Genomic DNA, 57,671 nt, shown 5'->3' on the forward strand with positions numbered 1-57,671 from the left:
TCTTCCTCAAAGCACTCAACCGAAGCGAGGGCGTCGTCTCGGCGGATCTCACCTCCGGTGGGCTCGTTATCCGGGTCCGCAGCGTCGTGCGCGGCACCATTCGCAGCCTGCGCCGATTTCCCGGAGAGGGGTTCAAAGCCGGACGAATTGGCACTGACGTCCACCCGTACCTGGAGACGCGGCCGACGGCGCTGCGGTTGACCTATACCGACCCTGATCACGCTGGGATCCCACCGGCAGAACTGCGGATTGGGCTGGATCTCTTCGAGCTGATTGAACGGTTCAGCCGAGGCTACCAGGCCAGCAATGACGACGATCAGGGGTACGCGCTCGCCCTAACAGTATTTAAGAACCAACTGGCAGTGGTGCCCTACCGGGCGGTGATGCTAACCGTTGACGGGTCCGCGATGCACGTCGTGCGACGCAATGACGACGGTGTGCTCCACCTGATCACTCAGGAAACGATCGTGCCCGAGGCACAGGAGGCGGAATGGCGCTAGACAGTAAGGACCGCGCCTTCAGGTGCGACGCGATCAGCCGTATCGACTACAAGACGCTCACCATGGATCGTGTCCTCACGGCGTTCCTGGCCAGGCTCTGGCATGGCGGCGTCAACAGCCGGGTTCGACGCGTCACGGACCTGGATATCGATGCCTACACCGAGCTGCTAGTCAACGACAAGTCCGGCCGATTCGACGGCTTCGCGGAGAACGAAGACATAAGCCGCAGGTGGGTCGCGACCCACCTGCTCGACCTGGTCAACCGTGGCCGGGCGACCGAGGCGGTGGCCGGGCCACGTCCGCTGCATGGGTTCGCATATCGGCTTCGTAACACCTCCAGGTCTCGTCCCTACGGCGCGGACGAGCAGCTCTACGAACTGCTCTCGGTCAACCACCTCGCCCTGAGCGGCTTGCGGGATTTCTTTTTCTCGGACATCAACCTTGCCACCGGCGAGGCATTGCCGGGCCCTGATATTGACGTCGAGTCGCAGGCACTGCTCAGTATGGTCGAGGTCACCCAGGGCAGGGCACAGGATCGCCCCGATAGTTCATCGCGTCGTGAGCAGAAGCAGCTGTGCCGCCAGCCGGGCGAACTGCTCGGTGAGGACGTGCTGCGACTGTTGCTGCACCGGGAGTTCATGCCGCGGACCGTGCTCGTGGAACACCTGAAGATCCTGTTCTCGTTCCATCTGGCGCTCTACCACCTGCGAATGTTGAAGCTCGTACCCACGGCCGTGCGTGACGGCGCGGTCGACCATGCATGCGCTGGCGGTCACAAGAGGGACGAGAAGTGTCGCTTCCATCCCCATCTCTTCGTCGACGTCGCAGGCTCAGAGACTGGGCTGCCCGCGGAACACGCGGTCAGGAGCGCCTCGACCTGGTATGGCCGGCTACCGCAGTTTGTCCGCGGCACTTTCGCCGTGCTCAAGCTCACCGACTTCGCCAAAGATCTGCACCGGCAGGGCAAGTTCTCGATGCCAGTCCGGGATGACCTGCCGGCCGCCGAAGCAATTGCGCTGCTGGACAGAAAGCACGAGGCCGACCGCGAAGTCTTTTTCGACATGCGGGTGCGTCGGATCCTTGACGATGAGGAGGAACCGCTCGCCCCCGAGCTTCAGACCATCATGGACCTCGGTCTGAGTCGCCTCGACACCTACCTCGAGCTGATCATGCACTACCGCGGCGCCTTCCAACGGAAGTATTTAGTCGAGTGCCTGGACTCGATGTTCCTTAAAAGCCGCCCCGGGGAGCTGTTGACCCAGCCTCGGGGCAAGTCCGGCGAACGTCGCTTCGTGCTCGACTCGCGGCTGCTGGAGGTGCTGTTGCAGGTGTGCTTGGTGCAGCCCGACGCACTGGGACGTATGCGGACACGGCCGATGAGGGTCGACGAGATCCTCGACACGCTGCAGAACCGTTATGGGCTTTACATCCACACCCTCCCGACCGACGACGGTTTCCACGGCCCCGACCTGCCTGATCAGGCTGCGCTGCGAGCCAACACCGCCGCCTTCATTGACCGGCTCCGCGAGATCGGCTACTACCGCGATATCTCCGACGCATATCTGACCCAGACCGTCACCCCGCGCTTCACTATCGGCGCTCACCAGGAGAGGAGTACACGTTGACGGCCAGCGCGGCCGGGCTGATCGAGCCCACCATCATTGAGATTCGCAGCGCTCTTGAGGACGTGCTCGTCCCTCACCTGCTCGGGCTAATCACTAACCGGCAGGCCGGACACTGTATGCGCGTCACCGAACTCGACGGCGAACTCGCAGCGCGCCTCGTGCATCGGCTGCGTACTGCGACTCCGCCGGGTACCGTGGTGTGCCTGCTGGCGTCCGATCAGAAGGCCGCGAATGACGACTCCTTGGTAACAAGCACCCAACTCGTGGAACTACGCAACCGGCCGGTCGAGGCGACGGCCGGACCGCTGCTGGTCTTCGTGCCCCCGGGGCTGCGCGCCAGCGCCGAGGATTCCTTCGGGGTGGCCACCTTCGAAGAGATCGAGGTCGGCAACGCCTACGCGATGCTGCGCAAGGAGCTGATAGGCCGGGTGCCGGCCTCACTGCGCAACGTGATCACCCGCCTGGAACAGGTCCTCGCCATGAAGAAGGACAACCGCTCCAGCGATCAAGCATGGGTGCGCTACCTGCTCACCCTCGCCGCCAATGACTTCGAGCCCGACGCGGCCGGGGCGGCGATCTACTGCTTTGGCCTGGTGCCTGACCTGTCGCTGTTCACCGAAGTCGAGGACGTGACGGAGCGGGTCGGCCGCAACCGGGTCCACGTTGACGATCTCAGCCGCAGCGAGCTCGACGAGCGGCAGCGGGTACTCTCCCTCGGCCTCCCCGATCCCCACTTCACCTCTTGTCTCGCCCGCTTCGCCGGCAAGGTCGGTCTCGAGGACCGCGCCGTCTGGACCAGGCGGATCATCACCGACCGTGACAACCGCATCCTGACCTTCGACAAATGGCCTGCCCCCAGCGAGCGCGAGGTTCAACTCAAAATCGAGGTCCACGCCGTCGGTCTGCCGATCGTTGGCGACGATCCCGAGCACCTCAAGATCTACCCGGTCTTGGAGACGCTGGCTGGACAGCCGTACATAATAGCCGGTCCGACCGGCGCGAAAGACATCGGTGCGGACTTTTCCATCGATCCGGCCTTGACCAGCGCTGACGGACTGCTCAAGCTCCGGGTCGAGTTGGTCTCCGAGGATGGTGAACCAACGGGTAAGGGCGTTAACGTAAAGGCTGGGGCGCGCCCCAGGAGCAGCTATAAGGGCACGATCCGCAACCTGCGCAAGGCCCAGCTTGACGAGGGCTGGCACCGCCTGATCGTCACTCCAATCGCGGAGACGGACCGCCGGATCATCACCGCTCCCGACTCGGGCAAGAGCGAGCTCTTCTACGTCGTCAACGCCGACGAGAGCGAAGAGCCACCCGAGACCCGGACCCAACGGTACGAGAGCCTTACCCACGCGATGCAGCGCGTCGGCTTCGGCCGCGTGGCCGACGGACGCCCCGACAAGGACCTCACCCCTGGGGAGGTCTCGTGGGTCAACGGATCACGCACCTCGGCGTACGCCAGCGCCAATGTCCATATAGCCGGTGGCGGTGCGGTCGAGGTCCGGCTATCTCGGCTGCTGACCCAGATCGAACGCGACACCTTGATCAGCCCACGTGAGTTCGGCATGTGGCAGCTCGCCATCAGCGGGGAGGGGGCGCCCTCGGCCCCGGTTCGCGACGAGACCCCATGGGTCGACTCGCTCGGTCCCGTGGCGGAACAGGCCTTCGGCGAGTTCATCGACGTCCGCGACACCCTGTTCGAGGCGATCGCATATGCCGGACCGCGACATGAGCACGAACCCATCGGTGTCGTCGAAGCTACCAACCTCCCTTCACTCTCAGCTGAGATCTTCGCCTATGCATTCAGCTACCAGCGGACGATTGCCGCACAGTCCGCCCACGCAGTAGAGGTCACGAAGCGCGAGCGGGGAGCGGCGCTGCGGGCGCTTGCCGGTCTGCAACAGATCGATGCCGTCGCGGCTCGCTATCTCGATGCGCTCGGTGACTTCCACCAGGTCCTGCTGGTCGGGCCGACGCACCCGCTGCGATTGCTTTGGTTCTCCCGGTGGGGCAGCGTTGGTGCAGCATGGCGCAAGGAACTTGCCGCCCACACCAAGGAGGCTGCCGCAGATGCGGCAGCGAGCTACTTCGACAGGCTTGACTCCCTTGGCTTTCCCTTCGCCGTACCGCGACAGGACAACCACCACTTGCTTGCCGCGGTCGGAAACCTGACGCCCTTCTGGACGGCCATGGTTCACCCTCGTACCGATGATGCGATCGGACTCCTCACTAAACTGTCCGGCGCGCTCGGCGTACCGGACGCGCCCCGCACCGCCGGCCGTAACCAGGCTGCAGCCGTGCTGGCGGACAGAGTGGAACGGTATGTGCGCCAACATGCTTATATTCGTGCCCTAGTCGTTAACGTAATCAACCCAGGCGACGCGGGACTCATCGTCGAGATGCTCCTGGAACTTCAGCGCCGGTCGACGACCAAGGAATTAACCTACGATTTGCGGCTATGCACCCCCAACACCGCCATGCCCGGAATCGGTGAGGCCGTGGCGGACCTAGCCCGCTCCGACAGTCGGTTCAATAGCGAAGAGGCTAACGCATTTGGCTCCCGCCAGAACAGCAGCGTGCCCAAGCTTGCCTACTCGATCCGGTCCATAAACGAGTTTGAAGACCGCCCGGCCGAGTTCGAAGCCCACTTGACGATCTTTGTCGACGCCTTCTCCGGCGAAGAGCACGAGACCGGGCCGATACAGGACATAGCCCACCCGCCGGCGTACGGGCTGATTCAACAGGCGGCCACAGCTTTCGAATCCGAAGATGACGGCGCTAGCGTCACCTGGCGCAAGACCCCGGTCTTCGCCCGACACGGGGCAATGGGCGGCGCTCTGAACGACCTGATTGCCGAACTGCCGAGAACGCTCGCACAAGCCGCGGCATGTGTCGCCACGGACGGCACGGGGACCGGGCATGTGCCCACCGCCACCCTCAACCTGGACGGCCAGCAGCGATCCCTGCTGCACCAGGCCCACGACGTCAGCGACTGGGTGATCATCATTGACCGCACTCTTGGACTAGAGTATTTCGACCGCGCAGCCGAGGGCGGCGGCCGCAGCGACTTTGTCATCGATTACGTCGCCGGGCGCGTCGGGCTTGGCCGTCAGGTGTTGGTCAGCTCGCGCAAAGTCGAGGAACTTCGCAGCCTCTTGACGCCGGTCGTCAGCGACCACGGCATCGCGGTCGACAACCGGCACCTGCAGACCTTCTTCGAGCAACTGCGGCTACTGTCGGGCAGCCTCGCCTTCAAGCTCTCCTCCGCTGCTCGCAATCAACGCGCCGAGGTACTCGGGCTGGCCCTCGCGCGGCTCTACCTCGAGGGCCAGCGGGTACTCGGCGACCAGATCGTTATACCCCTCGATGCCCATCAAGACCTCTATAAGGAGACGCGGCGCCGATCGGGGGCAGACAAGTCGCTGCGGCGTACCGACCTTGCGCTCTTCTCTTTCGATGCGAAGGCACGAACCATCACCTGCCGTCTAGTCGAGGTCAAGGCGTACTCCAAGATCCGAAACGTTACGGACCATGAGGGGCTTCAGCGATCGATTACCGAGCAGATCGAGACTTCACAGTCAGTCCTGGCGAGCCAATTCGACCCGAATCTCGCCGATCCTGACCGGGTCGACCGGGCGGTGAAGAACGTCGAGCTGGCTGCCCTGCTGCGGTTCTACCTCGAGCGTTCCGAGCGCTACAAGATGGTTGGACGCTCCGTCAGCACACATGCTCGTCGACTACTAGAGACCCTCGATGATGGGTTCACCCTCTCCTTTCAGCGGGTCGGGCTCATCTTCGAACTGACGGGGGAAGGCAGCGACCCCGAGACAGTCGATGGCGTGGAGTTCCACCACATCGGACGGAACGAGATCGACGAGCTCCTCGCCGACTTGCCGACCGAACCAGACCTACCCCGGGACGCGACCGAGGCCTACTCTATTACCGTGCCAGCGCTCACCCGTTCTTGGCGCGAAGACGCTGCTTTCCGGGCACCCACGCTGGATGCACTCGAGGACGAGCCGCAGCAAGCCAAAACCGACTGGCAGCCGACGCCTGTTCCGCCTCCTGTCGAGATCAGCCCAGACGAAGCCCCGCCCGCAGTGCCCGATGATTCCCAATCGGCGTCACCTAGAGTCCGGCCGCGTGAGGATGACGAGAGTCCAGTCGAACTCGGCGTCGATTTGGAGACTATCCTGGGCGGCGTGGGCGGACCGGCTACATACCAGCCGGAGGCTACTCCACCAGTGCTCCTTGGAGTCTCGAATACGACGCCGCAATGGGCGATCCTCGGTGAGGCCGCCGGTGGCCGGAAGACAGGCCTCGACCTCAACGAGACCCACACCATCAGCCTGTTCGGTGTCCAAGGGGGCGGCAAAAGCTATACTCTCGGTTCCATTATCGAGGGTGCGACCCTGCCCGTTTCCGGTGTGAACGCTTTGCCGAATCCCCTGGCCACTGTCGTCTTCCATTACAGCCGCACTCAAGACTATGCCCCCGAGTTCACCTCGATGAAGAACGCCAACGACGTCGAGGGCCAGATCGCCCTGCTCCGCGACCGCTACGGTGCCGAGCCTGCCGGCTTGGAGGACGTCCTGCTCCTGGCTCCCCGGGACCAGGTCGCGGATCGCCGAGCGGAGTTCCCAGACCTCGACGTGCAACCCCTCCTGTTCGCATCGTCCGAACTGCAGGCCGCGCACTGGCGTTTCCTGCTCGGTGCGGTGGGCAACCAGGCGATGTATATCCGTCAGCTGATGCAGGTTCTCAAAGCCAACCGCAACTTCCTGAGCCTGGACACTGTGCGCAAGGGGGTGGAGGCCTCTAGCATGGCCGATAACCTGAAGGACCTAGCTCGGCAGCGGCTCGCCCTCGCCGCTGACTACATTGATGACTCAGTGCGGATTTCCGACTACTTACGACCAGGCCGGCTTATCGTCGTCGACCTGCGTGACGAATTCATCGAGAAGGACGAGAGCCTCGGCCTCTTCGTAGTCCTCATGCAGCTCTTCGCCGAGGCCAGGGTCGACGGCCGGCATTTCAACAAGCTAGTCGTCTTCGACGAGGCTCATAAGTACATCGACAGTCCCGATCTCGTAGACGTGCTCGTCGAGTCCGTCCGCGAGATGCGGCATAAGGGCATGAGTATCCTGATTGCGAGTCAGGATCCACCCTCAGTGCCGGTCTCGCTCATTGAACTCTCAGACCTCGTCGTGCTGCACAAGATGACGTCTCCAGCCTGGCTCAAACACATCCAGAAGGCCAACGCCGCGCTAAACAGCCTCCGGCCCGAGAACGTTGCTCACCTACAGCCAGGGGAGGCGTACATCTGGGCAGGTAAGGCCATAGACCTTGCCTTTACGCGCCACGCGGTCAGGGTGTCCTTGCGGCCTCGGGTGACCCGACACGGAGGCGGAACAAAAACAGCATCCGAATGAGCGATGCCACTCTCGGATGACTCTACAGGGGTTGAACATCCGAGGGGCCAGAGCATTCAAAGACATGGTCTGGCTCGAACCGCTTACGGCGTGGCCACCAGATCTCCGGCAGAACTGCCTGCCCTTTGTGGTCACCGAATCCTGCGCTAAGTCGTCTAAGAATGCAGCACGTACGATTAGTGCCTTCCCTCGCTTGCCTTGTTGACCTCAGGCGTTTTTAGATCGGTTGGAGATGGGTCTCTCCGGGCTGCGCCGGTGCTCACATCGCCATGCTGGAAGCATTGCTGCTTTGTAAGGCATTTTGCGCTGTCGAGCAGGAACCCGGAAACAAGAGTGGCACACGCGACGATCCGGACCTTGAACTGGATCGCAGAAGAAGTCGGGGATGAGGGGACACTCGAGGCCGTCAGTTCACCAAGTCGCCGCTCCCACGATTCCAACGACTGAATTTTTAGACGGTATCGGGCGTGCTAGGTCTGATTCGTTCAGAAGCTGCGCGGGGAAGTAAGTTAGACACTAGAATATGAATCCCAGTACAGATAGGCTCACGCTTTCGTGCGAATTACAGAATCAAAGTACGCTAACCTGCTTGCGACTTCTGAGCTGCTTACAGACACAGCTGTGTTGGCTCAAGCATGGAAGAAGACCGACGCCTATATACGGACTCGAAATTGGTATGCAGATTTTCTCGAGCTAGAACAAACCGCTCTCACCCTTCCACGGCGATTAAGGGAGTGGAGCCAGGCGATCAAAGAGCACAAGTTTGCGACAGGCGGAGCAAGAATCGTGTGGGCCCCGAAGTCGGCAGTATGGAAGTTTGAGGAGGCAAAAATTTGGGGCCCCGATGCCGACGATGATACGGAGAAGCTTCGACCCTTGGCACACATGCAGGTGCGTGATCAGGTCGCCGCGACGGCAATAATGCTATGCACAGCAGATGCAGTCGAATCTCTTCAGGGAAGCACAAACCCGTCCGACTACGAGAACTATTATGCTCTCCGCCGTAACGTGGTTAGCTATGGGAATCGCTTATTTTGTCACTGGCAAGAATCTGAAGAAGGATTGTCGGCACGTCACCCTTGGGGCAGTGGTGCGCATTATTCCAAATACTTCCAGGATTACGTCCGATTCCTAGAGCGACCAAGTCGAGTTTGCAAAGACGAAGAACTAAGACTGAGTGGAGAGCGATTGCTCGTTATCAAGCTCGACCTCAAACAGTTCTTTGACAATATACACCAGGAACGAATCGTACCAGAACTAAGAAATGCCTATGAATCCGGCCGTCGTAAGGTAGGCGAGTCGGAACACTGCGATGAGGAATTCTGGCGTTCCGCAGCGGAAATTTTACGCTGGGACTGGGCAGAAGGGGATCGAGCAGAGACGGATGGAGGGGCCTTGGGGCTTCCTCAAGGACTTGTCGCCGGCGGCTTTCTGGCTAACGCTTACCTGCAATCATTTGACACCAAAATTGTCCAAGATATCTCGAGCGCACATGCTATCCAGGGTTTGGACAGCGTCCGCCTTATTGACTACTCACGATACGTAGACGATCTTCGGATGGTCGTGGCGGTGAAGAACCATGCCGAGGAAAGTGCCGAATGGCTAGATGGTGTTGCTTCATACGTCAATGGTCGATTGATCAGTATCTACGGCGATGATCAACTTCAGGTTAATGAAAAAAAGAGCGAAATTGTCGCCTGGGAAGATCTTGCACTGCAGGGTATGACTTCTCAGGTAATGAGCTCGATCAAGAACCAGGTGAGCTCCGCTCCAGATCCGATTACGCTGAAACAAGCGACGGGGACACTCGACCAATTGCTGAACGTCGCAGACTCCTTGGATGAATACAATCGCCCAAGTCGAAACGAACTGGCATTATCCCGTATAGCTGCGCCACATGCAGACGTCAAGAGTGATACGATCAAGCGCTTCGTCGCGAATTCCTTGAAGTCGGTCCTACGCCTCCGAAAGAGTATGGCAGATCCGAGGAGGACCACTTTAACGGACGAACTCGTAGTAAAAAGTGAAGCGGAAATGGTCGAACATGAGATTGAAGCGACCGCTCGGAAGTTGGTCGCCGTATGGTCACACAACCCCTCGCTTGTTTCAGTGTTGAGATCTGCGCTGGATTTATTTCCGAGTACCGATCTTCTGGACCCCATCCTTGATGCGCTGGTTCCGAAACTCAAGTGCGATGACCTGAATATCAGACGAGTGGCAGTTTATGTTGTCGCCGAGATATATAGGGCCGCCGCTGTCGAGACTGGGCTACGTGCAGTCCCAGATGCGGAACATGACAAAAGGGTAATAGCGTATCGAGCGGCACTGAGACCCAAAGCTGTCGAATGGATGCAGGATCCTGAGCATCCGTGGTATTTAAAGCAGCAGTTGGCGCTCTTTCTGGCTGTTATGGGTCACGCGGTATCGGTGCCAAATGATCCAGAACTTGCTGATTACCGATTGCTGCACCAATTGCTTCAGTCGGATATCCCGGCCCGGTTGCGGGTTAGTGAGTGTGTTCCTGCCGCACTTACGCTTCTTAACATGGGTGTGGATGCCGGTGAAGGGATCGAGTTGCTGGTGCGAATATTTGAAAGGATTCCAAGCAAAGATCTTGCTGAGGCTGTCGCGATAGTAGCTGCATTGCGATTTGATTATCTAAGGTCCCTTGTCCGGGTGATGAAGTCTAGGAATAGTGGCCTGTCAAAGGAGCTTGAGGGGCTCATTCCTAATGTTCAACACCTAAGTGAGCGCCACTCGCTTGGTTCTTGGCCGAAGGAGGAGGAGCTCCCCTTATTGGCTATCATTGAGCATCCGGAGAACCCGTTCCGGCACGAACATGCTTTACTCAAGCTAGGTATAAAGCTGTTAGACTCCGGCGAGTTTTCCGGGGGCGGCCGGCCGCCGAGGTTGAACGAGATTTTTGTTTCTTGCGCTAAATGGAGTGATCTCCATACACCGTCTGGTCAATTAATAACAAGCATCCGTCGTCTTCCTGATGAGGGCGGAGTACATTTTCCATCGGTCCCGGAATGGTGCATTGACGGAATGCAGTGGGCATACGAGGTTGGCCGAATTCTTCGCGCATCAGCCATTGGCAATATTGATTTCGCCTCGAGACATCATCACTTACCTGATGCCTATGAAGGGTCACTCCCTAAGCTGCGGAGCCTTCCTGCCGCTGTACATAAGAGGACCATCGGCTTGTCGCCTCTCTCGGGGGTCCGGCAGACAGACCCCATCCCAACGTCCGATTGGTTTTCGCACTTAACGATGCGCCTACTTCAGTGGCCTGGCTTAGAGCTATCGGAAAGAGGGCTCTTTTTTGACGTCCGAGCTCTTGAATCGCCCAAGAGGCTGAAGGCCGCGTTGGAAGAGCATCTGTTGAAGTTGGAGGAGATGTTTGCAGTCCGATCAAGAATTCCGATATACCCAGTTACCGCAGAGCTTGCAGAAGGTGCGAATCTTGCCAAGCTAAGAGTCGGCGTTGTTCAGACGTTGCTTCCGAGGGTCGAAGATATCACAAATACCGATCCCACCTACTGGACTGCGGAATTCCGTGCCCGTCACCGTGCCCATTTAACTACGATGAGTCGTTTGCTTTTGACAAAGCTTCGGGCACAATCAACAGAAGGCACGTTGGGCCGTCGTTCTGTTGGCCTTGATCTAATTGTATTTCCGGAATTGTCCGTTCACCCGGATGATCTGTGGATTCTTGAACGCATTTCAGACATCACAGGCGCGGCGATTTTTGCTGGACAAACGTTCGTTTCTCATGAGCACTTTGGTGTGCCGATTAATAGGGCGGTGTGGCTGCTGAGGAGGAGTTCAGGATCGCACGGCCGGGAGATTCACCGTGTGTATCAAGGTAAGAGGTATCCTACGGCCGGCGAAAAAGCTCTTGGTGTTCAGGGGCATCGTCCGTATCAGACGGTTGTAGAATTGGTTGAGCAAAACGGAGGAACTGGATATGTGACGGGTACTATCTGTTTTGATGCCACTGACCTCGATCTGGCCGCTGATCTGCGTCCAATCAGCGATATCTTGGTGGTTGCAGCTCTAAACAAAGATGTCCCGACATTCGACACCATGGTGCAGTCTTTGCAATATCATATGTATCAACCGGTTATTCTCGCAAACAGTGGCCAATTCGGAGGCTCTACTGCACAAGCTCCCTTTATGGAACACCATGCCCGCCTAATTTCTCATGTTCATGGAGGTGGTCAGGCTGCTATCAACCTCTTTGAAATTGACGCTCTCGCATTCCGGTCTGTGAAAATGCAGAACCCATCGCGTGCTAGGAAGACTGCTCCTGCCGGTTTTACTGGCCGCAACGGGGGGTAAAGGCCGTGAGTCATGTTCACCCATATTGTTGTAAGGCCTATAGGCCCTGTGAGTAATGGGAAGTACTACCAGACTCGCCTTGCGTAGTCTTCCTTTTCGACTTCGAGGTGGAGCCAGGAATCGGTGCGGCTGACGCCGGGGAGGCTGCGGATTTCTTCGAGTTGGGCGAGGAGGTCGCGGGGGGATTGGGCGGCGAGGGTGGTGATGGCGTCGAAGCGGCCGACGGTCTGGGCGACGAACTCCACGTGGGAGGAGTTTCGCAGGAGTTCGAGGACGGCGTCATTGTCGCCGGAGAGGTTCAGGCCGACGCCCATGGAGAGCTGCCGACCGCCGGCGCCGCGGGCTTCCACCGCGCTGATCCGGATGATCCGTGCTTCCAGCAGCCGCTGCACCCGGGAGCGCACGGTGGTGGGCGTGAGCCCCACTGCGGCAGCAAGGTCGCGGTAGCTGGTCCGGCCGTCCTGCTGCAGGATTTCGATCAGCTGGGTGTCCACGTGGTCGATAGTGACCTCGCCGGCATACTGCGAGATGAAGAAGCCCTTGACCAGGCGCGTGTAGACCAGCGTGTCGATGTAGGCGACGTCCGGGTGTTCGCGCAGCCGGGTGAGCACGGCGTGCAGTTCGTCATGTGTGGCCACGCGGATCTCGGCAATCAGGTCGTGGGTTCCGCCGATGGCAGAGACCAGCACCGCCTCCGGCCAGTCGGCCAGCAGCTTGGCAATATTGCGCACCGGCCCGGACGCCACGACCGAGACGTGCGCGATCACGTGCTGGCCGAGGAACGCCGGATCCACCGCGGCGACCACCCGGACCGTTTGGGAGTCCAGCAGCTCCCGCAGCCTGGCGGAAACCGTGGCCCGCGGCAGGCCGAGCTCGCGCGCCAGCTCCTGGTAGCTGGCCCGGCCTTCCTGCTGGAGGGCGCGGACGAGTTTTGTGTCGATCATTTCGATGGGGTCCGCCAAAGTTTCCTTAACCTCCCAAGTGAGCACCGCCGTCGTCAATTATCCAGTGATCCAGCCCACATGCAAGCGCTTCCGAATAATTCTGCGCGAGAACGTGTGCAGAACTGAATTCAACGGTGCGTAACGCAAAATTTCTGCTCTTGTCGGATTGTGATTTCGGCCCTACAGTCGCATAGATCACATCGGCAGTCATGCCCACACCTATAGGTGGAAGACCATGTCACACACGTCAGCAGCCCGGCCGCAGTTCAGCCATGCCCGGGCCCGCCGCGCCGGATTCGCGGCCTTCGTCGGCACCGCCATTGAGTGGTACGACTTCTACATCTACGCCACGGCCGCGGCCCTGGTCTTCGGCCCGCTCTTCTTCCCGGAGGCGGACCGGCTGGCCGGCATCGCCGCGGCCTTCGCCACCTACGCCGTCGGCTTCCTGGTCCGGCCGCTGGGCGGGATCATCTTCGGGCACATCGGCGATAAGTTTGGCCGGCGCCCGTCGCTGGTGATCACGCTGCTGGTGATGGGTTTGTCCACCGTGCTGGTGGGCGTGCTGCCCACCTACGAGAACATCGGCTCCTTCGCGGCGGTGCTGTTGGTGCTGCTGCGCGTGCTCCAGGGCCTGGCCGTGGGCGGCGAGTGGGGCGGCGCCGTGCTGATGGCGGTGGAGCATTCGCCGGAGAAGTACAAGACCTTCTACGGCGGGTTCGCGCAGCTGGGCAACCCGGCAGGCGCGCTGGGAGCCACGCTGATCTTCGGCATCCTGTCCGCACAGGGCGAGACGTTCCTGGTGGACGGCGGCTGGCGCATCCCGTTCCTGCTGTCCGTGGTGCTGATCGGCGTGGGTTTCTGGGTGCGCTACCGGGTGGAGGAATCCCCGGTCTTCGAGGACAAGGTTGCCGGCCAGGAGCAGTCCGTGCCGATCAAGTACGCGCTGGGCAAGAACTGGAAGCCTATCCTGATCGGCATCGGCCTGCTGCCCATCTCCACCGGCGGCTACTACCTGGCCACCACGTTCGCCACCGCCTACGGCACCGATCCGTCGGTGGGCCTGGACGAGACGCTGATCCTGAATGCCATGTCCGTGGCGGCGTTCTGCGAGCTGGTCACCTGCCTGGGCATCGCCTGGCTGGGCGACAAGTGGGGCCGCAAGCGCGTGATGGCCATCGGCCTGGTCGGCTCCGTGGTGTTTGTCATCCCGATGTTCCTGGTCATGTCCACAGGCCCGGCCTGGCTGATCTTCGTGGCCTTCGCCGTGGTCCGCGTGGCGATGAACTTCACCTACGCCCCGGTGGCCACCATCCTGTCCCAGCTGTTCCGGCCGCAGGCGCGCTACACCTCCATCTCGCTCTCCTACGGCCTGGCCGCCGCACTCTGGGCCGGCCTGTCCCCGCTGGCAGCCACGCTGCTGTGGGATGCGACAGGCACGGTGTGGTCGGTGATCGGGCTGTTCGCCGCGATGGGCGCGCTGGGCATCGTCTGCCTGGCGATTGCGCCGCAGCACGTTGACGACGACGTTGCTTACGGCGAGCAGGACGCCGCCGGTTCTGCGGGTGCCGCCGGTGCCGCCGGCGTCGAAGGTATGTGGATGAAGGAGAGCTTTAAGTAATGCGCAAGCTGAAGACGTTCGACGACGGCGCTGATTTCCAGCCGCTGCTGGTTACCGCCGGAACCATCCACACGCTGGATCCGTCCGGAAAGGGCGCGACGGCGATGCTGGTCGCCGCCGGGCGGGTGGCCGCCGTCGGCACCGAGGCCGAATGCCGCCAGGCCGCCGCCGGGCTGGGACTGCGCGAGCCGGAGGTCCGGAACCTGGGCGACGCCACCGTGGTGCCCGGGTTCATCGACCCGCACGCGCACCCGCTGATGTACGGGCAGATGAAGACCTGGGTGGACTGCGGGCCGGACCAGGCAGGCAGCATCCCGGAGATCGTGGCGCTGCTGCGCGCGGCCGCGGAGACCGCGCCGGCCGGGCAGCCGGTGCGCGGCTACGGCTACGAGCACCGCAACCTGGCCGAGGGCCGGCACCCCACCCGGCAGGAGCTGGACCAGGTGGCCGCGGACCGCGAGGTCTATCTGATGAACGCCTCCGGCCACGGCGGCGTGGTCAACAGCTATACGCTGGAGCTCAACGGCATCACCCGGGACACCCTGAATCCGGCCGGCGGCGAGTTCTTCCGCGACGCCGACGGCGAGCTGACCGGCGAGTTGTCCGACGCGGCGTGCAACATCCTCACCGGCCTCGGCGGCGTGAAGGTGGGCCACCACGGCCCCAACTTCCACCTGGCCGATGCTCCGGACGAGCACCTGCGCCAGCTGGCCGCGGCGCAGCAGGACTTCCTGGCCGGCGGCGTGACCACGGTGGGCGACGCCCAGGTCTCCCGCCGCGAGTTCGACATGTACCTGCGGCTGGCCGATTCCTACCAGCTGAAGATCCGCTACAGCATGTACTTCCTCTCACACCTGCTGGAGGAGGGACTGGAGATCGGCATGACCGGGGCGTTCGGCAACGCACACCTGAGCTTTGCCGGCTTCAAGTTCTACGCCGACGGCACGCTGGGCGGCTGGACCGCCTACTTCCCGGACGGCTACGTGGGTGACCCGTGCCGCACCGGCCAGCTGTACCACGACCCGGCCGACTACGCGGCGCTGATCCTGAAGGCGCACGCCGCCGGGCTGCAGACCGCCACGCACGCGCAGTCGCCCACCGCGTTGGAGATGGTGATCTCCGCGATCGAAGCCGCGCAGCGGGAGTTCCCGGACTCGGACGCCCGGCACCGGATCGAGCACTGCGGCCTGCCCACGCCGGAGCAGATCCGCCGGATGGCCGACGCCGGCATTTTCCCGGTGAACCAGCCGCAGCACTACTACAACTGGGGCGAAGGCGTGACCGCTGCCGTCGGAACCCCGGGCGAGCGGTTCAATCCGCTGGGCGAGTTCATCAACGCCGGGGTCCCGGTGACCCTGAGCTCGGATGCACCGGTGGCCGAACCGCGCCCGCTGGAAGCGATCCAGGCCGCGGTGACCCGGGTGACCCGTCGCGGGCATCAGCTGGGATCGGACGCGCTGCGGATCACTGCCGCCCAGGCCCTGGAGGCGCATACGCTGAACGGCGCCCGTGCGCTGGGCCGCGAGGACGACCTCGGCTCGTTGGCGGTGGGCAAGCGCGCCGACTTCGCCGTGCTCTCTGCCGACCCGCTGGTGGTGGCGCCGGAGACCATCGCGCAGATCCAGGTGCTGCAGACCTGGGTGGGCGGCAAGCCGGCGTTCGAAGCCGAGCCCAACCGAACCAGCGAGCCGGCGCTCGCCGGAGGCGGCCATGTCTGAGCAGACCGCGCAGCGGGTGCAACAGGAAGTCCAACTGCCGGAGGGCGTGGTGGCCGACAACGTGGGCCTGAGCGTGTTGACGCTGCTGCGCAACTACGGGATCGATGCCGTGTTCGGCATCCCTGGCACCCACAACCTGGAGTTCTACCGGCACTTGGCGCCGCTGGGCATCCGCGCGGTCACCAGCCGGCATGAACAAGGTGCCGGGTACGGCGCCGACGGCTGGTCACAGCAGACCGGGCTGCCCGGCGTCGTGATCACCACCTCCGGGCCTGGCCTGCTCAACGCGCTCTCCGCCGCCGGCACCGCCTACTGCGAGTCGCGGCCGCTGATCATCCTGTCCCCGGGCGTGCCCGAGGGCGAGGAGTTCGCGGACGTCGGCGCATTGCATGAAACCAAGGACGCGGTCGGGGCCGCCGGCGCGATCGTGGAGTGGTCGCGCCGCGTGCACTCCGGGACCGAGGCCGCGCAGGCCATCCACGAGGCATTCGAGCTGTTCCGCTACGGGCGGCCGCGGCCGGTGCACATCGAGGTGCCGCTCAACGTGCTCGAGGGTCCAAGCGACTGCCCGGCCGAGCTGCTGGAGGCGACGCCGCGGCGCGAACCGGTGGGCGCCTCCGCGCAGGCCATCCGGCACGCGGCCCAGCTGCTGGCCGAGTCGCGCCGGCCGGTGCTTTTGGCGGGCGGCGGTTCGCTGCGCGCCGGCCAGCACCTGCTGCAGCTGGCCGAAGCCCTGGACACACCCGTGCTGACCACACTTAACGGCAAGGGCGCCGTCCCCGAATCGCACCCGCTCTCGCTGGGCTCGGACATCCGGTTGCCCGCCGCGCAGCAGCTCTGCGAGGAGGCCGACGTGCTGCTGCTCATCGGCTCCAAGGTGGGCGAGGCCGAACTCTGGTTTAACCAGCTGCACCCAAGCGGCACGGTGATCCGGGTGGACATCCTGCCCGGCCAGATGGCGAAGAACGTTGTTGCCGACGTTCCGCTCGTCGGTGACAGCGCCGCCGTCGTGCCCCAACTGCTCACAGCACTGCAGGATGAGCATTCGGTAGTCCACCAAGCGAGCGCCAGCGAGCGCGTGGAGACCCGAGCGCGTCGAGACCGCGGCGCCGATCGCGTCGCGCGGCTGCGCCCGGTGCTGCGCGACGCCGCGCGAGAACTGGCCCCGCCGCTGGCCGCGCTGGCCGAACAGGTGGCCTCCGTGCTGCCGGCAAACGCGGTGCTCGGCGGCGACTCCTCGCAGGTGACGTACTTCGGTACCGCCAGCTTTGTGCCGCAGGACCGGCCGCACTCGTTCCTGTACACCCCCGCCTACGCCACGCTGGGCTACGGCCTGCCCGCGTCCATCGGCGCCAAGGTGGCCGCGCCGGACCGGCCGGTGGTCTGCGTGCTCGGCGACGGCGCGCTGATGTTCGCCGTCCAAGAGCTGGCCACCGCGGTGGAGCAGCGGCTGGATCTGGTGGTGGTCTGCGCGGACAACGGCGGCTACGGCGAGATCCGGCAGAACGAGCTGGACCGCGGGATCGCGCCAGTGGGCGTGGACCTGGTCCAGCCCGACTGGGCCGCTCTGGCCACCGCCTTCGGCGGCCACGGCGAACGGATTACCTCTTCCGAGGACTTTGCGCCCGCACTCGCGGCCGCCATCGACTCCGGGGGAGTGCGACTGCTGCACGTCCCCACCGAATTATTCGTAGCTGCCTGACACCTCCCCGTGCCACGACGGCGGTGCCGGACATTCCCCAGCCGAGCACCGCCGTCGTACTTTCCTCTGCACCTTATTAACAGCACCACTCGAAAGGACCAACCCGTGAGCACCACCCAGGAAGCCCCCGCCACCGTCCCCGCAGGCCTCGCCGCCGAAGCCAAGGCCACCGCGCGGGAGTGGATCGACGCCAACATGGACAGGCTGTCCGAATGGCACCGGCACATCTGGGAGCTGGCCGAGCCAGCCTGGCGCGAATACCGTTCGGCTGCCTGGTACGTGGAGCGGCTGCGCGCTGAGGGCTTCGAGGTGGAAGAGGGCAGCGGCGGCATGCCCACCGCATTCAAGGCCGAGTGCACTCAGGGCAGCGGCGGGCCTGTGCTGCTGACCTACGCCGAGTACGACGCGGTGCCAGGCAACTGCCAGGCCGCCTCCACCGAGGAAACCCCGCGCGACGGGCTGAGCGCCTTCGCCCCCGGGCACACCGACCCGCACTCGGCGCTGGGCATCTCCACGCTGGCCGGCCTGCTCGGCACCAAGCACGCCATGGAGGTCCACGGCATCGCCGGCACCCTGCGCTACACCGGCGAACCGGCTGAGAAGGTGCAGGGCTCCAAGGTGGTGCACGGGCTGCGCGGCTACTACGACGGCGTGGACGCGATTGTCAGCTTCCACCCCTTTTACATGCTGCCGTTGTGCAACACCGCCCGTTGGGACACCCAGTGCGGCTCCTACTACTCCAAGGTCTACTCGTTCATTTGCGACGAGCCGGAGACCTGGCAGCTCTCGGCCAACCCCAACTCGCCGATCCCGGCGTCGCACTCCGCCGCCCGCGCGCCGGGCGCGAACGTGGCGCTGATGCAGATGTACACCAGCTCGCGGGTGATGCAGGACGCCATGCTGCCCAGCTTCGGCGGCTGGAGCCTCTCGGACGCGATCCTCGGCTCCGGGCAGGCGACCGCGGACAACCTGCCGGCGCGGATTGCGCAGATCCAGTACTCCTGGCGCTGCCCCACGCTGGAGATGGCCGAGCACGTGCTGGCCGTGCTGGACCGCAACGCCGAGCACGCCGCCGCGATGGCGCACTGCCGGGTGGAGACCACCTGGGTGGCCCGCAACCGCCCCGGCATCACCAACCACGTGCTGGCGCAGGCGCTGTACAACAATCTTGAGGAAGTCGGCGCTCCCTCTTACAACGACGACGCCGTAGCCGCCGCGCAGCAAATCCAGTCCGGACTCGGGATCGAGCCGATGGACAAGCCGTTCCTGGACGAGTGCGAATCGCTGATCTCCCCGCAGGACGCCGAAACCGCTTTGCGCGAGCACCTGGCCCCGTGGCAGAAGAACTGGACGAGCGACGACTACGTGGAGATGACGCACTACGCCCCCACCGTCCGGTTCTACATCTCCCGGCCCGCGCTCAAGCCCGCTCCCGGCAAGGGCGCCTACCCCGGCTGGGTGATGAACGCCCTCGGCGGCATCCCCGCCGCCATCGACCCGACCATCGAAGTGGCCGGCAAAACCATCGCCGGCACCTTCGTGGACATGCTGACCTCACCGGAGCTGTTGGCGTCGGCAGCCGAGGAGTTCAAGCAGCGAAAGGCGGACGACCCCACCGAAGCCCTGCTCCCCGCTGACTTCATGCCGCCCACCGGCCTCGCCTGGCCCGACTACTCCCCGGCCGAAGGCACCGGCTTCGGTGCCGGAGCGGGCGAGAGGACCTGGCACCCGCAAGCGCTGTAGCAGTTTGACTTGCCGCACAACATGGGGGCGCGATCATCCGCATAACTCGGCTGCTTTATGCATAAGTTATGCGCTTTCCCAAGCAGTTCCCCTGCCATGACATAAATATGCATAACTTATGAGTCGTCGGGGCTACTAGCAAGGTCCTGAGCAGGTCGTGAGAGAGCCTGGAAGCAGCCTCATGTGAAAAGTGCGTCTCGGATGCTTCTGCATCTTTGCCGACGCTGCGCGGTTAAGCGACAGCCCCGCCGTCGTACTCCAACCACATAAGGCGCGACCCATTCGAAATCCCCCTGCCCTGGACAGCAGGTACATCACAGATAAAGTCAGGTTCGGCGCCCGAAGGATGAGAAAGGGCATGACGCGTCGACGGGACGGGCCTGCGCTTGAAGGCGTAACCCCGGCGATATGGCGAACCAGTGATCGTTCCGGGGTCTTCGATAGCAACTATAGGAAAGCGTGTGCACGAGGGCAAGTTCGGGTCCGAGCCGCAACATGAACAGACGAAGAGGCGCACTTCGAGGCTGCCACTTGAGACTTACTTGGCCAAAGCAGAGGGCCTACTGGCCTTTTTTGCAGAGCCCGGACTTGCCTGTTAGCAGAATCCTGCCAGCTAGGGGAGGTTGGACGGGGCCCGTAGGTGACAGCGCCGCCGTCGTACTGCGCATTGCCGAGGGCAGGGATGACACTGTGAGGCCGCCGCGATGCGGTCGGAATGCAACTGTGCGCACCGCGGTGGACCTACCACCGGCCGTCCGTCTCGGGATCATCCTTCAGTGTGCGCTCAGGCTTGAAGCATGTTCCAGAGAATCAGGTCATGCGCGTGCCTGGCTTTCTCATCGCCCCGGAAGTCGGCCTGCTGGACGCCGCCTCCGGTATTGATGGCGATTGAAGAAGTCGAGGCGAACTTTCCGAGCATGGACTTGTTGGAGACCATGGAGACGGAGCGGATGTTCTTGTAGGGCACGGAAGTGATGGCCATCTTGCCCCCGACGAAGCTCTTGTCCTGGATGACCACACGCTTGTCGGTAATGCCGACGAAACCGGTGCCAACGCCAATGCAGTCGTAGACGGCATAGACAATTTCGCCCTGTAGGAGTCCTGCCTGAATCAGGGCGAGCTGCTCCGGGCGATCGTGGACGATCTGGTTCACGGTGGTCCTTTCGCGAGACATGGCGGAGGGCGCGGGATATAGCATCGCCGTCCGCTGGTGACTATCGGCCGGGGCAAGACGGCGGAAAGGGCGCGCGCATACCTTTCTTGCCCCCTTAGGCGTCGGCAGGGCACCTGTATTCCCGATCGCGCTCAAGGCCGGGGGTTTGGCTTGAACCTGACGCAGCGGCCTACTGCTTCATGCTCGGGGAAACCGGCCACCGAGACCGGCGAGGACTTCGAGAACTGGCGCGACAACCGCGCCCCGCGCGACCACAGCGCACAGGCCCCGGTGGCCAGCGGCATGGACCTGCTGGAGTTCGAAGTCGTCGAACTCGCTGGCTGATTTGCGGCTCCCGCGGCCGCTGTGCCCAGGGCCGTCGCCGAACCCGGCGCGGTGCCGGATGGCGACCGGACCGCCGTCGTAGTTCCGAAGCTGAACGGCACTTGGGCGAGGCAGTTGCGATGGCAAAGGCCGGGGGTGAGGAAGCAGCTGGCGAACTGGCCGTCCCGTGGCAGTTGTTTACCGTTTTATCGAGCGGTGGCCTTCGGGCAACGGGACCTTCTCGACTCCGTCGAGCGCACCTTCCATGGTTTCCTTCCAGACCGGCGGCGCGCATGTATCCCACGTCCCAATATCTGGAACGCGGGATTCACACGTGGGCTTCGGACGGCTACTGGTCCACCGGCAGCAGCAAGCCCTTGACATCCGGATCGGTGCGGAGGAAGTCCTGCACGGCCGGGTCCTTTAAGGCCCTGATCAGGTTTTGCATCCGCAACGTGTAGGCAAGGCCTTGGAGCGGGATCTTGCAGGTTTCCACTCGGCTAGGCGCGGGCCCTACCGCATTCTGTACTCCATTGATGAGGAACACAGCAGCGTCAGCATCCCGCGGATCGACCACCGTGCCGATGTGTACCGGCCCAGATAGTCCCGAACGCGTCGATGAATGGCAGAGAAAGGCGCGAGGAGGATCATGGGCTTGGTGCTCGCCTTCTGCCGCTTGGTCATGGCTGTGTTCTTCGCCTTGATCGGTTGCGGCGGCATGGCAGCTCGGCGCTCCTCAATACAACGACGACGCCGTGGCCCGGCACCCGAAAACGGCCTGGAAGGGACATGCAGGGCACAGCGGGTCCGATGGCGAAGTCCTTCCTGCCGAATGCCAAAGCCCCCGAAGAGAGACTCCGGGGGCAACTCGAAGGGCAGTTTAGAAGCCCAGGCCGATTTTTGACATCAGGGCCGCCGTCGCGGCCTTCACCCCGGTGGCCAGTGCCATTTCGGCGGCGTCGCCGGGCGCGAAGAACGCCGAGTGGTGGGCCGGAAGCGGTTGGGCCGATTCGACGCGCTCCTGCGTGAATCCACCGAGAAACCAGTAAACGTTCGGCACGCCGATGGCCTCTGCGAACAGGCCGACATCCTCGCTGGCCATCTGGGGTGAGCCAACCTCAACGTTCTCAGGGCCCAACGCCTCGCGAAATACATCGAGGGCTTTACCGGACTCTTCGAGGTCGTTGTAGCACGCGGGGAAGCTCGAAAGTTCGACGATCTGCGGTTCCGGCGCGCCGGATGCGGCGGCCTCAGCCGTGATGATGCGGCGCAAGGCAGCCAGAACTTTGTCACGGACGGCCGGGTCGAAGGTCCGCACGTTCAAGGTGAATTCGGCCCGATCAGGAATAACGTTCTCCTTGAGCCCCGAGTGGAATGTCCCCACGGTCACCACGGCCGTGTCCCTCCCGCCGATCTCGCGGGACACCACGGTCTGGAGCCGAACCACCATGGACGCTGCGCAGACGATGGGATCGATGCCCTGTTCCGGCGCTGATCCGTGCGATCCCTTGCCGTGAACCGTAACCTTCCATGAGTCGGCCATGGCCATGGCGGGCCCCGGAACCAGCGTCACGGTGCCCGCCCGGCTGCCCATCAGGTGCTGGCCAAAGACAATCTCGGGGCGCGGCGCCTTGTCCCAAATGCCGTCCGCGACCATGGCCTTGGCGCCCGCGGCGATCTCCTCGCCGGGCTGCAGGATGAAGACCACGGTGCCGGCCCACGCCTCGGTTCGCGCGGCGAGCAGGCCGGCCGTCGCCAGCGCGACTGCCATATGCGTGTCATGGCCGCAGGCATGCATCACCGGCACCTCGGTGCCGTCCTCCAGATGCCCGACGGCGGTGCTTGCGTACTCGACGCCTGAGTCCTCCTTGACGGGGAGGGCATCCGTATCGGCGCGGTAGCCTACGATCGGCCCGTCACCATTGCGCAGGATTCCGACGACGCCCGTGCCGCCGCAGCGGAACACTTCCAGTCCCAGCGAGGTGAGCTCCTCTTCGAGAAACTTTGCCGTCCGGTACTCCTGCATAGACAGTTCCGGATTCGCGTGGAGGTACTTGTACGTCTCAAGGAGCTTGGCGGCTCCCGCGTGGTCAAGCTCGAGCTGGTCCAAAATGGTCCTGGCGGTCATGTGGTTCCTCTTTGGGTGGGGGATAGAGTGGCTGGTGCGGGGAGCCACGGCTGTGGCCAGAGCTAGGAGCGCGCGCTTTCCAGCGTTTCTGCCGGCTGCCTGTCCTTGCGCAGGAACCAGGCGGCTACCGCAGTGGTGACGACGGCCAGCACCGTAGCGTACATCTTCAGCGCCGGTAGGAGCGGGACGAGGACAAACACAACCACTGCGGAAACGACAAGCGCGATGAGCGCAGAGCGAGGGGCCCGCTGGCTCACCATTGCCTGCACGATGACTGCGCCCATGACGGTCGGGAGGATAAAGGTCTGCACCACGGCGACAACGTCGGCTGGAACGATGCTGACCAGCCAGGTTCCGAGGAAGCCGACGAAGACAAGCAGCGATAGCAGGTGCACGGCGGCGGCGCCGCAGATGGCTGCAACGGACGCCAGCTCACCTTTCCGGGTGCCGGCCTTGGCTCCGATGGTCGACTGGGCGACGATCACGGCCGGCAGGAGCTTGTTAGAGATGTTGCCGATCATGAAGGCCTGGTACATGGAGGACGCCCCGAGAATGGGGTAGTAGGTCAGCGGTTCGATGACCCAGATGACGCCGAACACTGCTGCGATGGCGACGAAGGCAGTAAGGATCGACGCGAAATTAATGTCCAGCCCGGAAAAGAAGATCAGATATGCCGGCAGCGTCAACGAGAAGACCAGCCCTGCGAGCATGGTGGCGCGGCCCCATCGACTGGTCGTGCGGTCAAAATCCGCCAATGCGCTGGTGCCTGTGATGGAAGTACTCATGGTGTGCTCCTTGGGGAATCCGGAATCAGGCTGCGGAAACGAAGTAGGTGATGGTCAGTCCTAAGAGGATTGCGATCCCCAGCGCCCATTCCTTGATCCAGGTGGCCCCCGTTCGTTTGGCCAGCAACAGGAGGAGGGCCATGATGGCGGCGGAGGAAGCGAAGGCGACGATGTGGACTGGGGATTTCGGGAACTCGGCGAAACTGAGGACGGAGAACGCGCCGAGCAGCGCCGCACCCGGCACGATCATCATCACTGCCGGATTGACCTGGCGGAGCTTCGAGTCTCCGCGCTTGAGCAGGGGCGTGAAAATCAGCGTCGCGAGCATCCACATGGCCCCGCCCAGGCTCATGGCGGCCAAGGCCAGTCCGAAGACGGACTGGGTGTATGTCGGCCCACCCAGCTCCGCGCCGGCAGTGTTGGCCGCGATGGCTGCCGCACCGGTTTCGTAGGAAACGGATCCGATGAGCCCGATGCGTACAAGTACCGAAGGAGTGCCGAAAACAGTCAGGAGCGCCACGGCAACCAGCACGACTGCAAGAGATGGGCCGATCGCAGAGATAGCCCCGGCACGGAAGCTGGTTTTCAGCTCCCCGGGAGTCATCCCCACGGACGGGGCGGCAAGCCGCGCGGCTTTCATATAGATCAGGCTTTGGACAATGATGACAAGAAAGACGCCCCCGGCGCAGATCCACATGACGGGTGAATTGGCAATTGCCATGACGTCGGCCGAATTATTACCCACCGCTGCGACGGCTGGCTGAGTGACAGTAAAAGGCATGATGGTCTCCTGCATTAGGGGTGGGCTCTATCGCATAACCCCGGGCATCCCACGATGATCGGGTTGTTGGTGGCGCTGTTCGGATTAGTGGGTGGAGTGTTCGGGGGCGGCGTCGTCCTCTGCCAGGTCCTTGCCCTTGGTCTCCGGAGACGCGATGGCCGCCACCAGTACCAAGGCGCAGAGAACGATCAGGTAGACATCGAACGCGCGCGGCATACCTTCGGAGTAGAGCCAGGTCTGCAGGTAGGGCGCGGTGCCACCGGCTAAAGCTCCGGCGACCGAGTAGGGAAGGCCCATGCCTATGGCCCGGACCTTGGTCGGGAACTGTTCCGGGAAAAATGCCGGCATGATGGCCGTCGGTGCTGCTATCAACACCATACCAACGGCCATGTAGACGACCAGACGCCACGATTCCTGCCCGCCGGTAAAGACCAGTGTCAGCGGGATGATCAGCACCATGGCGCCGATGGTGAAGAAGTACCAGTTAAACTTCCGGCCGATTTTGTCTGACAGCCAGCCCCAGAACACCAGGCACAGGATGAAGAAGAGGTTGGCAGCGGTGCTGATCCACAGCACATGGCTAGGGTTCATTTGCAGCGGACCCATGGCAAAGGCCGGTGCCATGATCGACCATACGTAGAACATCACCGTACCGCCGGCTGCCAGTCCCACGATGCGCAGGCAGGCGCGGCGGTGCTTCCAGATCTCGGGCCACAGCGAGGTGCGCTCTGCGGTTTGTCCGGCAGCACGGGCGGATTCGAGCGCCTTGGCCCGCTCGCGGAACATCGGAGTCTCGTCCAGTTTCCGCCGCAAGACCAGCGCGTAGACGCCCAATACGCCGCCGGCGATGAACGGGACCCGCCATGCCCATTCGCGGACAGCATCGACGCCGAGGGTGCTGGTCAGGATGGCCCCGAGCAGGGTAGCGGCGATGACGCCGACGGTAACGAAGACAAAGACGCTGGATGACCAGAGCCCGCGCGATTTACGCGGAGCCATCTCGGTCACATAGGTGAAGGAGGACACGACCTCACCGCCGTGCCCCAGTCCCTGCAGCATGCGTCCGAGCAGCAGGAAGACCGCTGCAGCCGCGCCGATCATGTCGTAGTTCGGCGAGATGCCGATCAGCAGGCTGCCGCCGGCGGTGATGATCATGGATACGGACATGGCCTGGCGCCGGCCGATACGGTCGGCGAACCAGCCGAAGAAGAGGCCGCCCAAGGGGCGCATGAGGAATCCGGCGGCGAAAATAGCCAAGGTTCCCAGCAGTGCGGTGACAGGATCCTCGGCACGGAAGAACTGTCCTGCGAAGTAGGCGGCAAAGATCGAATAGGCGGTCCAGTCGTACCATTCCAGCGCGTTGCCGACGCCGACGCCGACGATGATCTTTCGTTTCTCGCGCGCCGACAGTGGTGTGCCGGCGGTTGAGGTTTTAGGTGCGGTTGCAGTCATGGAAACATGCCTTCGCTTGTGAAGTGACGGATGAGGGCAGGGCGCGTCTTTGCGCCACATGGTCGGCGGAGCCTTCAGTGTCGCAAAGGCTCCGGTCTATACCCCGGCTTGAGCGGCCACATTTCGGCCGTCAAGCTGGTCAGCAGCAGATTCGCTGTGAGTACTGTGTCACATCTTCGTGACGGAAGTCACCGAAATGGTAGATAACAGTTTGGTCACGCTGCCAGCTGGCGGAAGCGGGAGCCGTGAAAGACCAGCGGATTCCGTTCCTTGTCCGCTTGCAGGGCGTGGATTTCGAAGAACACCGCCTCGTGGTCGCCCGCCTCATGCTCCGCATAGATGCTGCATTCGAACCACAGCGACGCGGCAGGCAGGAGGATGGCGCCGCTCGGCATGGTTGCTGCCTCGATGCCTTGAAACCGGGAACTCTTGTCGCGGCCAGCCAACTGTCGGCACAGCGCGCCCTGGTCTTCGCCGAGAATCGAGACGCCGATCCGGCCGGCCTGTCGCAACACGGGCCACGTGGTTGAGGACTTTTGCACCGCGAACATTACCAGCGGGGGCTCTAGGGAGACGCCGACGGTGAAGGAAGAAGCCACCAAGGCGTGGCGCTCGCCGGAAACCTCGGCAGCCATGGCGGCAACGCCCGAGGGGAAGTGCGCAAACGTCTCCCGCAGCAGCTGCGGATCGGGTGTATGGGTGCTCAGGCTCATGATCATGTCCTCCTTGGGTCTTCTGCGGCGGGTGCCGCCGCTTGTGTGCAGTCAGCATGCCAGAGGTTGCCCCGGCTTGTATAGCACTTTGATGACGACCGTTTAGATTTCTGGAATATGACGTACTTCACCTTCTTCTATTGCAGCAATGTGTCGACCGTAGTAGTTTCTGTCACATCGCCGTACAGCGGCGGCTCATTGGAAGGAGCACCATGACCCAGCAGATCGATACCCAGACCAGAAGCCGCGTAAGCGTGGTCCGTCAGGCGGAGCGCGAAAACCTGTGGTTTCTCGGGGACCTGATTCAGCCGATCATCACCAGCGAAATGACCGAAGGCCGATTCATGATGGCCCTGACGCACTCCAAGGCTGGTTCAGAGCCGCCCCTGCACGAGCACGATGCCGAAGATGAGATTTTCTACATTCTTGAAGGAAAAATTTCGTTCTGGGCGGCGGATACCGAGGTGACGCTTGGCCCTGGCGATTGCATCCTGATGCCCAAGGATGTTCCGCACATCTTCCAAGTGGCACCGGATCTGGAAGCCAAGTGGCTGGTCATGACGGCTCCGGGCGGACTGGAACACTTCTTCCGGGATGTCTCCATTCCGGCCGAATATGCCGGTCCGCAGCGGGGATGGGAAATGGACGAGGCCACAGAGAAGCGGCTTGAGGAAGCATGCGCTAAGCACAACATCACGCTCCTTGCCCCTCCCGGTACCCGCCCGGGGCGAGACTCCTGACGTGCCGACAGCAGTCACTTCCTCGACCGAAATCGTTCGGGCCTTCTGGACTGCACAAGCAGCAGGAGACGCGGAGGCGGCCCGCACGCTGATGGCGGACGATGTCGTATGGGCAGTCGTGGGCCGCCACGCCGCCGTCGCACGTACCTACCGTGGCGTGGAGGCTTTTTTCGGGGAACTGATCGCCACCTTGAGCCGGACCTTCGAACCTGGCAGTGCGGTGATGGACATCCGCGATATGTACGAAGATGCTGCCCAGTCCACCGTCGTCACGCATTTGTACGAAACTGCCCGGACCCGGACCGGGCTGAATTTTGAAAACGACATCGTCACCATCATGACCGTCAAGGACGGCCGGATCACCCATTGCCGGGAGTTCATGGACCTCCACGAGGTCCGCCGCACCTTCGGCGATGAGCCGGCAACCAGACCAGTAAACGCCCAAGAGTAAAGGGACCACCATGACCGACACCACCGTCGCGCCGGCATCCGCCCGGATCACAGCCACCGAAGCCCCGCCTGCGTCATTGACCGCCGAGATCGTCCAGAAGATCCATGCCTACGGCCCGCTGCTGCGGGAGAACGCACTGCTGGCCGACCGCAACAGGGTTTTGCCGCAGCAGTCCGTGGATGCCTTGGAGGAGAGCGGCGCCCTGCGGATCGCCGCTCTGCGACGGTACGGCGGCTACGAGGGCGGCGCGTCAATGCTGCTGGAAGTCGCGCGCACGGTGGGTTTCTACGACCCGGCGGCCGCCTGGTGCACCGTGATCTCCAACGGCTCGGTGATGCTCGCCAATCGTTACGGCGACGACCTGCTCGATGAGGTCTTTGCGGACGGCCCGGTGCGGATGGCATCGATTTTTGCCAGCCCGCAGGGGACCGCCGTGCCGGAGAACGGCGGGTGGCGCGTCTCCGGTGAATGGCCGTTCGCTTCGAATTCGTCGCACTCCGCATGGGCCATCGGGATCCTCTTCATCAAGGATGCCGACGAACAGCCGGGCGCGGCCCCGCGCATCGGCTTCGCCATGATGCGCCGTGGCGAGTACGAGGTGAAGGACACCTGGTACACCATCGGAATGCGCGGTTCCGGCTCCAACACCATGGTCACCGAAAACCTGTGGCTTCCGCAGAACCGTATCATCACGTTCGAACAGCTCATGGGCCCGGGCTACGAACGGGATCCGGAAGCCACCTTCGGGCGCCGGCTCACCCCGCACCTGACCATGTCCACCACCATCCAGGCCGCGTCCCTTGGGGCAGCGGCGGCAGCCCTGGACTTCGTCACCGAGAAGGCACAGACCCGTCCGATCACCTACACCAATTACAAACGGCAGATCGACTCCGGGGCCTTCGTACAGAACCTGGGGCAAGTCAGCATGAAGATCGATTCGGCGCGCCTGCTTTTGGAACGTTCAGCCGCCATGATCGACGCCGCCGCAGCCGGCACCGAGCCGATGCCGCTCGAGGAGCGTGCCCGCAACCGCGGCGGTATCGGCCACGCGGGCCACGAACTGGTCGACGCCGTCAACGACCTGTGCTGGCTGCACGGCACCGCCGCCTTTGCCGAGCACAGCCTGCTGGGCCGGATGTGGCGGGACATCAACACCGGCACGCGGCACGCCTCCATCACGGCGCCGATGGGTTATGAGCTTCACGGCAACGGCATCACCGACACCGAGTACATCTCGGCCAAGCTCTAAGGAGTCGTGGGGACCTTGAGCAAAAGCCCCCTTTGTCTGAGAGCGGTGAACGACGGCGGTGTGCTTGCCTACCGCGGAATCCGCTATGCAGCGCTCGACGGCGGTGCACGCTTTGCCGCCGCCGTACCGGCGTCCGGCCAGCTTGACACCGCGCGGCTCGCGGATGTCCCTGTTTTCCCGCAACTGCCCAGCCGACTGGCTTCTGCGATGGGTACCGGCGCAGAGAATCCCCAGACGGAGGACGCTTTCTACCTCAACGTTTGGGCGCCAGACGGGGCGGAGCAGTTGCCGGTGCTGATCTTCATTCACGGTGGTGCCTGGATGACCGGCGGCGGCAGTAACGAGTGGTATGACGGCGCACGATTGTCTGCGCAGGGACTGGTCGTGGTCACCGTGAACTATCGGATCGGTGCGGTCGCGCACCTTGCCCCGGTCGGCGCCGAGCACAGACCGCTTCAAGATCTGCTCCTTGCCTTGCAATGGGTTCGGGAAAATATCCGTGGGCTGGGCGGGGACCCGGACCGGGTGACCGTAGCGGGCCAGTCGGCAGGAGGCTGGTATGGGCACCTGCTTAGCCTCCTGCCGGAAGCCAAGGGGCTGCTGCGCCGCGTGGCCCACTTAAGTATGGGCACGCGCTCGCCATGGGAGCCCGGCCATGCCGCACGGGTCCGTGCGGCTGCCGCCAGCCACCTGGCCCCGTCCACACTGGCTGCAGCCCCGACGCCCGAGCTGCTGCGCGCCGGTTCCCGCGGGCTGGCCGAGAATGCCGGCACCCGCCCTTTGGGCTATGCGGCTTCCGGCTATCTTCCTACCGCCGCCCCGAATATCCCCGAGCATTTCCTGGATCCGGACTGGGCGGCCGCACGCTGCCACGCCGAGGCGGTGTACCTGCGTTACACGGCAGACGAAACCGGCATGTTCTTCTTCAATTCCGAACCGGAGCTCGGGGCCGGGGAGGCTGAAGCGGATGCGTTCCTTGCGAGCCTGCCGGAGGCCGACCGCCCACCCTTGCAGCTGGCCGGACTCAGCCCTTACGAACAGTTGGTTTCCGCGTCGTCCTGGGTCCAGTTCCAACGTTTTCCCACCGAACTCGCCGAGGCCTACTCGGCAAAAGGCATTGCCGCTTCCTTGCACGTTTTCAGCCACCGCAGCGCACTGCCCGGGCTGCTCAGTGGGCACTGTTTGGACCTTCCGTTCCAATTCGGCAACCGCGAGGCGTGGGCGGATGCGCCGATGCTCCACGGCCTTGACGACGATGAATTTGAAGAGTTGGCCGGCGAACTGATCAGCGAACTCTCGGAGTTCGCTGCCGGATCATCAAACCAGGCGATTCCAACGGCGGACGGGCGGGCTTAACCGTAAATGGCGCGGTGGACATGCCGGGCGGACAGCGGACCGAGCAGGGCATGCAGTTCGCGGAACAGCGTACGGGCTGTTTCGCCCGTCCAGCCTTCGGGGAGCGCTTCGCTCGGCAGCCCGGGATCGAGATAAGGCAGCTGCCGCCACTGCGTCACCATGGGCACGTAGGTGGAGAACGCATCGCGGTAAACGTCTTCATTGCGCTCGGCGCGTTCCTTCCACGACTCAAGGACGGGGGAGTAGGAATCGACGAAGTCGTGATAATGCGACTCAAGTGCTGACAGGTCCCACCAAAGGGCAACCTTGCGCCGCAGGTCACCAGGGCCGGCATGGTGTGACAGAAAGAAGTCGATGTATTCTCCCAGCTCGTTCCGCTCCATGTAGGCGGCCGCCTCCGGCTGTAGATGCGAGGGCGCAACGCATAGACCCGGTCCGACCGTACCGAAGCCCATCCGCGCGAGCCCGCTGCGGATCTTGTGCCGTTGGTTCCGCTGCGTCTCGGGAACAGAGAAGGCGGCCAGCAACCAGGGGTCCTCCGACCGCGCCGGATGCGGAGCGAAAATGCGCTCATCGCCGACGCGGAAGTGCGCTTCCAGCTCTGCAGCCAGCGCGTAGCCGGCCTCGCCGTCGATCCGCTCGCTGGTCAGAACTCCCTTTTTCTTCAACCGGGAGATGGAGGAGCGCACGCTGGCCGGTTCCGCCCCCAGATCCTGCAACAGGCGGACAACGACGGCGACCGGAATCGCTCCACCGCTGTGCCGGCCATAAATGCCGAAGACCGTCACGATAAAACGGTGGTGCGGGGGCTGTCCCTTGTCACCCGGGAGCCGTCCGGCAATAATCTCGTCTTCAGCGCGCACGCAACGAGCCTATCTGACCGCCGGTGCCGCCGGGCGCAGCCAATCAGCGGCCGACTTAGGATGAGAGATGCACGACTATTGGGAGTGTGCACCTTAACCGCCGAAATGGCAGCCAGGCTCGGTGAAGGCATGAACTCGGCGTTCTGGATGATCGGCGTCTACCTGGTGGTGGTCGGAGTCCTGAGCGTGCTGATGCTCAACCCGGACCGCACCGGCGCACGCCTGCAGCAACGGTTCGTCTACAACGGCTGAACGAAGCAGTCACCGAAGTCTATCGACCGGACGGGGCACTCCGTCATCGTTGCACCATAAGATGGGACGTGGATTGCAGTGAAGGGAGAATCATGGAGGGGAACGACGGCGGTCTGCCGGAGGTCTGCATCGAACGGACCGTAGAGTGGGTCGATACCGACGCGGCCGGCCACCAGCACAATTCCGTGATCATGCGGTGGGTCGAGGCGGCTGAAGCCGAGATGTTCCGCCGACTGGAGCTGCCCGAGTACTTCCCGAGCGCCCCGCGGGTGCAGCAGGTGATCAATTACCGGGCCAAGCTGTGGTTCGGCCAGCGGGTGACCGCCCGGTTGTCAGTGCAGCAGGTGGGCCGGACGTCCCTGACGTTCGCGTTCGAGGTCCACGGCCACGCGCACAAGAAGTCGCCGGGCGGTTTGGCAGCCCACGGAACCTTCACCACCGCCTACGTCCCGGCTGACAGCGACGGCGCGCAGCCATGGCCCGACCACATGCGCGCCGTCATCTGCGGCGCCGGCGTTCAGTCGGCGCGCGCGGGAAAGGCATGATGGAGATTCCGGCGCCGCAACTGCAGCACCAGCAGTTGATCCTCACCATTTGCGGCCTCTACGGGCGGCGGGGCGGGTCCGCCCTGCCGGTGTCCGTACTGATCGACATGCTTGGCGACCTGGGACACGACGCCCCGGGGGTGCGTTCCGCGGTCTCCCGGATGAAGGCCAAGGGTGTGCTCAACAGTGTACGCAGCGGTGGAGCGGCCCGGTACGAGCTGTCGCCGCGCTCGCTGGAAATGGTGCAGGAGGGCGACGAGCGAATTTTTGCACCGCACCGCGGAGACCCGGACGGCCGGTGGGTGCTGGCGATCTTTTCGGTGCCGGAGTCAATGCGGGACCGTCGGCATCAGCTCCGCGCCGAACTGGCCCGGCTGGGCTTCGGATCCATGTCGGCGGGGGTCTGGATCGCTCCGGCTGCCGTGAGGGAGAGCGCCCGGCGGCGGCTCGAAGACCGCGGTCTGGCCGAGTACGTGGAATTCTTCACGGGCGAGTACGAATCGGATATGCGAGCCAAGGTGGCGCAGTGGTGGGACCTCGACGCGTTGGCGGCCCAGATCGACGAATTTCTGGACTATTACGGTGGATCGCTGGAGGCATGGACTAAGCGCGTCGGTGACGATGCCGCGAGGGCGCTGGCCGCGTCGGATCCTGACATCAGGCGGGATGCTTTCCGGTACTACGTGCCCATGCTGACGTTGTGGCGGCGGCTGCCGTACCGTGATCCCGGTCTGCCGCTCAAGTACCTGCCCGACGGCTGGCGCGGACCGGAAGCCCGGGAGACGTTCTTCGGTGTCCACCGACTTGTCGGCCCGCTGGCCGAAGCGCACGCTCAGTCTCTGGTCGCGGACGTCGCCGCAGCCTAAAAGCGCCCGGCAGGATTGCAGAACTCCGGTCCAGGTCGACTTGGAAGATTCGGCACTGGGTGCCGAGCGGCCGGTCGAACTGGGCGTACTGGGTGATAGTGCCGAGACGGCTCGGGCGGTGCTGGAAGTGCTGCAGTCGGTCCTGGGCACCGGGGACGGCGGCTTCCTTATGAGGATCGCCAGTCTGGAGACAGCAGTGCCGGTCCGCGAACCGCGCCGCTGGTCATTGACGCGCGGATTGCCTCCGACGGCGGCGCTTGGTGGCTCGCCGAGGCCTTCAAGGGGCATTGACCGCCGGCGCTGCCGTGGGTGAGGCGGCCGTGGTGACAAAAGTGTGGGAGGGCGGAAAGACTCCGCCCTCCCACACAGCGTGGCTCTGCGTTTGACTCAGCGCTCCGGGATCACCGCGATTCCCTGGATTTCAATCAGCGCTTCCTTCTGCCACAGACGCGAAACGCCGATCCCTGCCATGGCCGGATATTCTGTGCCGGCCATCTCCCGCCAAAGCCGCCCGATCTCCCGGCCGTTGGCCATGTAATCGTCCACGTCGGTGAGGTAGATGGTCACGCTGACCAGGTCTTCGGGGCGTCCGCCGGCTTCCTCCAGTGTGGCGAGCACGTTGGAAAACGCCTGTCGGAACTGCTCCACAATCCCGCCCGGGACAATGTTCATGCCCTTGTCCAGTGCGGTCTGGCCGCCCAGATAGACGATGTTTCCGGCGAGAATCCCGTGCGCGTAGCCGGACGGCTTGGGCAGCGAAGCCGGGTTGATGGTGCGATTGCCGACGGCTGACTGGTTGCTCATCTGCTCTCTCCTTGGTGTTGGTGCGTGCTGGTTTTTCGTCAGTTTGCAAAAAACTCTGGTGCAGGTCTCTTCAATCGTGTACGTTGAGCATATGTGACGGCCGTAAAAAAGTCGACACATCGAAATACCAAAGGAGAAACCGCATGAAACTGGCCACCTTGCGAACCGGTCCGCGCAGCACCATGGCCGCCGTCCAGCTGGAGGCCGGCACCTATCTGCCGTTGCCGGCCGCCGACGCGGGAGCCTTGCTGGCGGTCCCGGACTGGCGTGCCAAAGCTGAGGAAGCGGTGCGCACTGCGGTGAGCACCGCCGTCGTCCGCGTCCCTGACACGGAGCTGGCCCCGGTGGTGCCGCGTCCGGGCAAGGTGATCTGCTGCGGCCTGAACTACGGCGACCACATCCAGGAGATGGGCCGCGAGCTGCCCGAGTACCCCACGCTGTTCGCCAAGTTCGCGGACACGCTCGCCGGGCCGGCTGACCGAATCACCGTGGCTGGCAGCGACAGCGTGGACTGGGAGGCCGAGCTGGCCGTCGTCGTCGGCGCCACCCTGACCCGGGCGGACGAGGACCAGGCCGAGGCCGCCATCGCCGGCTACACCATGGCCAACGACGTCTCGATGCGCGACTGGCAGCGCCGGACCCTTCAGTGGTTCCAGGGCAAGGCGTTCGACGCAAGCACGCCGCTGGGGCCGGTGCTGGCGACCGCTGACGAATTCGACGGAACCGGCGTGGAAGTCCGCGGCTACGTGAACGGCGAACTGGTGCAGCGCGGCCATACCCGCACGCTGGTGTTCGGGCCGGCAAGGTTGCTGTCCTATATTTCGCAGTTCACCACGCTGCGGCCGGGCGACGTGGTCCTGACCGGCACGCCCGGGGGAGTGGGCATGGGCATGGTTCCGCCGCGCTTCCTGGCCGACGGCGATGTGCTTGTCACCGAAATTGACGGCATCGGCCGCCTTGAGAACCAAGTCCGCATCCAGCCCGTCGGCGGCATGCGGGAACCAGCACCGGCTTTCTCCGGAACAACGACGGCGGAGCCCGCCGCCCGCAGCTGAGGCACCTTCCCATCCACCCCTGTTAAAGAGGAGCAACCATGAGTGAAACAACCACGGAATACCGCACCGAGGGTGACAACTCGGTCTACGCCGGCGCGGACGGGAAAGTTGTCCCGGTGGTCACCCGGTCCGGTAGCGAGGACACCAACACCGCCCAGTCCGGCGATTGCGTCCGGGTTTCCGGCGTCTCGATCCAGCACACCCCTGCCACTAAGATCTGGTTCGGCCAGGTCTCCAACGTTCCCGGCTACCGCTCGCTGCCGCACCATCACGGCGAAGCCGAAACCGGCGGTTATGTGCTGCGTGGCCACGGCCGGATCTACTTCGGCGAGAACTACTCCGAATTCATCGACATGAAGGCCGGCGACTGGGTGTTCGTGCCGCCGTTCATGCCGCACGTGGAAGCCAACATGTCCATCACCGAAGAGTTGGTCTGGCTCACCGCCCGCACACCGGAAAACATCGTGGTGAATCTGGACGAGGTTCCGGACGAGACGCTGGAAGGATACCGCAGGGCATGAACACGGTAACTGCCCAGGACACCCTGGCGCCGACGGCCGAGACCTTCCTGCGCGCCGTCGAACTGACCGCCGTTGAGCCGCAGTTCCACGACGAAGCCTACGAAGCGGCCACCCAGTACGTGCCGTGGCCCAAGGCCTACGGCGGGGACATGGTGGCACAGGCCGCAGCGGCCATGATGCGGTCGGTGGGCGAGGACCGGCAGTTGCATTCGATGCACAGCTACTTCATGCGCCCGGTGGATATCGGCGCCGTAGTCCGCTACGAGGTGGAGAAGCTGCGGGATGGCCGCGGCTATTCCACCCGCAGCGTGCGGGGCTGGCAGGACGGCAAGACCGTCTTCGCGGCCATGGGTTCCTTCCAGGTGCCCGAGGACGGCCCGGAATTCCAGCCGGATATGCCCGCCGCCGTGGACCCGGATTCGCTGCGCAGCGCCGCGGACGTGCTGGCCGGCGTCGAAGGCGACGCCGCGGCCTACTGGTCGCGCGGACGCAGCTTCGACATGCGGCATGTGCCCGGCCCGGTGTACGTGCAGATCGAGGGCGAACAGGTGCCGCAGCAGGCTGTCTGGGTGAAGGCGTTTGGGCAACTGCCTGATCAGGCCGACGGACGTGCCACCCGGGACCTGCACCGCACCGCACTGGCCTACGTCTGCGACTACACCATCCTGGAGCCGATCCTGCGCGCGCAGGGCCACTACTGGGCGGAGCCGGGACTGGTGACCGCCAGCCTGGACCACTCCATGTGGTTCCACCGCGACGGCCGCCTCGACGACTGGGTGCTGTACGCCCAGGAAGCGGTGTCCGGCCAGCGCAACCGGGGCCTGGCCACCGGCCGGTTCTTCGACCGCGACGGCCGGCTGTTGGCCACGGTTGCCCAAGAAGGCATGATCCGCGCCGCACGTTGAGCCGACCGGGGGCTTTCGGACAACCGGACGCCCCCAAGCGGTTCTCCCGCTCATCCCCCCATTCGTCCCACTGAAAGGAACGCCATGGAACTGTCCCCGTCAGCACACGTGGACTCGTTCACGCGCGACCACCTGCCGCCCGCCGAGCAGTGGCCAATCCTGGAATTCACCCTCCCCGAACTGCAGTATCCGGACCGTCTCAACGCTGCCACGGTCCTCATCGATGACGCCGTGGCCGCCTTCGGGGGCGACAGGCCCGCCCTGCACACTCCGGACGGCACGACCTGGAGCTACGGCCAACTGCGACAGCGGGCCAACCAGGTGGCACAGGTGCTCACAGAAGATTTTGGTGTGGTTCCGGGCAACCGGGTACTGCTGCGCGGTCCCAACAACCCGTGGCTTGTGGCCGCCTGGTTGGGCGTGCTCAAGGCCGGTGCCGTCGTCGTCACCACCATGCCGGTGCTGCGCGCCAGCGAAGTGGCCACCATCTGCCAGTTGACGCGTCCGTCGGCTGCGATCAGTGATGCCCGTTTTGCTGATGGGCTTGCTGAGGCGGTGGGGGAAGGCATCGCCGTCATGACCTACGGGGCGGACGACCCCGATGACCTTACGGTCAGGTGTGCTGCCAAGAGCGGAGAGTTCGACGACGTAGCCACCGCTGCGGATGACGTGGCACTGCTCGGGCCGACCTCGGGGACAACGGGCACGCCCAAGATCACCATGCACTTCCACCGTGACATCTTGGCCAACGCGGACACGTTCGCCCGGCACATTTTGAAGCCCGCCGCCGACGACGTGTTCGCGGGATCTCCGCCCCTGGCATTCACCTTTGGGCTGGGTGGCTTGGTGGTCTTCCCGCTGCGGTTCGGGGCTTCCGCGCTCCTGACCGAACGGGCCACCCCGGTGCAGCTGGCGGAACATGCAGCCCAAGCCGGCGCCACCGTGCTTTTCACCGCCCCCACCGCCTACCGCGCCATCCTAAAGGAAGGGCGCGCGGACCTGCTCCGGCAGCTGCGCATTGCGGTGTCGGCCGGAGAACACCTGCCGCACGAGACATGGGAGGCGGTGCATGAGGCCACTGGGCTCTCCCTGGTCAACGGGATCGGTTCCACCGAGATGCTGCACGTGTTCATTTCCGCCGCCGGAGACGACATCCGTCCGGGCGCCACCGGCATTGCGGTCCCCGGTTTCCGTGCCACGGTGTTGGACGACGACGGCCACGAAGCCCCGGTCAACCAGCCCGGAAGGCTGGCGGTCATCGGCCCGACCGGCTGCCGCTACCTGGACGACCCGCGGCAGGCAAACTATGTGCAGAACGGCTGGAACATCACGGGCGACACGTTTCTGCGCGACCAGGAAGGCTACTTCGTCTACCAGGCGCGTTCGGACAACATGATCGTCTCGTCCGGCTACAACATCGGCGCCCCCGAGGTGGAAGCGGCGATCGACCAGCATCCCGATGTGGCGGAGAATGCCGTGATTGGGAGGCCAGACGACGAACGCGGCAGCATCGTTTGCGCCTTCATTGTGCTGCGCGAGGGTGTGGCCGGCGACGACGCCAAACGCAAGGAAATCCAGGACTTCGTCAAGGCGACCATTGCGCCCTACAAGTACCCGCGGGATGTGCGTTTCGTGACCGAATTGCCGCGCAACCCCAGCGGAAAGCTCCAGCACTTCAAACTGCGCGAAAGCGTCTTGCAGCAGGCATCAGACCTGGCCGGCAACCCGGCGTAGACAGACCGGAAGGAACAGACATGAAAATCGCAATCGTTGGAGGAGGCCCGGGCGGCCTGTACTTCGCAGCCTTGATGAAGCAGTTGGATCCGGCGCACGAGGTCACTGTCTGGGAGCGGAACGCTGCCAGTGACACCTTCGGGTTCGGCGTCGTCTTTTCCGATGAGACGCTGGGCGGCATCGGGAACGCCGACCCGGTGGTTGCCGAGTACATGAGCCGCCGCTTCGCCCGGTGGTCGGACATCGATATCCACTACCAGGGCGAGACCATCGCCGTCGGCGGCCAGGGCTTCGCGGCCATGAGCCGCAAGGAACTGCTGGAACTGCTGCAGCGCCGCTGCGCGGAACTGGGCGTGGACTTGCGCTTCTCCACGCTGGCCCCGCCGGTGGAGGAACTCGAGGCCGGCTACGACCTGGTGCTGGCGGCTGATGGGGTGAATTCGCAGACCCGCGCCAAGTACGCCGATTCCTTCGGGCCGGATCTCGACCCGCGGCCGAACAAGTTCATGTGGCTGGGCACCGACCTGGTGTTCGAGGCCTTCAAGTTCTTCATCAAGGAGACCGAGCACGGGGTCATGCAGATCCACGGCTACCCGTTCTCCGACGAGGGGTCCACCTTCATTGTGGAAATGCCCGAGCACGTCTGGCGGGCCGCCGGTTTCGACGAAACGGAGAATGAAGTTTTCCCGCCGGGCGCCTCGGACGAGAAGGCCATTGAAAAGATCCGCAAGATCTTTGCCGAAGAATTGGAAGGCCGCCAGGTGCTGGCCAACAATTCCAAGTGGCTGAACTTCACCACCGTCCGCAACGCCAGCTGGCGGCACGGCAACGTCGTGTTGCTGGGCGACGCGGCGCACACCGCGCACTTCTCCATCGGATCCGGCACCAAGCTGGCCATGGAGGATGCGCTGGCACTGGCCGCCTGCCTGCACGAACACCCGAACGTGGACGCGGCGCTCGAGGCCTACGAAACCGAGCGGCGCCCCGTGGTCGAGTCGACTCAACGCGCCGCGCAGGCCTCGCTGGAATGGTTCGAGCGGGTGGGGCAGTACACCGGCCAGGACCCGGTCCAGTTCAGCTTCAACCTGCTCACCCGCAGCCGGCGCATCACGCAGGACAACCTGCGGCTGCGCGACCCCGAATTCGCACTACAGGTGGAAGAGCGCTTCGCCGCTTCACAGGGGCTGGAATCGGTCGCACCGGCAATGTTCCAGCCTTACCGCATCGGCGGCCTGGAGCTGAAGAACCGCATCGTGGTCTCGCCCATGGATATGTACTCCGCGACCGACGGCATGCCCGCCGACTTCCACAAGGTGCACCTGGGCAGCAAGGCCATGGGCGGTGCCGGCCTGGTCATGACCGAGATGGTTTGCGTCTCCGCGGAAGGCCGTATCACCCCGGGCGACACCGGACTCTACACGGACGAACAGCGTGACGCCTGGGAAGACATCGTCAAGTTCGTCCACGGACACTCCGAAGCCAAGATCGGCGCCCAGATCGGCCACGCCGGACGCAAGGCATCCACCAAGCTGATGTGGGAAGGCATCGATCAGCCGCTGGACTCCGGCAACTGGGAGGTCGTCGGCCCGTCGCCGCTGCCCTACGGACCGGACAACCAGGTTCCGCTGGAAATGGATCGTGCCCAGATGGACAAGGTCGTGGCAGACTTTGTCGCCGCCACACGGCGGGCAGACGAGGCCGGATTCGACCTGTTGGAAGTGCACGCGGCGCACGGCTACCTGCTCTCGTCGTTCCTCTCCCCGGTGGCCAACCGGCGGACCGATGAATACGGCGGCAGCGTGGAAAACCGTTTGCGCTTCCCGCTCGAAGTCTTCGACGCCGTCCGTGCAGTCTGGCCAACGGAGAAGGCACTGACCGTGCGCATCTCCGCGACCGACTGGATCGAGGGCGGAAATACCCTGGACGACGCCGTGGAGATCGCCAAAGCGTTCGCCGCCCACGGCGCGGACGGCATCGACGTCTCCACCGGCCAGATTGCCAAGGGCGAGAAGCCGCGCTTCGGCCGCAGCTACCAGACCCCGTATGCCGACCGGATCCGGCAGGAAGTGGCGGTTCCGGCTGGCATCGCGGTTATCGCCGTGGGAGCTATCTCCTCTTACGACGACGCGAATTCGATCCTGCTGGCAGGCCGCGCCGACCTGATTGCCCTGGGACGCACCCACCTGTACAACCCGCATTGGACGCTGCACGCCGCGGCCGAGCAGGACTACCGTGGCGACGGGGTGGCATGGGTTCCGCAGTTTCGTGCCGGACGCCGCAAGCCGCCGAGCTCGCGGACCGACGCCGTACGTCCGCGCTTGTCACTCCTGCAGGAAACCAGCGGTCAGGTGCCCGACGCGCATCTACGCTGGAAGCCGGTCAAGTCCGTCGAGCCGGCGCTGGCAGGGTAGCTGTTGGACCAAGCTGGTTGAACGGCAGCGACGGCGGGGCGGGCAAACGTAGCCCCGCCGTCGCTGCCACCTGCGCCTGGCAGGGCCTGTTATATCAACACATAGAGGGGGCAACACCCGTGGATACCCCGGTCGAAATGAGCCAGACAATCGCCTATGGATCACACTCTGCTCAGCGGATTTATTGTTATAGCCCCGCAAACCCTGCAGCGTCCCGTGGCCTGGCCATCCTGGTTCATGGCGGCTATTGGCGCGCACAGTTCGATGCCTCCCTGATGAACCCCTTGGCCACCGATCTGTGTTCTCGAGGGTGGGCCGTGGCAAACGTCGAATACCGGCGTGGAGCGGCGGACAGTGCCTGGCCCGATCCCCGCGACGATGTGGACGCGGCGATCCGTGCCGTCACGGACAGCGCCTGGGCGCAGCAGTTTTCGGGGTCACGCATCACGATCGGTCATTCCGTAGGCGGTCAGCTCGTCTTGCTGTCCACCGCACCCGTTGATGGGGTCGTGGCGCTGGCCCCCGTGACCGATGTGGCGCGGACGTATGCCGAAGATCTGGCAGAAGGCGCCGTCGTTGAATACTTCGGTGCCGGCCGCCCCGATGTTTACCACGATGCATCGCCCTTGCAGCAGACCCATGCCGGCACGCCAACCTTGGTGGTCCACGGGGATGCCGATCTGAGAGTGCCTCTGGCTCACACCCACGATTTTGTCCGCCAAGCACAGGCACACGGCGCCCAGATCGAACTATCCGTTCAGCCCGGCATGGACCACGTCCAGCTCATCGATCCGCAGGCCGATCATTGGCCCAACGTTCTAGCCTGGATGCAAACCCGCTCCGGTTAGATCCTGAGAAGGAATCTGTCTGACCCACGGGGTCGATTCACACAGGGCTCATCGCGGCACCCGGTCCTGCATCGGCAGGCCCGGGCCGTTTATGGGTTCATCGCACTTCCTCTAGTGGGAGGTGTAGCCCTCGTCTGCGTGGATGGTGGTGCCGGTGACGTACGACGATGCGTCGGAGGCGAGCCAGAGGCTGGCCTCGGCGATCTCTCGGGCTTCGCCGAACCGGTTGAGCAGGCTGAGCTGCGGGGCGTAGGCCTCCGGGTCGATGCCCATCTCTTCCAGCGCTCCGCGCAGCATGGGGGTGTCGATGGCGCCGGGGGCCACCGAGTTGACGCGGATGTTCTCAGAACCGTTCTCGAGGGCTGCTGCCTTCGTTAGGCCGACGACGCCATGCTTGGCGGCGATGTAGGCCGGGTTTCCCGGCTGCAGGCGGAAGCCGCTCACCGAGGAAAAGTTGATGAGCGATCCGCCGCCGCCCTGGGCGCGGAGTTGCTGGATTTCGTACTTGAGGCTGAGGGCGACGCCCTTGAGGTCCACCGACATCAGGCGGTCCCAGTACTGCTCGTCCATCTCGTGGAGCGGCGACTGACGGGGGTGAGTGCTGCGTTGTTTACTGCGACGTCGAGCCGGCCGTACTTCTCGACGGTGGCGGCGACCATTGCCTTCACGTCCTCACCCTGGGAAACGTCGACCTTCACGAAGAAGGCTTCCCCGCCGCCGGACGCGCATGCCTTGCGCTGCGCCTGTCACGATGGCGACTTTGTCCTGAAGAACCGGGAACGTCATGGCGTCTCCTTTGTCTGAAGCCTGGGGTGGCGGTAGCCGTCCCACAGATCACAGCGACGGCCCCTGCGGCAACATTCCATGCATACGTATGTATTGTCTCACTCGAAGTTGGGTTCCGCCTGAGGCCGGCGCATCTGACCGGATAGCACCCTGCCGTGCCCGCCGCCATCCCGTCGACTACGAGGGTCGAGGGGTGTCCCGGCCAGCTTTATGTCCACCCGCCGCTCTCGGATTCCCCCTCGCCGGCCTGGTTGCCGGGTGTGGGGTGCGTCGCGCTCACTGTTGCCGCGGGCCGGAGTGGCGAAGGGTCTTGGGGCCACAGTTCCCTCGGGGAGTGGTCCAAAAAAGATTTCGGAAAATCCATTGACCGAATCTGATTGCCCCGGTATTCTCGTCATCTAAGAGAGAGATATCACATCGTGAGAACCCATGAGCTATCTAGCGGAGAGGCGCAATTTATGGAGTTCGAAGGTATCAAAGCCCAAGGGTTGGAAAAGCGTTATGGATCCGGCAGTTCAGCAGTAACTGTTCTTGAAGATCTGGACATAGAAATCCGACCGCAGAGTTTTGTATCTTTGCTGGGGCCCTCAGGCTGCGGCAAAAGCACGCTGTTAAAAATTTTGGGCGGTATTGAAGAAGCTTCGTCTGGCAACGTGTCAGTAAATGGAATGCCGGTCGCTGATGCGGTAAAAAACCGTCAATTCGGTCTGGTTCCTCAGAAGGCAGCGCTGCTTCCGTGGAAGTCCGCGATCGACAACGTGCGCATGCTGCGCCAGATTGCCACGCGCAAGAAGCGCGGCGCGGACATCGATGAGGCTGCTGCCAAAGCCCTCGAGATGGTGGGGCTCACTGCTGCTGCGAACAAGCTGCCGCATCAACTCTCCGGCGGCATGGCGCAGCGCGTATCCATCGCTCGAGCTCTGGCGCTGGATCCGCAGATCCTGCTGATGGACGAACCGTTCGGAGCGCTGGATGCGATCACGCGCGATGAGATGAACCTGCGTTTAGCCGACGTGTGGGCAGAGACCCAGAAGACGATTGTCTTCGTCACGCACTCGATCCCGGAGGCCGTATTCCTCTCGGACGTCATCCATGTCATGGGAACTAACCCGGGACGCATTGTTGAAACCCTCGAAATCGACCTGCCCCGTCCGCGCACGCTCGATGTTTTCGACGATCCCACTTTCCAGGAATACGCCGCCCATCTAAGGCATCAGCTTGAACCGAAGGTGGTGGCGTAATGCCGGAAAGCCGAAACGGACGCACTGTCCAAGCACTTCACAGTGGAGACGATATGCCACGTCGCGACCTTCCAAAACAGACGACACGAGAAAAAGTCCCAGGTCGGAAAATCAAATCCTGGCTAAATCAAAATTGGCCGAGCCTCGCGGTCTTTGTCGCAGTTGTTGCGATCTGGGAAATAACGGTCGACCTGCTCAATCTTTCCAGCTTCGTCATTGCCAAGCCCAGCGAATTCATCGCCGAGATGTGGATATCGCGGGAGCTGCTCGCTGAAGCGGCTTGGGTAACGACCGAAGAGATTCTCTACGGCTTCCTCATCAGCATCGTTGTCGGTATCGCGATAGCGGTCGCATTGGCAAGGTTTGGTTGGCTTGAACGAGCGCTCTACCCGCTGATTGTACTCTTTCAGGTTGTTCCCAAGGTGGCTTTGGCACCGATCTTCATCCTGTGGTTTGGGTACGGGCTTGCTCCGAAAATTGTCCTGATCGTCGTCATCGCGTTTTTCCCGATCACTCTAAACATGCTGGTCGGACTGAAGAGCATCGACAAGGAGCTACTGCTGCTTATGCGCTCCGTTGGCGCCTCCAAAAACCAGGTCTGCACGCAGGTCCAGATCCCGACTTCGCTGCCGTACCTGTTTGCGGGACTGAGGATTGCCATCACCTTCGCGGTTATCGGTGCAGTGGTGGCGGAGTTCGCCGGCGCACAGGCCGGGCTCGGCTACCTGATTCAGTTCGCCTCCACCCAGCTCGACACTCCGCTGATGTTCGCCGCTTTGATCCTGGTCTCACTTTTGGGCTTGGTCTTCTACTACGCAATGTCGCTGGCAGAGTACCTGCTGGTCCGCAAGTTCCCCCACATAGCCCTGCAGTCCACCAACTAACCAGTTAGTTCCCGCTAAGGAGAAATCAATGCGTCTTTCTCGTTCTTTCACTGCAACCTGCGCGGCCGGAAGCCTTCTTTTCCTTGCAGCCTGCTCCAGCGGTTCCGCTGCCCAATCGCCAGCCGACGGTCTCGACGAAGTGACCGTGCAGCTCGATTACCAGGTACGCGGCAACCACGCGATGTTCCATGTAGCCCAAGAGAAGGGCTACTTCGAAGAAGAGGGCATCGATGTCAAGGCCATCAACAAGGGCAGCGGCTCACCCGATACGCTCCGCCTGGTGGGAAGCGGCGGTGCCGACTTTGGATTCGCCGACCTGCCCTCCCTGGTCACGGCCCGCACCCAGGACGTCAAAGTCAAGGCCATCGCAGCCGTCAATCAGGTTTCGCCCCTGGGATTGTGTTCCCTCAAGGACAACGTGGAACTGACGAGCCCCGCCGACCTGTCCGGACTGACCATGGGCGTCCACCCTGCCGGTTCAACCTATATCTTCTACCAAGCGCTCTTAGCCGCAAACGGTGTGGACAAGAAGGCAGTTACCGAACTAACGGTCACGCCGCCCTACGAGAACTACTTGATGCAGGGACAAGTTGACGCCGTCGTCTGCTACGTCGATGCCGAGGTCCCCCTGCTGGAGCAGCACGCCGGTGGCGAGGGCAAGCTCAGCATCATGATGGGTTCCGACTTTGGCTATGACGCCTACGGTTCCGGACTCTTTACCACCGATGAGCTCATCGAGAAGGACCCGGACCTGGTGCAGCGGTTCACTAATGCATACCTGAAGGCCTTCGAGTGGGTGGCAGAAAATCCGGAAGAGACGGCAGCATTGCTGGCCGGCACCTCGGCGGAACTTGCTGAAAATGAAGAGCTGTTCGCCAAGCAGCTGCAGGCTGACATCGATCACACGTTTACATCCGACAACACCTCAGAGCACGGGCTCGGGGCCATGGACGAGAAGATGTGGGAATCCACCATCGGGATCCTTTCGGACCAAGGTGTCATCAAGACGACCCCCGGGGCGTCGGACGTCTACACGAATGAGTTCGTCGAGAACTCGAATGCCAAGTAACCGGACCGGAAGGACAAAATGTTGATGCCTACAGGCAAGAACGGGCGGCACGCGGAGATCGCCGGCGCAGGGTTTGCCGGCCTGACCGCAGCGACGGCACTGGCCCGTATGGGATGGACAGTCCGCGTGCATGAGAGCGGAACTGAACTGCGCGAACAGGGCGCTGGAATCGTGCTGTGGCACAACAGCCTCAAGGTTCTGGAAGCCATCGGAGCCCTCGACGCAGTCATGGAAGACTCCATGACGCCGCCATTCTACGAAACGCGCATGCACCATGAAAGTGTCTCCCGAGAGGATTTCGGCGGACTGTTTTGGCGCACGGCTACCCGGCCGCACCTCTATAAGAGCCTGCTTGGTGCAGCGCAGAACGCCGGCGTCGAACTTGTGACCGGATCCAAGGTGGTCGGGGCTTCGCCGAAGGGGCTCCTGACCTTGGCCTCGGGGCAAACGCTCGAGGCAGACCTGGTTGTGGGAGCGGACGGCGTCAAGTCTCAGGTCCGTGACTCCATCGGCTTTGAGCAGGAGCGGTGGAAGTCCCGCGACGGTATCACCCGTTTCCTAGTCCCGCGGCTGAAAGAGGAGCTGGGCGAAGGCGAGTGGGACAACGTCATCGACTTCTGGAACCTGGAACCGCGTTACCTGCGCGTCCTTTATGTACCGTGCAACGAGCGTGAACTGTACATTGCCCTCGGTGCGCCGCGCGCCGACGAACAGGGAAGCCGCACACCCATTGACCTTGACCTCTGGACGTCGGCATATCCCGAACTTGCCCCTGTCCTCAAGGCGGCCTCCACCGCGCCAGACCCCAAGTACTACGGCTACCAAACAACCGTGCTGGAGAAGTGGAGCCAGGGTCGGGTCGCCCTTATCGGCGATGCCGCTCACGCCATGTGCCCAGCGCTGGCACAAGGGGCCGGCTGCGCCATGCAAAACGCCTACACCATGGCCGTGGCTGCGACTGAGGCCAGCGTGAGCGATCTGCCCGACGCATTGGTCGAATGGGACCGGCTTGAGCATCCGATCACAGACCGTTGCCAGCGTCGCTCAGCTGACTATGCGGCAAACCGCGGCATGTCACAGGGCAACCAGTTCACTGACGAAAACCTTGAAACGGCAAAGTACGATCCCACGGATCCTGGCCGTCACGCACTGATTGGAGCCAAAGCATGACCTACCTGATTGGGGACTTCTACGAGGTCCGTGCCTTCCAGAGCACTGTTCAAGAAATCGTCCACGAAGGCGGGCCGGCGGCCGAACAACCGCTAATCAAGGCTTGTGTGGGCGTGATCATTAAAAACCCCTTCGCCGGCCAGTACGTCCATGACCTCTCGCCGCTGACCGACCCGAGCGCGGCCCTCGGCACGGAGTTGGGGCGTCGAGCGACTGCTTTGCTCGGCGGCCGCGAAGTTGAAGGATATGGCAAGGGCGGCATCGCCGGTGTCGCGGGCGAGCAAGACCATGTGGTTGCGTGCATCACCACCGTTTTCGGCAACGCTTTCCGCGACGCCGTCGGGGGAGGCAAAGCCTGGATTTCGTCCACGACCAAGACAGCGGCCGCGGGTACTGCAATCGACATCCCGCTGGCTTTCAAGGATGAGGTCTATGTGCGTTCGCATTACGATGCGATTCCCTTCCAGGTTCCCGACGGCCCCCGGGCCGACGAACTGCTAATCTGCGCCGCGGTTTCCACCGGCGGTCGTATCCACGAACGGGTCGGAGGCATGACCGTCGCCGAATTCCGGGCCTCCGCGTCCTGACCCCAATCACACACCAAGCAAGGAGATTCCAATGCAAGACTTCAACAACCTGTACAGCAACGACCAGTCGGTCTACAGCACGCTCCACCAGTTGGCGCGGGCACACCGCATTCTGGAAATGGAAGGCCACGGTGACATGTCCCTGGGCCACATGAGCTACCGGGACCCGGAAGGCCGCGGGATGTGGCTCAAGCGGGGCAACCTGGGCCTGGACGAGGTACAAGCCGACGATTTCATCTTGGTCGACTTCGAGGGCAATGTGCTGGAGGGCAAGGGCATCCTGCACTTGGAATGGCCTCTTCACTCCGAGCTTTACCTGGCACGCCCGGATGTGAACTTTATCGGCCACTCCCACCCGTTCTACACAACTGCTTTTGCCACGACCACCGCCGAATTCGGCCCGTATACCAACGAGGGGGTCTGGTTCGCGGAGGAGGGTGTCCCGCGCTTTGACCTTACGTCGAACATCATCACCAGCGTGCAGCTCGGTAAGGAGCATGCGAACGCCATGGGGAATTCACTGGCGATATTGCTGCGCAACCACGGCTGCAGTTTCGTGGGTTCCACGGTCCAGGACGTGACCTTGGCCGGCGTCTTCCTTGAGCGAGCCTGCAAGTTCCACCTCACGCTGGCCACCTCCGGGCTGGAATACACCCTCCCCTCCGCCGAAGAAACCGCGTTCAAGATCGAGGAGATTTACCGGCCCAAGGCGCGGAACAACTTCTGGAACTACTACAACCGCCAGCTTGACCGCCTGGAGAAGTGACTGCCCGTAACCACCAGCCGGAAAGAAACAAGGAGAGACATGGCAATCCCTACCATCACCACAGTCATCGGATCGGGGAGCATGGGACCCGGTATCGCAGCGCTTCTGGCACGCAGCGGCAGCCAGGTCCGGCTGAACGACATTAGTCAGGACGCTCTGGACCGGGCGAAAAAAGTAATTGATGGTGCAACCGCAGCGCTCGATGACCTCGGTACCCCCGTGGTCGAGGGCGGATCGGTCACCTACCAGACAGATCAGCGCCTTGCTTTGGAGGGCGCCAACCTGGTGATCGAAGCAGTGCCGGAGAAGCTGGAACTGAAGCGGATGGTGCTTCAGCAGGTTGAGGAGATAGTCAGCCCCACCACCATCATCGCGACCAACACCTCCGGTATCCCGATCACCACGATGGCCGAAAGCATGCAGAACCCCGAGCGCTTCATCGGCATGCACTGGTCCAACCCGCCACACCTCATTCCTATGATCGAAGTCATCAAGGGCGAGAAGACTACCGAAACGGTCGAAAAGGAACTCGTCACCATTGTCGAATCGTTCGGCTATGAGGCGGTGCGGCAGAAGGAAAAAGCCGGATTCATCGAGAACCGCGTGCTCTATGCGATCCTGCGCGAATGCATGGCCCTGCTGGAGGAAGGAATCGCTACCCAGAAGGATCTCGACACCTGCGTGAAGTGGGGGATCGGCTACAAACTTGCCGTCATCGGCCCGATGCGCTTGGTGGACATGGCGGGCTTGGACATTTACGAGTCAGTGGCAAGTTACCTAAACCAGGATCTGGATGCGCGCGCCGACGTTCCGGACCTCGTGAAGTCGCTGACTTCCAGTGGAAAGCTGGGCATGAAGAGCGGCCAAGGCCTGTATGACTACGGTGAAGGGGAAGTGGAAGCCAAACGTGCCGACATCATCAAGGGCCTGGTCGCTGTTCGCAAGACACTGTCCGAAATCACTCCCGTCTGACAGATGAAAACCGCAGAACTGCAGTACGCCGACATCGCGGGCACCAAGATCTGCTTCCGGGATTCCGGCCAGGGCCGGCCGGTGCTTTTCCTCCACGGCACGTCAGCCAGTCTCGGCGTTTGGGACGGTGTGATGGCGGGTCTGGGCGAGGGCTACCGCACGATCGCGGTGGACCAGCGTGGGCATGGCCGAAGCAGCAAGCCAGAGCGCGGCTACTCGCAGCGGGATTTCGCTCGCGACATACTCGGTCTGGCGGCGCATCTCGGTCTGGAAGACGTGGTGCTCGTTGGTCACTCTCTGGGCGCTCGCAATGCCATTGTTGCAGCCGCCATGGAGCCAAAGCGCATCGCGGGAGTCATCGCCGTTGATTACCTGCCGTTCGTGGAACCCGAAGTAATCGATAACCTGGAACACCGCGTCCTGGGAGGTCACCGAGAGTTCAACGGATTCGACGAGATTGTTGATTACCTGGCCGAGCGCTACCCTCGAACACCGAGGAAAGCGCTTGAAGCCCGGGCACTCTACGGGTATGAAAAGCGTGGCAAGCACTACCTGCCGTTGGCCGAACCGGAAGCCATGAGAGGGACGGTCGACAGCTTCCGCACGGATTTCCGCGAGGCCTTCACCGAGGTCCGCGGGCCGGTGGTGGTGGTTCGTGGGGAGAAAAGCGCCATCGTCTCCGAGCGTGCTTTTCTCCTGGCTAAGGAGCTCCGGCCGGACTTCGACTACGTCACCGTGCCCGACTGCGACCACTACATCCCAGAAGCCGCACCGGAAGTGGTGCTGGAAGCCCTTCTCGCAAATTTCCCACCAAATGAAAGGTAAAACGTTCTAATGCCGTTGAATATCAAAGATCTCAACGTAACAGCCGGCGACATCCGCCAAGGAAGCCGTATTCCAGATACGTATGCTGCTGATTTCGGCAACCAAACGCCCAGCGTCTCGGTCTCCGGAATTCCTGCTGGAACCGTAGAACTCGCCTTGATCATGCACGACCCTGACGCACCCTTGGCCAACGGGTTCACGCACTGGGTCGTCTACGGGATCAACCCCGAGGAAGGCGAACTGAGCGGGGAGCTCCGGCTGGGCCCGAACACCATGGGCGCTAAGGAGTACAGCGGACCGCAGCCGCCTGCGGGGCACGGAACGCATCACTACTATTTCTGGGTATATGCACTCGATACGTCCGTGGAGGCCACACCGACGAGGGAAGAGTTCCTTGCCGCCTATTCCGAGAATATATTGGAGCAGGCCCGGCTCGTGGCAACGTTTGATTCCTAACCAAACGGATCAGCCGCTTTCTGTAACTGTATTATCCGAAGCTATCCAGTAAAGAAGGGAGGCGGAACGTTATGGCGATGAGCGGGAAAACCCCAGGCGTCGACAGCGCCCGGCGTGTCCTCAACGTCCTGATGCTCTTTGAGGAAAGACCGTCATTAACAGTGGAGGAGATCGCCTCGCTCGTGGAAATCTCCATCCCCTCTGCCTATCGTTACGTCTCCCTTCTCCGGGAACTGGCCTTGGTGGCAGAGGCCGGAGGAGGCCAATATGTCCTAACTACCAGAGTGCTTGCCTTAGCTCAGTCGGTAAACACGTCCACGCATTTGCGACTGGAAGGTGAGGCTGTGCTGGAGGAGTTGAGGCAGAGCACAGGGGAAACAGCCCTCTTGATCGAACGCTCCGGCGACTACGCCACCTGCACGGCGATTCGCGAGTCCGACATGACGGTCAGGATTTCGTACGCTCCAGGAGAAATTCTGCCACTCCACCGGGGTGCAGGAGCGAAGTTGCTTCTAGCCAGCCAAGGGGAGAACTGGATCCGCCGCTACTTGACCCGGATGGTTCCTTCCTTGCAGGGCGAACAAGTGGACAACTTCGTCGGCGCACTGCAAGTACAGCAGCAACAGCCCTTCACGATCAGTAGGGCAGAACTGGACGACGGAGTATGCGCCGTCGCTGCGCCGGTGGTTGTCGGCGGACAAGTGGTGGCAGCCCTGTCCGTGGCCGGACCGCAATATCGAATCCAGCATGATGCCCTCGAAACCATCGGCAAACGAGTGCACCAGGCGGCTATCGATCTCAGTGCCAGCTTGAATCGATCTCCGGTAACAGAGCCGTAGAGCGCGAAAGGAACTCGCCATGCCTACATCGGCAGCACAGGATTACGTCAATGAAATGGCTGCCGAACGCGGCTACGTCTTGGATTATCACAAATACATGGCTGCGGCAGACTTCCCGGTCCTGCAGGCCACCAACTCGCTGGTTTCCGCGGCCTATCTACAACAGCGCCGACTGGACCGGGGAACCAAGGAACTGTTGTTCATATTGAGTCTGACAGTCCTGCGTGCCGGTAAAGCGCAAATTAAGAGCCACATTCAGGTGGCCCTAAAGGTCGGCGTAAGTCCCGAAGAGATCTTGGAAGCCATCGAGATCGCACTGCCAGAAGCGGGCATCGTTGCCTTCCAGGTCGGTTTCGAGGCGTGGTGCGAGGTTGTGCAGCCGGACCGAATCGAGCCGACGGTCTCTGTTTACGATGATGAAGCAGTTTCTAACTAGGCCCACCCGAAGCTGCACAGGATGGTGCAGCCCCGGGTAGCGTGGAGGCGGTACGGCCCGGACTGTTTCGGGCCCCGAGAGGAGAAGCATCGTGTCCATCGTCGTCATTAATGCGCTGAAGGTCCCGGAGGGTTCAGGCACCGAGCTGGAGTCCCGCTTCGCAGCCCGCAAGCATGCGGTTGATTCCGCTCCGGGATTCGAAGGCTTCCAGCTGCTGCGTCCCGTTGCAGGCGAGGACCGCTACTTCGTGTACACGCAGTGGGCTACGCGCGAGGACTTTGAGAACTGGCGTGACAACCGGGCGCCGCGGGACCACAACAGTGACCAGCGGCCGGTGGCCAGCGGCGCGGAGTTGCTCGAGTTCGAGGTCGTCGAACTCGCAGATTAGGCGGCGGGCCGCCGTCTACTGATCAGCCCGATAAGGCCGCCGAGGACGAGGATGCCGGCGGCTAGAGTCGCGAGGGCAACGGATGGCGCGGCCCCGCGGGCCAGCCCGAAGCCTGCCGACCCGAGCGCTTGGCCCGTTGCCAGTGCAATGAACAGCATGGAAGTGCCGGCTCCCGCGCTGCAGGCCACACGTCGCGGGCCCAAAGGATGAGCACACCGGAGAGGCCCATGTAGCAGGCGCCGAAGACGGCCATGCTGGCATAGGCGATCGATTCGGTGCCTGTTGTCATGGATGCCGCGACGCCCGCACTGGCCAGGGCCAGGCCGCCGGCGAAGAAGCACCATCCGCCCCGCGTGCCCAGATGCCGGACAAGCGATCCGGTGAGGACGCCGAGAAAACCGCCCAAGCCTAGGGCGATCCACAGCCACCCGGCCCGCTCGGGCGCGACGGATCCGGCCGCCGTGAGCAGCAGTGGTCCGAACGTCCAGATCAGGGCCGATCCGGCGCCGGCAATGACCGCTGCTACACCGGGGGCCGCCAGAAGGTGCCACGTCCCGATGCGGGCTTGGAGTATCGACGCGGGTTCCCTGTCCCTGCTGGCCGTGAGCCTCGCGGCCGGTCCCGCAGCAGCGCGGGCGGAAAGCCCAACTTCCGCCCGCGGCCGCGCGAAATGCCAGGCTGCCACCGCCGTCGTTGCGCACAGCAGCCCCATGAACACCCAGGCCGGACCGACCGAAGCGGCTGACGAGGCTACCATTCCGGCGCCAATAACCCCGACCGCTGTGCCGGAGTTCACCAGCGACTGCGCCGTCGCGGAGGTGCGAGGTGGGACCGCCGCGTCAATCACCGGAACCAAGGCCGGCGAAGCGAAGCCCCCGCCCATTCCGCCGATAAAGACGGCCAGCACGAACATGGAGGGCGACGACGCGGCAGCGACCCCCAGACATCCAAGGGCAGCGGTGGCACCGGCGAGCAGCAGGCCGACGCGGGGAGCGCGGTCAACGAACCGTGCGGCGGCCAGCGCAGCCAAGGAATAAGAGGTGAACTGCGCCGCGGCCGCCCAGCCGAGAACCTCGGTAAGTTCCGGCCGCTGCACTGCCAAGAGCGGAGCGAAGAGGCCGACCCCAAAGCGGGCCATGCCGTAAGTCGCGGCGATCAACAGCATCCCGGCGAACGCCACCCCGAGGCCGGCATCCCGGGCCTGGGTGCCGATAGTGTCCCTGCTCATCCCGCCTCCGACAGCATAACGACCGTTACACCATAACGAGCGTTATACTAGTCCCATGGCTCCCCCTTTGAATACCCGCGACCGCATCCTGAATGCGGCCGAGGAGCTGTTCTTCCAACAAGGCATCAGCGTGACCGGCGTGGACCGGGTGGCGGCAACGGCCGGAGTGGCGATCGTGACGCTCTACAAACACTTCGGTTCCAAGGACAACCTGCTGCGCGAAGTGCTCGCCCGGCGGCTGGACAACTGGACCCGGCACTGGGACGAAGCAATCGCGCGCGCCACCACCCCAGAGGAACGACTGCTGGCGGTCTTCGACGCCATTGATACCTTCCGGGCCTCCGCCAATCCGACCCAATGGTGCAGCTTCCTCGCCACCGCGTCGGAACGCCCCGCGCCGCCAGCCGGCCAAAACGACCCGGTGTTCGAGCTGATCCGCCAGGACACGCAGATGATCACGGAGCGGCTGGCGAGGCTGGCGAAGGAGGCGGGCTGCCCGGACCCGGCCTCGGTTGCCGCGGTCCTGTTGCTGCTCTACAACGGTGTGCTCGCCAGCCTGCTCCGCGGTGAGCCTAGCAACCCGGTGACCCATGCGCGCAGTGCAGCTCGCTCGATCATCCGGGCCAGTGCCGGAACGACCCGCACGGCGCGGTCCTAGCGGCGCCGGAAAACAAACCCCAGGCGGCGGCACCCGTCACGGCCCCATACCAGGCACTGGAAAACAAGCGGCTAAGCACCTCGAAGGCCTAACCCCTCCTCCCCATCAGGTTTTCTTCGGTATAGGGTCGGGCGGTATGGCGCTGCGACTGGTTCAGGTGAATTTCAAGGCGGGGGACGACTCGGCTCTCGGCAGGTTCTGGGCGGACGCGCTCGGCTGGGGTGTTTCCAGCGAGGGGCCCGGCGTCACCAATGTTGAGCCGGTGGGGTTCGACTGGCCTGACCCCTCCGCCGTCTGCATCGACGTGGTCAAAGTCGCGGACCCGGAGACGGTGAACTACCGCGCCCATCTCGATCTCGCCACCACGTCCGAGGCCCATCAGGAGGAGCTGGTCGCCCGTCTGCGGGATCTCGGTGCGACGCCCGCGGACATCGGCCAGGGCGACGTGCCGTGGACGGTGATGGCAGACCCGGAGGGCAACTTGTTCTGCGTGCTGGAGCCGCGGCCGATCTACCGGGACACCGGGCCGATAGCCGCGGTGATGGTCAGCTGCTCGGATCCCCGGGCGATGGCCCGGTTCTGGGGCGAGGCGATGGGCTGGACGCTGCACAGGGCGACCGACAATCATGCGCGGCTGCGCTCAAGCGAGGGCGTCGGCCCGTATCTGGAATTCCTCCGCACGCCTGATGGGGCGGCGTGCGGCCGGGTCCACCTGGACCTGAAGCCGTATCCCGGCGATGATCAGGGGGCCGAGGTGGCCCGGCTGCGCGCGCTGGGCGCTACCGAGGCCGACCTCGGCCAAGGTGACGTGCCGTGGGTTTGCCTCGCCGATACCGAGGGCAACGAGTTCTGCGTCCTCACCCCCGGCTGAGCCAGGGGCGGGAAGAGCCGGCTACTTCCGGGACTTCGCCAGCACGCGCAGTGCCACAACGGCGGCGGCGCCGCCGGCGAGCAGCCAGGGGCCCGCGACGATCACCGGGTCCAGCCATTGGTGCTTGACGTCGGCGCGGTTGCGGCCGAAGCGTGAGCTGAAGGCCTTGCTCCCGATTTCGCCGAATACGCCGCTCTCCGTGACCGGGTTGTCCGGACGGAGCGAGGCGAAGGAACGGAGGTGGCTTTCCCAAGCGTCCACCCGGTCCGCCGCGAGCAGGATCAGCCAGTGGGCGGCGCGGCCTTCGCTGAACCGGCGGTAGGCGTATTTGCGCATCGCGCCGGAGAGCAGCTTCGGGGGAGCGGAGGTGCCGAAAGCCGGCGTCAGCTGCTGGTGTTCGATGGAGCGTTCGCGCGGCCATTTCTCCGGCTGCCGCTCCGGGAAGTCCCAGTGCGCACCGGAAGCGCCCGGGTCGAACCGCTCGCGGGGCACGGCCGGCCGGTCCTTGGGGTCCAGGTCGGCGCCCCAGCCGGGAATCCGGGCGCGGAGTTCTTCGCTGCTGGGCCGGGTGCCGGGTTTTTCGGCGCGGTAGGGCATCGCGTCTTCCTTTCCTTAGCCCGCGTTCGGGACGATGACGGGTTTGATGCAGTTATCCAGCTTGGCGGAGAAGATGTGGTATCCCTCGGCGATGTGTTCCAGCGGGATGCGGTGCGTGATGATGTCGCTGGGCTTGAGGTAGCCGTTCCGGATGTGCTCGAGCAGGCGGGGCCACTGGCGTTTGACTGGGGCCTGGTTCATCCGGAGCGTCAGCCCCTTGTTGAAGGCGTCGCCGAACTTCACGGCGCTGAACATGGGACCGTAGGCGCCCATGACTGAAATGGTGCCGCCCTTCCGCACCGAGTCGATGGCCCAGTTCAGCGCGATGGGCGAGCCGCCCTGCAGCTTCAGCTTGGCGGCCGTGACGTGCTGGAGGAAGTTGCCGTCCGACTCCGCCCCCACGGCGTCGATCACCACGTCCGCGCCCAAGTAGTCGGTGGTCTTTTTCATGTGTACGACGACGTCGTCGTGCTCGGCGAAGTTGACCGTCTCGGCCTGGGCAAAAGTTTTCGCCTTCTCCAGCCGGTAGTCCAGGTGGTCGATCACGATGACCCGCCCGGCGCCCATCAGCCAGGCCGACTTGGCCGCGAACAAACCCACCGGTCCGGCCCCGAAGACCGCGACGGTGTCGCCCTCCGCAATGTCGCCCAGCTGGGCCCCGAAGTACCCGGTGGCCAGCGCGTCGGTCATCAGCAGGGCATCCTCGTCGTCGAGCCCTTCGGGGATGATGGAGGGCCCGACGTCGGCGAAGGGGACGCGCACAAACTCGGCCTGGCCGCCGTCGTACCCGCCGCAGGTATGGGAGTAGCCGTAGATCCCGCCCACGGCGGTGGCGTTCGGATTGACGTTGTGGCAGTTGGAGTAGAGTCCCCGGGCGCAGAAGTAGCAGGAGCCGCAGTACACGTTGAACGGCACCATCACCCGGTCTCCGGGCTTGAGGTTCTGCACCGACGGGCCCACTTGCTCCACCACGCCAATGAACTCGTGGCCGAAGGTCATGCCCACCCGCGTGTCCGGCATCATGCCGTGGTACAGATGCAGGTCCGATCCGCAGATTGCCGCCGCCTGGACCTTCACGATCGCATCGTTGGGATGCTCGATCGGGGGCATGTCCTTCTCTTCGACGCGGACCTTGTACGGACCGCGGTACACCATTGCTTTCACTATCGCCGCCTAGGAGTGGGTTGCCGGTGGTGGCCGGTACCTGCGGCAGACTCCCGCGGCCCGGACTGCATGCCCCTAAATACTAAGCATGCTTCCCTCTTGCCGTCGAGGCTTGAGGGGCCGGCGGTGTGCGGGAGCGGTCAACGGCTGAGGAGCCGGGGTGTGCGGTTCGCAGACAGGCGGGCGACTGGGCGACGGTGGGGAACGCGGCCAGGCGCCCGCCGAAGGTTGTGTCTATCGAAAGCCCCAAGCCGCTGGTCAGCGACTTATGGGCCTGGCAGCGCAGGCAACCCTGAACGCCGGCCGCTCGTATGCCGTCAGTATTCGAGGCAACAGTGATGCTGGCAAAGTTCTCCCCGTAGCCGCCAGCTCGGGATTGACCGAGCCGACCACGGACCACGGCGTGCACCGGCTTGCCGGGGTTGCGGGCCAGGATGGCGGTGATGCCAGTTCCGGCTTGGACGCCAGGTATTAGGCGTGACCCGGATAGTTGCAGGGCATTCGTTAGGCGTAGATCTCCATGTAGAGGCCCTCGATTTGTTCCGCGTTGGGAACAAGCGGGTTGTTGGCGGGGGAGCCCGACATCAACGCCTGCTCGGCCATCAGCGGCGTCTTTTTTGCCCAGGCGTCACGGTCGATGCCGAAAGTGTGAGGCGTGGGTACCTGGAGATCGTGGTTGAGTGCGCGAAGCTCGTTGATGAGCGCGTCGGTGGCGTAGGCGTTTGAGCTATCGGCCGTGGCAACCCCCAGTGCCCTGCCACAGTCGGCATACCGGTCCTGAGCGGCTGGCGCCGAGAACTCAGTTACAGTCGGGAACAACATGGCGTTCGCCATGCCGTGGGCGATGTGGAAATGCGCCCCGATCGGTCTGCTCATCCCGTGGACAAGCGCGACGCTTGAGTTTGAAAAGGCGATGCCCGCCTGAGTGGCTGCCAGCATCATGGATTCCCGAGCTTGCCTATCGGTGCCGTCGGTACTTACCCGCCGGAGGTTCTCACCAATAGCCTTAACCGCGGACAGGGCGAAGAAGTCGGAGAATAGATTCGCTTTCCGGCTTACATACGCTTCAACCGCGTGTGTAAGTGCGTCAATGCCCGTATCTGCGGTAAGGCGAGGAGGCATGGACAGAGTGATTTCGTAATCGATAATTGCGGCGGCGGGAAGGAACGCGA

Annotated in this window: 52 protein-coding genes and 1 pseudogene (2 of these 53 running past the window's edge); 38 read left to right on the plus strand and 15 right to left on the minus strand. The window is 63.4% G+C overall.

Going from position 1 to position 57,671, the window contains the following annotated elements:
- The 4 genes from AB0N75_RS03610 to AB0N75_RS03625 form a co-directional block, all read left to right on the plus strand.
- On the plus strand, window positions 1-500 hold the 3' portion of the coding sequence (locus tag AB0N75_RS03610; RefSeq protein ID WP_364645225.1) for a protein kinase. The gene continues 3,727 nt to the left of window position 1, outside the view; only the last 500 of its 4,227 coding nucleotides appear in the window; its start codon lies off the left edge, out of view; the stop codon is at window positions 498-500.
- Window positions 491-2,125: a hypothetical protein gene (locus AB0N75_RS03615; RefSeq protein WP_364645228.1), complete on the plus strand. Its 1,635-nt coding sequence runs from the start codon at window positions 491-493 to the stop codon at window positions 2,123-2,125. Before AB0N75_RS03610 ends, AB0N75_RS03615 begins: the two co-directional genes overlap by 10 nt.
- On the plus strand, window positions 2,122-7,557 hold the full coding sequence (locus AB0N75_RS03620) for a hypothetical protein (RefSeq protein ID WP_364645231.1): 5,436 nt from the start codon (window positions 2,122-2,124) through the stop codon (window positions 7,555-7,557). The genes AB0N75_RS03615 and AB0N75_RS03620 overlap by 4 nt, the downstream gene beginning before the upstream one ends.
- An 885-nt stretch (window positions 7,558-8,442) precedes the next feature.
- Entirely contained in the window at window positions 8,443-11,901 is a 3,459-nt protein-coding gene (locus AB0N75_RS03625; RefSeq protein ID WP_364645980.1) for an RNA-directed DNA polymerase, read from the plus strand.
- A gap of 65 nt (window positions 11,902-11,966) precedes the next feature.
- Here the strand turns inward: AB0N75_RS03625 and AB0N75_RS03630 are convergent, their stop codons facing one another.
- Window positions 11,967-12,863: an Lrp/AsnC family transcriptional regulator gene (locus AB0N75_RS03630; RefSeq protein WP_364645234.1), complete on the minus strand. Its 897-nt coding sequence runs from the start codon at window positions 12,861-12,863 to the stop codon at window positions 11,967-11,969.
- Window positions 12,864-12,870: 7 nt separating this feature from the next.
- Complete coding sequence (locus tag AB0N75_RS03635) at window positions 12,871-13,056, minus strand: hypothetical protein (protein ID WP_364645237.1); 186 nt, start codon at window positions 13,054-13,056, stop codon at window positions 12,871-12,873.
- Between the two features lie 24 nt (window positions 13,057-13,080).
- Between AB0N75_RS03635 and AB0N75_RS03640 the strand changes: the two genes are divergently transcribed.
- The 4 genes from AB0N75_RS03640 (at window position 13,081) to AB0N75_RS03655 (ending at window position 19,626) form a co-directional block, all read left to right on the plus strand.
- On the plus strand, window positions 13,081-14,463 hold the full coding sequence (locus tag AB0N75_RS03640; protein ID WP_364645240.1) for an MFS transporter: 1,383 nt from the start codon (window positions 13,081-13,083) through the stop codon (window positions 14,461-14,463).
- On the plus strand, window positions 14,463-16,181 hold the full coding sequence (locus AB0N75_RS03645) for an amidohydrolase (protein ID WP_364645243.1): 1,719 nt from the start codon (window positions 14,463-14,465) through the stop codon (window positions 16,179-16,181). Before AB0N75_RS03640 ends, AB0N75_RS03645 begins: the two co-directional genes overlap by 1 nt.
- The gene (locus tag AB0N75_RS03650) at window positions 16,174-17,883 is read left to right on the plus strand and encodes a thiamine pyrophosphate-binding protein (protein WP_364645246.1); all 1,710 of its coding nucleotides are present in this window, start codon (window positions 16,174-16,176) and stop codon (window positions 17,881-17,883) included. Before AB0N75_RS03645 ends, AB0N75_RS03650 begins: the two co-directional genes overlap by 8 nt.
- Window positions 17,884-17,988: 105 nt before the next feature.
- Window positions 17,989-19,626 carry an amidohydrolase gene (locus AB0N75_RS03655; protein WP_364645249.1) on the plus strand — a complete coding sequence of 546 codons (1,638 nt, stop codon included), beginning with the start codon at window positions 17,989-17,991 and terminating at the stop codon, window positions 19,624-19,626.
- Between the two features lie 784 nt (window positions 19,627-20,410).
- Here AB0N75_RS03655 and AB0N75_RS03660 read toward each other — a convergent pair.
- Window positions 20,411-20,779 (minus strand): PH domain-containing protein, encoded by a 369-nt coding sequence (locus AB0N75_RS03660; protein WP_364645252.1) that lies wholly within the window; start codon window positions 20,777-20,779, stop codon window positions 20,411-20,413.
- Between the two features lie 171 nt (window positions 20,780-20,950).
- On the opposite strand from AB0N75_RS03660, the gene AB0N75_RS03665 reads away from it, so the two are divergent.
- Entirely contained in the window at window positions 20,951-21,124 is a 174-nt protein-coding gene (locus AB0N75_RS03665) for a hypothetical protein (RefSeq protein WP_364645255.1), read from the plus strand.
- Between the two features lie 421 nt (window positions 21,125-21,545).
- Entirely contained in the window at window positions 21,546-21,707 is a 162-nt protein-coding gene (locus AB0N75_RS03670) for a type II toxin-antitoxin system RelE/ParE family toxin (RefSeq protein WP_364645257.1), read from the plus strand.
- 276 nt (window positions 21,708-21,983) lie between these two features.
- Here AB0N75_RS03670 and AB0N75_RS03675 read toward each other — a convergent pair whose 3' ends face one another.
- The 5 genes from AB0N75_RS03675 to AB0N75_RS03695 all read right to left on the minus strand — a co-directional run bounded on the left by AB0N75_RS03675 (window position 21,984) and on the right by AB0N75_RS03695 (window position 26,962).
- Window positions 21,984-23,231, minus strand: coding sequence for an amidohydrolase (locus AB0N75_RS03675; RefSeq protein ID WP_364645260.1), 1,248 nt, complete (start codon window positions 23,229-23,231; stop codon window positions 21,984-21,986).
- A 62-nt stretch (window positions 23,232-23,293) separates the two neighbouring features.
- Window positions 23,294-24,016, minus strand: coding sequence for a hypothetical protein (locus AB0N75_RS03680; RefSeq protein WP_364645263.1), 723 nt, complete (start codon window positions 24,014-24,016; stop codon window positions 23,294-23,296).
- A 25-nt stretch (window positions 24,017-24,041) separates the two neighbouring features.
- Window positions 24,042-24,797 (minus strand): DUF5058 family protein, encoded by a 756-nt coding sequence (locus AB0N75_RS03685; RefSeq protein ID WP_364645982.1) that lies wholly within the window; start codon window positions 24,795-24,797, stop codon window positions 24,042-24,044.
- Between the two features lie 84 nt (window positions 24,798-24,881).
- Window positions 24,882-26,249, minus strand: coding sequence for an MFS transporter (locus AB0N75_RS03690; RefSeq protein ID WP_364645266.1), 1,368 nt, complete (start codon window positions 26,247-26,249; stop codon window positions 24,882-24,884).
- Window positions 26,250-26,464: 215 nt separating this feature from the next.
- Entirely contained in the window at window positions 26,465-26,962 is a 498-nt protein-coding gene (locus AB0N75_RS03695; protein WP_364645269.1) for a flavin reductase family protein, read from the minus strand.
- 212 nt (window positions 26,963-27,174) lie between these two features.
- Between AB0N75_RS03695 and AB0N75_RS03700 the strand changes: the two genes are divergently transcribed.
- From AB0N75_RS03700 to AB0N75_RS03715, 4 genes are read left to right on the plus strand one after another with little or no spacing between them, the layout of a single operon-like run.
- Window positions 27,175-27,702, plus strand: coding sequence for a cupin domain-containing protein (locus tag AB0N75_RS03700; RefSeq protein WP_364645272.1), 528 nt, complete (start codon window positions 27,175-27,177; stop codon window positions 27,700-27,702).
- A 1-nt stretch (window position 27,703) separates the two neighbouring features.
- Window positions 27,704-28,153, plus strand: coding sequence for a nuclear transport factor 2 family protein (locus tag AB0N75_RS03705; RefSeq protein ID WP_364645275.1), 450 nt, complete (start codon window positions 27,704-27,706; stop codon window positions 28,151-28,153).
- Window positions 28,154-28,163: 10 nt separating this feature from the next.
- Entirely contained in the window at window positions 28,164-29,402 is a 1,239-nt protein-coding gene (locus AB0N75_RS03710; protein ID WP_364645278.1) for an acyl-CoA dehydrogenase family protein, read from the plus strand.
- A 15-nt stretch (window positions 29,403-29,417) separates the two neighbouring features.
- Complete coding sequence (locus tag AB0N75_RS03715) at window positions 29,418-30,758, plus strand: carboxylesterase family protein (RefSeq protein WP_364645281.1); 1,341 nt, start codon at window positions 29,418-29,420, stop codon at window positions 30,756-30,758.
- On the opposite strand, the gene AB0N75_RS03720 is transcribed toward AB0N75_RS03715, so the two are convergent.
- Window positions 30,755-31,621, minus strand: coding sequence for a PaaX family transcriptional regulator C-terminal domain-containing protein (locus tag AB0N75_RS03720; RefSeq protein WP_364645284.1), 867 nt, complete (start codon window positions 31,619-31,621; stop codon window positions 30,755-30,757). The two genes, AB0N75_RS03715 and AB0N75_RS03720, sit on opposite strands and share 4 nt — an antisense overlap.
- Window positions 31,622-31,705: 84 nt before the next feature.
- Between AB0N75_RS03720 and AB0N75_RS03725 the strand changes: the two genes are divergently transcribed.
- The 3 genes from AB0N75_RS03725 to AB0N75_RS03735 all read left to right on the plus strand — a co-directional run bounded on the left by AB0N75_RS03725 (window position 31,706) and on the right by AB0N75_RS03735 (window position 33,284).
- Entirely contained in the window at window positions 31,706-31,873 is a 168-nt protein-coding gene (locus AB0N75_RS03725) for a hypothetical protein (protein WP_364645286.1), read from the plus strand.
- Window positions 31,874-31,965: 92 nt separating this feature from the next.
- Entirely contained in the window at window positions 31,966-32,418 is a 453-nt protein-coding gene (locus tag AB0N75_RS03730) for a thioesterase family protein (protein ID WP_364645289.1), read from the plus strand.
- Entirely contained in the window at window positions 32,415-33,284 is an 870-nt protein-coding gene (locus AB0N75_RS03735; protein ID WP_364645292.1) for a PaaX family transcriptional regulator C-terminal domain-containing protein, read from the plus strand. Before AB0N75_RS03730 ends, AB0N75_RS03735 begins: the two co-directional genes overlap by 4 nt.
- 387 nt (window positions 33,285-33,671) lie before the next feature.
- Here the strand turns inward: AB0N75_RS03735 and AB0N75_RS03740 are convergent, their stop codons facing one another.
- A complete protein-coding gene (locus AB0N75_RS03740) occupies window positions 33,672-34,088 on the minus strand; it encodes a RidA family protein (RefSeq protein WP_364645295.1) in 417 nt (138 codons plus the stop codon).
- 143 nt (window positions 34,089-34,231) lie between these two features.
- On the opposite strand from AB0N75_RS03740, the gene AB0N75_RS03745 reads away from it, so the two are divergent.
- The 6 genes from AB0N75_RS03745 to AB0N75_RS03770 all read left to right on the plus strand — a co-directional run bounded on the left by AB0N75_RS03745 (window position 34,232) and on the right by AB0N75_RS03770 (window position 41,562).
- Window positions 34,232-35,143 (plus strand): fumarylacetoacetate hydrolase family protein, encoded by a 912-nt coding sequence (locus tag AB0N75_RS03745; RefSeq protein ID WP_364645298.1) that lies wholly within the window; start codon window positions 34,232-34,234, stop codon window positions 35,141-35,143.
- 38 nt (window positions 35,144-35,181) lie between these two features.
- The gene (locus tag AB0N75_RS03750) at window positions 35,182-35,664 is read left to right on the plus strand and encodes a cupin domain-containing protein (RefSeq protein ID WP_364645301.1); all 483 of its coding nucleotides are present in this window, start codon (window positions 35,182-35,184) and stop codon (window positions 35,662-35,664) included.
- The gene (locus AB0N75_RS03755; RefSeq protein ID WP_364645304.1) at window positions 35,661-36,569 is read left to right on the plus strand and encodes an acyl-CoA thioesterase domain-containing protein; all 909 of its coding nucleotides are present in this window, start codon (window positions 35,661-35,663) and stop codon (window positions 36,567-36,569) included. The genes AB0N75_RS03750 and AB0N75_RS03755 overlap by 4 nt, the downstream gene beginning before the upstream one ends.
- An 84-nt stretch (window positions 36,570-36,653) precedes the next feature.
- Complete coding sequence (locus AB0N75_RS03760) at window positions 36,654-38,303, plus strand: AMP-binding protein (RefSeq protein ID WP_364645307.1); 1,650 nt, start codon at window positions 36,654-36,656, stop codon at window positions 38,301-38,303.
- Window positions 38,304-38,323: 20 nt separating this feature from the next.
- Window positions 38,324-40,714, plus strand: a complete 2,391-nt coding sequence (locus tag AB0N75_RS03765) for a bifunctional salicylyl-CoA 5-hydroxylase/oxidoreductase (protein ID WP_364645310.1) — start codon at window positions 38,324-38,326, stop codon at window positions 40,712-40,714.
- A 119-nt stretch (window positions 40,715-40,833) separates the two neighbouring features.
- Window positions 40,834-41,562: a prolyl oligopeptidase family serine peptidase gene (locus tag AB0N75_RS03770; RefSeq protein ID WP_364645313.1), complete on the plus strand. Its 729-nt coding sequence runs from the start codon at window positions 40,834-40,836 to the stop codon at window positions 41,560-41,562.
- 111 nt (window positions 41,563-41,673) lie between these two features.
- Here the strand turns inward: AB0N75_RS03770 and AB0N75_RS03775 are convergent.
- A pseudogene (locus AB0N75_RS03775) lies at window positions 41,674-42,260 on the minus strand (SDR family oxidoreductase).
- Between AB0N75_RS03775 and AB0N75_RS03780 the strand changes: the two are divergent.
- The 13 genes from AB0N75_RS03780 (at window position 42,157) to AB0N75_RS03840 (ending at window position 51,981) form a co-directional block, all read left to right on the plus strand.
- Window positions 42,157-42,366, plus strand: a complete 210-nt coding sequence (locus AB0N75_RS03780; protein WP_364646014.1) for a hypothetical protein — start codon at window positions 42,157-42,159, stop codon at window positions 42,364-42,366. The pseudogene AB0N75_RS03775 and the gene AB0N75_RS03780 sit on opposite strands and share 104 nt — an antisense overlap.
- A gap of 440 nt (window positions 42,367-42,806) precedes the next feature.
- Window positions 42,807-43,589, plus strand: a complete 783-nt coding sequence (locus AB0N75_RS03785) for an ABC transporter ATP-binding protein (protein ID WP_364645316.1) — start codon at window positions 42,807-42,809, stop codon at window positions 43,587-43,589.
- 53 nt (window positions 43,590-43,642) lie between these two features.
- Window positions 43,643-44,473 carry an ABC transporter permease gene (locus tag AB0N75_RS03790; RefSeq protein ID WP_364645319.1) on the plus strand — a complete coding sequence of 277 codons (831 nt, stop codon included), beginning with the start codon at window positions 43,643-43,645 and terminating at the stop codon, window positions 44,471-44,473.
- Window positions 44,474-44,501: 28 nt separating this feature from the next.
- On the plus strand, window positions 44,502-45,542 hold the full coding sequence (locus AB0N75_RS03795; protein ID WP_364645321.1) for an ABC transporter substrate-binding protein: 1,041 nt from the start codon (window positions 44,502-44,504) through the stop codon (window positions 45,540-45,542).
- Between the two features lie 24 nt (window positions 45,543-45,566).
- The gene (locus tag AB0N75_RS03800) at window positions 45,567-46,712 is read left to right on the plus strand and encodes an NAD(P)/FAD-dependent oxidoreductase (protein ID WP_364645324.1); all 1,146 of its coding nucleotides are present in this window, start codon (window positions 45,567-45,569) and stop codon (window positions 46,710-46,712) included.
- Complete coding sequence (locus AB0N75_RS03805) at window positions 46,709-47,299, plus strand: amino acid synthesis family protein (RefSeq protein ID WP_364645327.1); 591 nt, start codon at window positions 46,709-46,711, stop codon at window positions 47,297-47,299. Before AB0N75_RS03800 ends, AB0N75_RS03805 begins: the two co-directional genes overlap by 4 nt.
- A 31-nt stretch (window positions 47,300-47,330) precedes the next feature.
- Window positions 47,331-48,065 carry a class II aldolase/adducin family protein gene (locus tag AB0N75_RS03810; protein WP_364645330.1) on the plus strand — a complete coding sequence of 245 codons (735 nt, stop codon included), beginning with the start codon at window positions 47,331-47,333 and terminating at the stop codon, window positions 48,063-48,065.
- Between the two features lie 39 nt (window positions 48,066-48,104).
- Window positions 48,105-49,037, plus strand: a complete 933-nt coding sequence (locus tag AB0N75_RS03815) for a 3-hydroxyacyl-CoA dehydrogenase NAD-binding domain-containing protein (protein WP_364645333.1) — start codon at window positions 48,105-48,107, stop codon at window positions 49,035-49,037.
- A 3-nt stretch (window positions 49,038-49,040) separates the two neighbouring features.
- The gene (locus tag AB0N75_RS03820; RefSeq protein ID WP_364645336.1) at window positions 49,041-49,862 is read left to right on the plus strand and encodes an alpha/beta hydrolase; all 822 of its coding nucleotides are present in this window, start codon (window positions 49,041-49,043) and stop codon (window positions 49,860-49,862) included.
- A gap of 9 nt (window positions 49,863-49,871) precedes the next feature.
- On the plus strand, window positions 49,872-50,318 hold the full coding sequence (locus AB0N75_RS03825; RefSeq protein ID WP_364645339.1) for a YbhB/YbcL family Raf kinase inhibitor-like protein: 447 nt from the start codon (window positions 49,872-49,874) through the stop codon (window positions 50,316-50,318).
- Window positions 50,319-50,395: 77 nt separating this feature from the next.
- Complete coding sequence (locus tag AB0N75_RS03830; RefSeq protein WP_364645342.1) at window positions 50,396-51,157, plus strand: IclR family transcriptional regulator C-terminal domain-containing protein; 762 nt, start codon at window positions 50,396-50,398, stop codon at window positions 51,155-51,157.
- 19 nt (window positions 51,158-51,176) lie between these two features.
- Window positions 51,177-51,593: a carboxymuconolactone decarboxylase family protein gene (locus AB0N75_RS03835; RefSeq protein ID WP_364645345.1), complete on the plus strand. Its 417-nt coding sequence runs from the start codon at window positions 51,177-51,179 to the stop codon at window positions 51,591-51,593.
- Between the two features lie 91 nt (window positions 51,594-51,684).
- Entirely contained in the window at window positions 51,685-51,981 is a 297-nt protein-coding gene (locus tag AB0N75_RS03840; RefSeq protein ID WP_364645348.1) for an antibiotic biosynthesis monooxygenase, read from the plus strand.
- Window positions 51,982-52,042: 61 nt separating this feature from the next.
- On the opposite strand, the gene AB0N75_RS03845 is transcribed toward AB0N75_RS03840, so the two are convergent.
- Window positions 52,043-53,209: an MFS transporter gene (locus AB0N75_RS03845; protein ID WP_364645351.1), complete on the minus strand. Its 1,167-nt coding sequence runs from the start codon at window positions 53,207-53,209 to the stop codon at window positions 52,043-52,045.
- Window positions 53,210-53,264: 55 nt separating this feature from the next.
- On the opposite strand from AB0N75_RS03845, the gene AB0N75_RS03850 reads away from it, so the two are divergent.
- Together AB0N75_RS03850 and AB0N75_RS03855 are read left to right on the plus strand one after the other, a co-directional pair.
- Window positions 53,265-53,867 carry a TetR/AcrR family transcriptional regulator gene (locus AB0N75_RS03850; protein WP_364645354.1) on the plus strand — a complete coding sequence of 201 codons (603 nt, stop codon included), beginning with the start codon at window positions 53,265-53,267 and terminating at the stop codon, window positions 53,865-53,867.
- 136 nt (window positions 53,868-54,003) lie between these two features.
- Window positions 54,004-54,738 carry a VOC family protein gene (locus tag AB0N75_RS03855; RefSeq protein ID WP_364645357.1) on the plus strand — a complete coding sequence of 245 codons (735 nt, stop codon included), beginning with the start codon at window positions 54,004-54,006 and terminating at the stop codon, window positions 54,736-54,738.
- 21 nt (window positions 54,739-54,759) lie between these two features.
- Here AB0N75_RS03855 and AB0N75_RS03860 read toward each other — a convergent pair whose 3' ends face one another.
- The 3 genes from AB0N75_RS03860 to AB0N75_RS03870 all read right to left on the minus strand — a co-directional run.
- Window positions 54,760-55,335, minus strand: coding sequence for a hypothetical protein (locus tag AB0N75_RS03860; protein ID WP_364645360.1), 576 nt, complete (start codon window positions 55,333-55,335; stop codon window positions 54,760-54,762).
- A 15-nt stretch (window positions 55,336-55,350) separates the two neighbouring features.
- Window positions 55,351-56,499, minus strand: coding sequence for a zinc-dependent alcohol dehydrogenase (locus AB0N75_RS03865; protein WP_364645363.1), 1,149 nt, complete (start codon window positions 56,497-56,499; stop codon window positions 55,351-55,353).
- Between the two features lie 504 nt (window positions 56,500-57,003).
- On the minus strand, window positions 57,004-57,671 hold the 3' portion of the coding sequence (locus AB0N75_RS03870) for an iron-containing alcohol dehydrogenase (RefSeq protein ID WP_364645366.1). 493 nt of this gene lie beyond the right edge of the window; 668 of the gene's 1,161 nt are visible here — the last part of the coding sequence; the start codon falls outside the window, past its right edge; it ends in the stop codon at window positions 57,004-57,006.

It is taken from the genome of Arthrobacter sp. NPDC089319 (assembly GCF_040684925.1).
Taxonomy (GTDB): Bacteria; Actinomycetota; Actinomycetes; order Actinomycetales; family Micrococcaceae; genus Crystallibacter.

Bases quoted from the DNA above. Each gene is read 5' to 3' on its own strand.
- AB0N75_RS03615 (WP_364645228.1), top strand. From the start codon at position 491: ATGGCGCTAGACAGTAAGGACCGCGCCTTCAGGTGCGACGCGATCAGC.
- AB0N75_RS03625 (WP_364645980.1), top strand. From the start codon at position 8,443: ATGCAGGTGCGTGATCAGGTCGCCGCGACGGCAATAATGCTATGCACA.
- AB0N75_RS03635 (WP_364645237.1), bottom strand. From the start codon at position 13,056: ATGACTGCCGATGTGATCTATGCGACTGTAGGGCCGAAATCACAATCC.
- AB0N75_RS03640 (WP_364645240.1), top strand. From the start codon at position 13,081: ATGTCACACACGTCAGCAGCCCGGCCGCAGTTCAGCCATGCCCGGGCC.
- AB0N75_RS03645 (WP_364645243.1), top strand. From the start codon at position 14,463: ATGCGCAAGCTGAAGACGTTCGACGACGGCGCTGATTTCCAGCCGCTG.
- AB0N75_RS03650 (WP_364645246.1), top strand. From the start codon at position 16,174: ATGTCTGAGCAGACCGCGCAGCGGGTGCAACAGGAAGTCCAACTGCCG.
- AB0N75_RS03675 (WP_364645260.1), bottom strand. From the start codon at position 23,231: ATGACCGCCAGGACCATTTTGGACCAGCTCGAGCTTGACCACGCGGGA.
- AB0N75_RS03680 (WP_364645263.1), bottom strand. From the start codon at position 24,016: ATGAGTACTTCCATCACAGGCACCAGCGCATTGGCGGATTTTGACCGC.
- AB0N75_RS03685 (WP_364645982.1), bottom strand. From the start codon at position 24,797: ATGCCTTTTACTGTCACTCAGCCAGCCGTCGCAGCGGTGGGTAATAAT.
- AB0N75_RS03690 (WP_364645266.1), bottom strand. From the start codon at position 26,249: ATGACTGCAACCGCACCTAAAACCTCAACCGCCGGCACACCACTGTCG.
- AB0N75_RS03695 (WP_364645269.1), bottom strand. From the start codon at position 26,962: ATGAGCCTGAGCACCCATACACCCGATCCGCAGCTGCTGCGGGAGACG.
- AB0N75_RS03700 (WP_364645272.1), top strand. From the start codon at position 27,175: ATGACCCAGCAGATCGATACCCAGACCAGAAGCCGCGTAAGCGTGGTC.
- AB0N75_RS03710 (WP_364645278.1), top strand. From the start codon at position 28,164: ATGACCGACACCACCGTCGCGCCGGCATCCGCCCGGATCACAGCCACC.
- AB0N75_RS03730 (WP_364645289.1), top strand. From the start codon at position 31,966: ATGGAGGGGAACGACGGCGGTCTGCCGGAGGTCTGCATCGAACGGACC.
- AB0N75_RS03735 (WP_364645292.1), top strand. From the start codon at position 32,415: ATGATGGAGATTCCGGCGCCGCAACTGCAGCACCAGCAGTTGATCCTC.
- AB0N75_RS03740 (WP_364645295.1), bottom strand. From the start codon at position 34,088: ATGAGCAACCAGTCAGCCGTCGGCAATCGCACCATCAACCCGGCTTCG.
- AB0N75_RS03745 (WP_364645298.1), top strand. From the start codon at position 34,232: ATGAAACTGGCCACCTTGCGAACCGGTCCGCGCAGCACCATGGCCGCC.
- AB0N75_RS03750 (WP_364645301.1), top strand. From the start codon at position 35,182: ATGAGTGAAACAACCACGGAATACCGCACCGAGGGTGACAACTCGGTC.
- AB0N75_RS03755 (WP_364645304.1), top strand. From the start codon at position 35,661: ATGAACACGGTAACTGCCCAGGACACCCTGGCGCCGACGGCCGAGACC.
- AB0N75_RS03760 (WP_364645307.1), top strand. From the start codon at position 36,654: ATGGAACTGTCCCCGTCAGCACACGTGGACTCGTTCACGCGCGACCAC.
- AB0N75_RS03765 (WP_364645310.1), top strand. From the start codon at position 38,324: ATGAAAATCGCAATCGTTGGAGGAGGCCCGGGCGGCCTGTACTTCGCA.
- AB0N75_RS03785 (WP_364645316.1), top strand. From the start codon at position 42,807: ATGGAGTTCGAAGGTATCAAAGCCCAAGGGTTGGAAAAGCGTTATGGA.
- AB0N75_RS03790 (WP_364645319.1), top strand. From the start codon at position 43,643: ATGCCACGTCGCGACCTTCCAAAACAGACGACACGAGAAAAAGTCCCA.
- AB0N75_RS03795 (WP_364645321.1), top strand. From the start codon at position 44,502: ATGCGTCTTTCTCGTTCTTTCACTGCAACCTGCGCGGCCGGAAGCCTT.
- AB0N75_RS03800 (WP_364645324.1), top strand. From the start codon at position 45,567: ATGCCTACAGGCAAGAACGGGCGGCACGCGGAGATCGCCGGCGCAGGG.
- AB0N75_RS03805 (WP_364645327.1), top strand. From the start codon at position 46,709: ATGACCTACCTGATTGGGGACTTCTACGAGGTCCGTGCCTTCCAGAGC.
- AB0N75_RS03810 (WP_364645330.1), top strand. From the start codon at position 47,331: ATGCAAGACTTCAACAACCTGTACAGCAACGACCAGTCGGTCTACAGC.
- AB0N75_RS03815 (WP_364645333.1), top strand. From the start codon at position 48,105: ATGGCAATCCCTACCATCACCACAGTCATCGGATCGGGGAGCATGGGA.
- AB0N75_RS03820 (WP_364645336.1), top strand. From the start codon at position 49,041: ATGAAAACCGCAGAACTGCAGTACGCCGACATCGCGGGCACCAAGATC.
- AB0N75_RS03825 (WP_364645339.1), top strand. From the start codon at position 49,872: ATGCCGTTGAATATCAAAGATCTCAACGTAACAGCCGGCGACATCCGC.
- AB0N75_RS03830 (WP_364645342.1), top strand. From the start codon at position 50,396: ATGAGCGGGAAAACCCCAGGCGTCGACAGCGCCCGGCGTGTCCTCAAC.
- AB0N75_RS03835 (WP_364645345.1), top strand. From the start codon at position 51,177: ATGCCTACATCGGCAGCACAGGATTACGTCAATGAAATGGCTGCCGAA.
- AB0N75_RS03845 (WP_364645351.1), bottom strand. From the start codon at position 53,209: ATGAGCAGGGACACTATCGGCACCCAGGCCCGGGATGCCGGCCTCGGG.
- AB0N75_RS03850 (WP_364645354.1), top strand. From the start codon at position 53,265: ATGGCTCCCCCTTTGAATACCCGCGACCGCATCCTGAATGCGGCCGAG.
- AB0N75_RS03855 (WP_364645357.1), top strand. From the start codon at position 54,004: ATGGCGCTGCGACTGGTTCAGGTGAATTTCAAGGCGGGGGACGACTCG.
- AB0N75_RS03860 (WP_364645360.1), bottom strand. From the start codon at position 55,335: ATGCCCTACCGCGCCGAAAAACCCGGCACCCGGCCCAGCAGCGAAGAA.